Here is a 57,671-nt window from a genome sequence, read left to right as displayed (position 1 = left end):
GATACGACGACGCAACGGGCGCCGGCCGCGCGGAAGTTCTCCACCACGCGGGCGATATTGCGGACTTTGAGCCGCTGGTTGTGCGCGTCGTCCGCCGGCGCCGGGTAACACATGCCGACCTGATCGACATCGACGTACGCGACCGGAACGCCTGCCTGCCCGAGATCGGTGAAGACCTGCCAGCCGACCGTCGACTTGCCGACACCGGTCGGGCCGCAGATCCACAACACGGGCATATTCATGGGCCCGATCCTCGGTACTCCCGAGCGTCCGGTCAAACGGATATCCGTCAGTCCTGAACGGCTTTGGCGATTGCTATCGCGCGGGTCAGCCAGTCGTCGGGAAGGAGGTCATCGGGTTCGGTCAGGGTCCAGCGCACATTGACGAGTTCCCGCACGATCACCCAGTCGCGGGCACGTTCCTCGTCGAGTTCGGCCGTATCTACGATCGCGTGAAATCGGCTGCGCACGGCCGTCCGGATATCGCCGGTGGCTACCACCTCGGGCCAGCGGTTCCACAGCAGCGGCGCCACCTCGTAGTGCGGATCGCCCGACAGCGGTTTGGGGTCGATGATCAGCCAGGGTTCACGGTCGGACGCGAGCACGTTCGCGTAGTGCAGGTCGCCGTGGATCAACCGGCCGTCGCAAGCCGGGTCAGTCGCGAAATCCCGGGCCAGCGCGGCTGCCTGCTCGACGTACCTCCGGGGAACAGGAGCCGACATAGGCAGTTCCAGGAGCTCCTGGGACCACCGGGCGGCTTGTTCCGACAGTAGGCGGTACTGGAGCCCTGCCGGGATGTGTAGCCGCTTGTAGGCACTAGCGGCCACCTCACAGGCCTCAACGTCTTCGAGGCTCGTCAAGTCCCTGGGGTGGGCCTTCTCCAGTAGGAGGGCATAGCGCCGGGGATCGGCCCGGAGTAGCCGGATCGCCCCGTCGCCGTTCCAGTCGCGCAAGGCGAGATGCTCGTGTTCAGCCTCCCAGTGCGGGAAACCGACCTTGAGCATCGCCTCGACGCCGTCGGCGGTTGTGACCGGTACAACCAGCGCACACTCGCCGTACGTCGCCTCGCCACCTGGTTTGAGGCGCCAGTCAGCCAACAGCTGCCGGAGCAGCTTCGGCAGGCCGTCCAGCCAGATCTGCCAATCGGGCCCGCGGCTACCCACCTTGCGGAACTCCGCGGGTACAGCGACTACTTCTTCGCCTTGTCGCCGGGGCTTTCGCCCGTCTTCAGCGCGGCGATGAAGGCCTCCTGGGGGACCTCCACGCGACCGACCATCTTCATGCGCTTCTTGCCCTCCTTCTGCTTCTCCAGCAGCTTGCGCTTACGGGTGATGTCACCGCCGTAGCACTTCGCGAGCACGTCCTTGCGGATCGCCCGGATCGACTCGCGCGCGATCACGCGGGACCCGATGGCCGCCTGGATCGGCACCTCGAACTGCTGGCGCGGGATGAGCTCCTTGAGCTTGCCGGCCAGGGCGACGCCGTAGGAGTAGGCGTTGTCGCGGTGCACGATCGCGGAGAACGCGTCCACGGCCTCACCGTGCAGCAGGATGTCGACCTTGACCAGGTCGGCCGCCTGCTCGCCGGTGGGCTCGTAGTCGAGTGAGGCGTACCCCTTGGTCTTCGACTTCAACTGGTCGAAGAAGTCGAAGACGATCTCGGCCAGCGGCAGCGTGTAGCGCAGCTCGACCCGGTCCTCGGACAGGTACTCCATGCCCTGCAGGTTGCCGCGCTTGGTCTGGCACAGCTCCATGATCACGCCGATGTAGTCGCTCGGGCTCAGGATCGTCGCCCGCACGACCGGCTCGTAGATCTCGGCGATCTTGCCGTTGGGGAATTCGCTCGGGTTGGTCACCATCGCCGTCGGCGCGTCCGGATCGGCGCCGTCCATGACCACCCGGTAGACCACGTTGGGCGCGGTCGAGATCAGGTCCAGGTCGAACTCGCGCTCGAGCCGCTCGCGCACGATCTCCATGTGCAGCAGCCCGAGGAAGCCGCAGCGGAAACCGAAACCCAGCGCGCCGGAGGTCTCCGGCTCGTACTGCAGGGCGGCGTCGTTCAGCTGGAGCCGGTCGAGCGCGTCGCGCAGTGTCGGATAGTCGTCGCCGTCGATCGGGAACAGGCCCGAGTAGACCATCGGCTGCGGGTGCTTGTAGCCGCCGAGCGGTTCCTCCGACCCGTGCACCTGCGAGGTGACGGTGTCACCGACCCGGGACTGGCGAACGTCCTTCACACCGGTGATCAGGTAACCGACCTCGCCGACCCCGATGAACGGCGCCTTCATCGGCTCCGGGGAGATGACCCCGACCTCGAGCATCTCGTGCACGGCGCCGGTCGACATCATCTTGATCCGGTCGCGGTGCTTCAGCTCGCCGTCGACCACCCGGACGTAGGTGACGACGCCACGGTAGGTGTCGTACACCGAGTCGAAGATCAGGGCCCGCGGCGGCGCGTCCTTGACACCCTTCGGCGGCTCGATCTGCGCGACGATCTCGCTCAGCAGCGCCTCGACGCCCTCACCGGTCTTCGCCGAAACCCGCAGCACGTCCTCGGGCTTGCAGCCGATGATGTGCGCGAGCTCGGCGGCGTACTTGTCGGGCATCGCGCCGGGCAGGTCGATCTTGTTCAGCACCGGCACGATGTGCAGATCCGCGTTCAGCGCGAGATACAGGTTGGCCAGCGTCTGCGCCTCGATGCCCTGGGCAGCGTCCACCAGCAGCACCGCGCCCTCGCACGCCTCCAGCGACCGCGACACCTCGTAGGTGAAGTCGACGTGGCCGGGCGTGTCGATCATGTTCAGGATGTACGTCGTCGGCTCGTCGCTGAGCAGCCCGCCAGGGCTGTCGAGGGCCGGCTGGAACGGTAGCCGCACGGCCTGCGACTTGATCGTGATGCCCCGCTCGCGCTCGATATCCATCCGGTCGAGGTACTGCGCGCGCATCGACCGGTCGTCGACGACGCCGGTGATCTGCAACATCCGGTCCGCCAGCGTCGACTTGCCGTGGTCGATGTGGGCGATGATGCAGAAGTTGCGGATCAGCGACGGGTCGGTACGACCGGGCTGCGGCACATTCGTGGGGCCAACGGGCACGGAGGATTCCAGTTCGTCTCAAGGTTGGGCAGACAACCGCTCAATCATCCCATGCCAGTCCACCGGAATCCGCATCGACCGATCGGTCAGTCCTCCGGGTCGCCCCGCTCACACGTCTTCACCCCGAACCTGACCCACATCGACGAGTGATCCGCGAACCGCCGCTTGCCGACGCTGTACTCCATCCGCACCGCCTTGTAGCCGGCCGGCACGTGCACCGCCACCGTTCGCCGCAGATGCAGCACCAGCGCCAGGTCGACCGTCGCCGGATCGTCCGCCGACGTCTTCGCCGGCGGGATCTCCGCCCCGACCGCCGCCGTACGACGGTCCCACCCGACGCCGGGCAACTTCTTGGGCGGCCAGCCCGAGGTGATGCCAGGCAGAACCTTGGCCCCTTTCGCGTCGTGCGGGCTGATCGGGACCAGGAACGCCTCGGCGATCTCCACGCCGTCGGGCTCTACCAGCGAAATACCCGTGATCCGCGCCGTTCGCCGCCCGGAGTTCCAGATGATGTCGCGGCCCGCGCTGTAGTCGGTTCTTCCGGCAGCGCCCAGGCAGGTGCCGCCGGTGCTCTCCGACCCCTCAGCGCCGAGGCTGAGCGGGCCGCCAGGAGCTCGGCGGGTGACGTACCAAATGGCCGTTGTGGCGGCAACAAGCGCCACGACAACGGCGAGAACAAGGACCCTGCGAGACGAGCGGATACGCACCAGGTGACACTACAAGCGCGGAGGGTGACCGGAAGGTGACCCGGGGGCGCTGAGGGTGGCTGCAACAAATGTGGGCGCCGGGAGTCTCTGGAGTGTGAAGGACATGACCTTGAGTCTCAGGCGCCCGATACCACCGCCGTCGGCGCACGATAGTGAGGCCATACGCGAGGCGGCCGTGACCAGTCTTTACCGAGAGCACTGGGCCGGGATGGTGCGGTTGTCCCTGCTGATGGTGGGCGATCGCGCCTCCGCGGAGGACGTCGTACAGGAGGCCTTCGCGGCCGTCTACCGCCGCTGGGACCGGGTCGGCGAGGGCAAGCAGTTGCCGTATCTGCGATCGGCCGTGCTGAACGGCAGCCGTTCGCTGATCCGCCGCCGCAAGGTGGCGCGGCTGTACGCCCAGCCCACCGAGCGGCCGGTCTGGTCGGCGGAGCACGACGCCATCGTCGGCGAGGACCGGCGCGAGGTCCTGATCGCGCTGGACACCCTGCCGACCCGGCAGCGCGAGGTGCTCGTGCTGCGTTTCTACCTGCACCTGAGTGACCCCGAGATAGCCCAGACGCTCGGCATCCGCGAAGTGAGCGTGCGCTCGACCGCGTCCCGCGCCCTGTCCGCTCTCGGCCGCAAGCTGGAGGACCACCGATGACCAAGAACTTCGACCACCTGGACATCCGCCTGCGGGAAGCGCTCAACGCCGCCGCGGACACCGTTCCCACCCACGCCACCGGCCCCGGCCTGGCGACCCGTTCCGCCCCCAAGCCCGCCACCCGCACCTGGGCCGTCGCGGCACTGGCAGCGGCCGCCGTAGTGACCGCGATCGCCGTACCGCTCACGCTGGCCAACGACGAGCCCTCGCCGCCCGCCAGCGCGGGTCAGTGCGCCACGCCTCCCGCGGTGCAGAATCCGCTGGAGTACCCAAAGGACACCAAGCCCGATCCGCAATATCCGTGGTTGAACACCCTTCCGTTCGGCGCCGCGCCACGCGTTCCCTTCACGGTCACCGGAACTGGCGGCGGGAACTACCTGCAGGACGGCAACCTGCGGGTGCCGCTGCCCGCCGGCAAGGAGTTCGGTCCGTGGGGCCGGGTGGAGTGCGGCTGGATGGGAATCCTGTTGTCAGCGTCCGACCGTGACACCTCTGCGGTCGGCGTGCTCAGTACGTCGGGTGAGTTCCGTCCCTTCGGCACGGCCACCGGCGACGGAATGGCGCTGTCGCCGGCCGGGGATCGGGTAGCGATCGTGGAGCTGTCGCCGGGCGGCGGGTCCCGTCTGGTCACCCGGGAGATCGCCACTGGTCGCGAGGCCGACTCAGTCCCGGCTGATCCGGAGACCGAGGTACTGGGTTGGAACTCGAGCGGCATCTTCTACATGGACGGCGACAACAAGGACACGACCCGGCTCTGGACGATCGACGAGGCACCCGTGCCCGTGGCGACCGATGGCCGCCGCTTGACCGTCTGGCGTACTACCGACCGAATGGTGCTGCAACCCGCATACTCGCAAAAGCCGGGCCAGCAGGATTGCCTGAATGTCGTCGAGTTCCGAAGCGGCCGGCTGAAGACCGTGATGCAGCGATGCAGTGCGCGCGGCAGCGGTGAAGGCACCCTGTCTCCCGACGGCAAGATCTTGGCGGCCAACCGTGGGCCCAACGGGGTCCAGGGCTACCTCGTTCCGGCCAACACACCGACGAAGGCCTCGGCCGCCAAGCTGTTCCACATTCACCACGAGACGCGCTGGGAGGACAACCGCCATGTCGTGACGAGCGCCGGTCTCGGCACGGATCGTTCGGTGACTTTGCGCTGCGATGTGATCGACGGCGACTGCGAGAAGATCAGCTACGGCTCGCAGAAGGCACCGTCGATCGGCCTCGGCGGTCTCTGATTCTAAGCCGCCGAAAATCCGGGTGCCTCGGGTTTTCGGCGGCTTAGGGTCTGTTCATGGCACATGCGATCGGGGTCCGCACGCCGTACGAGGCGATTCCAGCCACCGTGCGCGCGTGGGTCGAGCGGGAACTGGGTTCGAGCGTCGTTTCGGCGAAAACGCAGCAGGGTGGTTTCTCCCCTGGTACGGCGGCCCGGCTGGTCACCGCGTCCGGGCGGCGCGCGTTCGTCAAAGCGGTCGGTCCGGAGCTCAACCCGGACACGCCGGCCCTGTTCCGCAACGAGATCACCGCCATGCGCGCGGTTTCGTTGCCGCACGCCCCGACCTTGTACGGCACGTACGACGACGGCGCCTGGGTCGGCCTGATGCTGGAGGATATCGACGGGGCCCTGCCGGTGCATCCTTGGCGGCAAGGCGATGCCGACCGGGTGCTCGAGGCTCTGGCCGAAGTCACCGCGGCCCTGACGCCATCCCCCTGGACGGCAGCTCCCGTCGCGGCCGAGCGCAGCGGCGGTTTCCTGAGCCGCTGGGGCCAAGTCATCGCCGACCGCACACCGGTTCCGGACTGGGCCCGCGGGCGCGAGGAGGAACTCGCCGTCATCGCGGCGGATGGCGTCGAAGCCCTTGCTAAGGGCAACAGTCTGGTCCATTGGGATCTCCGCGCGGACAACATTCTGCTGACCGGCGACCGGGTGGTGTTCGTCGACTGGACCTTCACCTCCCGGGCCGCCGACTGGGCCGACGCCGTTTTCGTGCACGCCGAGATGCGTTCGTCGGTCCGGCTCCCGCAGCTCGGAGACGACCCGGGCATCACCGGGTTCCTCGCGGGCATTGCCGGCGGCCTGCTGTGGGGCAGTCAGCAGGCGGCGCCGCCCGGATTGCCGACGATCCGCGCCTGGCAGCGCGGACAGGCCGACCTCTACCTGGATTGGCTACGGGAAAGACTCGGCTGGTGATTCACCATGGGACCGGGCCGGTCGCGCTGACGTACTGACCGGTGGGTCCGTCGGGACCGAGTCGCGCCATCCGGACGATGATCTCGGCGCCCTGCTCGATGGTCTGTACGCCGCGATGGCCGTTGAGATCGGTGGCGGTGAAGCCGGGATCGACCGCGTTGATCCGGAACTCGGGTAACGCCCGGGCGTACTGGATGGTCAGCATGTTCAGCGCGGCCTTCGACGACGCGTAGACCGGCGCCGCCATCCAGTCCGGTACGGCCGCCCGGTTGCCCTCGGGGTCGCTGGTCACCGCGAGCGATCCCAGGCCGCTGCTGACGTTCACCACCACGGGTGCGGCGGACTTGCGCAGCAACGGCAGGGACGCCTGGAACACTCGGATAGCGCCGAAGACGTTGGTGTCATAGACCGTGAGCATCTCGGCGGCGTCGATCTCGTCCGGGCCGACGAAGCTGCCGGGAATGCCCGCGTTGTTGATGAGTACGTCGAGGTGGTCGATCTCGGCGACGGCGGCTCGAACCGACTCATCGCTCGTCACGTCCAGGACGACGCTCCGAGCGCCTAGGCGGTCCGCGGCCGCCTTGCCGCGCTCGGGGTCCCGCGCCGCGATGTAGACGGCGTGGCCGGCGGCGACCAGTTGACGGGCTGTTTCGAAGCCGAGGCCCTTGTTGGCCCCGGTGATCAGTGTTGTTGGCATGACTCGAGCCTGGCCGCTTCAAGTGGTTCGAGGCAGTACAAGGCTTGTCCTATGGACTGGCAGTACCAGGATGCCGATCCAGAACACGGCAATACTGGGACGGTGGGAGATCTCGGAGAGGCGTTGCACCGTTGGCGGGATCGCTTGTCCCCTGCCGAGGTTGGTCTGCCTGTAGGCACCAGACGTCGCGCACCCGGTTTACGGCGTGAGGAGCTCGCGCAACTGGCTGGAGTCTCCGTCGACTACCTGGTCCGGCTAGAGCAGGGAAGGTCATCTGCCCCGTCACCTCAGGTTCTAGGCGCCTTGGCCAGAGCACTACGCCTGTCCGCGGCCGAACACGATCACCTGTTCAAGCTGGCCGGACAGGCGCCACCCGGGCCCGGGCAGATCAGCGTGCTGATTCCGACCGGCGTACAGCGTCTGCTGGATCAGTTGGACGGCGCGCCGCTCAGCGTGTTCGACGCCGCCTGGAACCTCGTCAGCTGGAACACGCTCTGGGCCGCGCTCCTGGGGGATCCGAGCCGTTTGACCGGTCGGGAGCGCAACATCCCGTGGGTGCACTTCACGGGTGCACCGACTCGTGTGGCGCATACCGCCGACCAGAAGGCCGCGTTCGAGCGTTCGATGGTCAGCCAGCTTCAGACGGCCATGGTGAGTTATCCGGACGATTCCGGACTTAGGTCGCTGGTAGCCGACTTGCGCCGGGTGAGCGAGCGGTTCGAGCAGCTGTGGAATCAAGCCGAGGTAGGCCCTGGCGAGGGGACCAGTAAGACCATCGAGCATCCCGAGCTGGGGCCGCTCATGCTCGAGTGCACGATCCTGCTGGTGCCGTACTGCGATCTGCGCATCGTGGCGTACACGGCACCTCATGGAAGCGAAACGGCCGACAAGCTCAAGTTGCTTGCCGTTGTCGGCATGCAGGAGATGGCCTCCGGCTCACCGCTCTGATGAGGGTGAGCCGGAGGACCGGGTTCAGCTGTCTACACGTACTACTGTCGAGCCGGAGCCGGAACCGCCGTCGCTGTAGGCGAGGTGGCCCAGGTAGTGCTTGCCGACGTCAAGCCCGCTCCAAGCGGCAGTGACGCTTGTACTACCTGCGACGGTCACCGGCTGGGATGCGGGAGTAGCCGTCAGGTTCCCGGCGGGAGGCCCGCTCAAGGCCCAGTGGTGGAGGCTGACCGCTTGAGGGTTGGCACCCGCGTAGAGGTCGACGTACACGTCGTACGACCCTGCGGCCGGGCTAACCAGGTTGACCTCTTCCTCGGCGGATCCACCGGTGCTGCCGCCAAGGAGCGTCGTCGTACCGGTCTTGTAGACGAACACGTCGATGTCGGTATTGGCCGGGTAGTCCGCGTCGAAGGTGGAGAACCGGGCGTACTTCGCTCCGGCCGGCACAACCACCGTGAACTTCGCGACGTGGTCATTGACCTGCGGGTTCGCCGTCGGGAACGAGACGCTCGCCGGGTTCTTCAGCTCGGCCTGGCTGATCGTCGAAGCGGTCAGACCCGTCACCGTCGTACTGAGCGTGCCGGTGTAACCCGAGGTGATCGGAACCTGGACCGAGCCACTCGTACCGGTACCCGAAACCTGGACCGGCGCCTTCACCGTCAACGGGCGAACCGCCAGCGTGCTGGTGACGGTGTGCTTGCCCGAGTACCAGTGCAACTTGCCGAAAGAGTACTGCTCCAGCGGCGCGCCCGTGTGCTCGAACGTCACCTGGTACGACGCCGTCCGCCCGGGCAGAACCACCAGCATGCGCGGGCTGACCGTCACCTTGATACCGGTCAGGCCTTCCACCTTCGGGAAGTACACCTCGGCGTACTTGCCGACGTTCTTCACCGTGCGCTTGACCGTCTGACGCCCGGCCAGATCACCGAGCGCGATCGTCGGGTAGTTCAGGTCGCTGGCGTCGATCGAACCTTCGGCGCACAGCTGGTGCGAGGCCGGGACCTGACCCGAACCACAGACGAACTTCGACCAGTCGGTGTAACCCGAGTCGTAGACCAGACCCGGGTCCATCGCCTTCTTCGGCTGGACCAGCCCCGCGCCGTAACCGAACGGCGTACCCGGCGTACCCGAGTCGTTCTTGATCGGCTGGCCACTGGCGTCCAGCGTGGTGCCGGTGGTGAGCAGGGCCGACTTGATCGCCATCGGAGACCAGGTCGGGAACTTGCCCTTCAGGATGGCGGCGGCACCCGCGATGTGCGGCGCGGCCATCGACGTACCACTGAAGAACGCGTACTGACCGCCGGAGGCGCCGAACGGGCTGGTCGCGGCGAGCACGTTCGTACCCGGCGCCATGATGTCCGGCTTGAGCAGATCGCCGCCGCCCGCGATGGACGGACCACGGCTGGAGGTGCTGGAGACCATCGGTGCGTTCACCCGAACGGCCTGGGCGTCACCGATCTTGGCGGTACCACCGGCGACGGCGGCGTACGCCTTGAGCTCGGCCCCGGTCACGTGATCGAGGTGGACCGTCGGCACCGAGTGCATGTCGGCGTCGAGCGAGCTCGCGGCCGGGTTCACCAGGACCATGCCGATACCGCCGGCGTTCTTCACCTGCAGGCTCTTGTCCACCCGGGCGCTGACGCCACGGTCACAGACCACGATCTTGCCGGCCGCCTTCGCCGGGTCGAGCGTGTTCGGCAGGCACAGCGTCGCGTCGCCATCGGTCGCGGTGGCGAGCTTGACGTCCTTGGACAGCGCGATCGGCGCGTTCGCCGTACCGCTGCTGATACCGGCGCCGGTGTAGACCTTGCCGTTGCCGAGCGTCACGGTGTTCTTGACGTCGCGGTCGTGCGTGCCGTTGGCGACGGTGGTCACCCACGGATAGGTCTTGCCGACGGTGCTGACGCCCGGACCGGTGTTACCGGCGGAGGTCGAGACGAAGACCCCGGCGCGGGCCGCGCGCAGGAAGGCGAGACCGGTCGCGTTGACGTAGGTCGAGCCCGAACCGGAGATCGAGTAGTTGATCACGTCGACGCCGTCGGCCACGGCCTGGTCGATCGCGGCCACGATGTCCGCGTCCGTACCGCTGCCGCCACCGGTCTGGTCGACGGCCCACAGCACCTTGTAGATCGCGAGGCGCGCGTGCGGGGCGATACCCGAGCCGTTGCCGTAGTTCTTGCCGAGCACGGTCATCGGTACGCCGAAGTTACCACCCGCCGTACTGGCCGTGTGCGTGCCGTGGCCGCCGTAGTCGCGCGGCGAGCGGTACTCCTCCGGAATCGGCCGATCACCGATACCCGCGTCGAAGTAGCGGGCGCCGATCACCTTGTTGTTGCAGGTGACGGGCTCCTCGACACCGACCTGGCAGGTGCCCTTCCACTTCGAAGCGATCAGAGCGTCGGACTTGCTGGTGGTCTTCAGCGGCGCGAAGCTCGCGCGCTCCGGCGTGAAACCCGAGTCGATGACGCCGATGATCACGCCGTCGCCGGCCTTGTCGATACCGCCCGCCTGGGCCCACGCGCCGCCCTTGCCGGACAGACCGAGGAACCTGGGAGTGTCCACCGTGTCCTGGTGCTGCGGTTCGCTCGGCTCGACGCTCTTCACCCCGTCCTGCTTCGCGATCTTCACTGCCTCGTCGTGCGTCATCCGCGCCGCGAATCCGGCGTACGTGTAGTCGTAGTCGTACAACTTCCGTACGCCCTTGGCCGAGCGCAGTACGTCGGCGCGCTCGCGCGCGAGGTGGCTCACGTACGCGCGAACGCCGGTGTTGTCCCGCTTGAGCTTGCCGCCGGGTGCGACCTTGGTCGAGGCAAGACCCTTCACTCCGCCGTCGTACTCCGCGACGGGCTCGGCGTCGAGCTGAACCAGGTACACGCCGGTCGACGACGGCTTCACCGCGTCCTGCATCGGCGCCGGGGTGGCGGTGCCGTCGGACGCCGTACGGGCGGCGGCGGGCTGACCGACCAGGCCCACGAGCAGCGCGGCGGCCGCTACCGCGGTGGCGGCGATGCGCTTGCCGGACGGGGTACGCCGGAGCGGGTGGTGCCCGCTAGCGACTGGCTGACCGGGCTGCTGGCCGGTTGAGCCGGGCTGGCTGGTTGCGCCGGGCTGCTGGCCTGTTGGGCCAGGGCGGGCGGGTTGCGCAGGGGTTGAGGCAGACACGTTTTCCTCCAGAACGTGTGGGCAGAACGCAGCGCTGGACAGACCTGCGGTGAGCAATGAGCCCCCACAGGCATGTGACAGTCCTCTGCACCCCCGAGGTGACCGGTGTCACGCAGGCCTGAGTATGCCGCCGCGTCAACCAGGTGTCACGCTCTGCTTGATCACTGTTCGATACTTCCGGCGTCAGCACAGGAGAAATCCGCGATGGCACAGCTCGAGCGTTCGATCACGATCCAGGCCAAGCCCGAAGAGGTGTACGCCCTGGTCAGCGACCTGCCCCGGATGGGCGAGTGGAGCCCGGAGTGCGCCCGCGTCACCTGGAAGTCCGGCGCGACCGGTCCCGCACTGGGCGCGCGCTTCATCGGGCACAACCGGGTCGGCAAGGCGCAATGGTTCACCCAGGGAGTGGTCACCAAAGCCGATCCCGCCCGCCACTTCGCCTTCGCCATCCGCTTCGGCCCCGTCCCCGTCGCCCTCTGGGAGTACACCCTCACCCCCTCGCCGGGTCTCAACTGCCCGGCAGCGGACGCAAACTCTCCAGCCCTGCCGTCCGACGGCTGTGTCCTCACCGAGAGCTGGACCGACCGCCGCCCAGCCCCACTCCGCCTGTTCATGGACCGCCTCTTCGGCCCCCGAACCCGCATCAACGCCCGCGGCATCGAAAGAACCCTCGCCGCCCTAAAAACCACCGCCGAATCCCCCACCCCCACCTAGTGTCCTGAGTCGGAAGTTCGTGCTTCAGCTCCGGTGTCCAGGTGCGTGCATCGCAAGGCGGAGAAGCGGTCGCGATGCTCTAGCATCGTGGCCGTTTCTCCAACGCCGCGAGGTGCGTGCCTGGGCGCCGGAGATGTGCACGAACTTCCGACTCAGGACACTAGTCCCCCTCCTACCCTCGCGCCTTCCGCTCCGCCCCTCCCCTCCGCGAGCGGTCGCTCCGCACACCCTTCGGCGCGAGGCCGTCCCATCCGCACAACTCCGCCGCGAGTGGTCGCGTCTACGCACCCCGCGCCCGTGCGCCTCGTCGGCCCGCGGAGGCGAGGGAAAGTCGGCGGGACGGGGCTCGTACGGTTGTGAGGGCGTCCCCGGTTCGGCCGGTTTGGTGGGGCCGTCGGGGCACTGGTAGTCTTGATCTTCGCGCGAGTGCGTTGGTACTCACCCGTGCTCGCACCACCTTCCTTTTCAACCGACACACCTGATCGAGGCTCTGCTCCGTGGCGAACATCAAGTCCCAGATCAAGCGCAACCGACAGAACGAGGCCGCGCGGCTTCGCAACAAGGCTGTCAAGTCGACCGTGAAGACGGCCGTGCGCCGTTTCCGCGAGGCTGCTGAAACCGGCGACGCCGCCAAGGCGCAGGAACTGGCCCGCGCGGCCGGTCGCCTGCTCGACAAGGCCGCCAGCAAGGGCGTCATTCACGCCAACCAGGCCGCGAACCGCAAGTCCTCGCTGTTCAAGCAGGCTTCCGCGCTCTGATCCACCCAAAAACGGACGCCAACCCACCATGGGCCGGCGTCCGTTTTGGCATGCCCTCTTCCCTCTGCTGAGCCCTGCGACGGCTGGGCGCCTGCACTCGCCAGTCGCCGGGGGCGAGGTGGTGGACTGGCGGCGTGGGTGGACGAACGACCACCCGGCCTTTCACTCGGCCGGAGCTGACGATCATGTTCGGCGCGTGTCGGGGCCGGGTCAACCCGCGGCTACTGCGGAACTGCCTCAGCTCATCAGTGTTAGCGGCGGCCGTGGGCTTGGCTGACGGTGATGACCATGCGTTCGAGGGAGTAGCCGGCGTCGCCGGAGGCGCCCTTGACGTCAGCGTCGGCTTGGGCGACGGCCTTGATCGCGGTGGCGAGGCCGCCGGGGGTCCAGCCTTTGGCTTGCTGACGCAAGGTTTTCAGTTTCCAGGGCGGTACGCCGACCTCGCGGGCGAGATCCGCCTCGCGCATCCCACTCGGCGCGCTGGAGAACTTCGCCAGGCCGCGTAGGCCGCCCGCCATCGCGCTGGTGACGAGTACCGCCGCGACGCCGCAGTCCATGGCCCATCGCAATTGCTCGAGGGCAGGTTCGGTCCGGCCGGCAATGGCGGCGTCCGCGACCGCGAAGCTGGTCACCTCGGCGCGACCGCCGAAGTACCGGCTGATCAGTTCGGTGGTCACCGGCTCGTTGCCGGCGTCGGAGACCAGCTGCGAGCACGCGCCGGCCAACGCCCGGAGGTCGTGACCGACCGCATCCACCAACGCGGCGGCGCCACGCTCGTCGATGCTGCCGCCGATCAGGCGGATCTCCCCCAGGACGAACTGCGGCAGCTCCCAGGTCTTCGGCGCCGCGGCGACCACCTCGGTGACGCCGGCCTTGCGCAGCTTGTCGAGAACGGCCTTGCCCTTTTGTCCGCCCGAATGGACCAGAACGACCAGTACATCGTCGGCCGGAGAAGCGGCGTACTCCAAGACGTTGGCCGCGACCTCGGGTGGCAGGTTCTCTAGTTCGCGGATGACGAGCATGCGCTCGGCTGCGAACAAGGAGGGGCCGGTCTGTTCGGCGAACATCCCGATGTCCAGCGAACCGCCCTGTACGTCGGTGACCTCGACCTCGGCGCCGCCCTTCATCACAGCGTGGGCGGCTGAACGCACCGCGCGGTCGGCGAGGAACGTCTCGGACCCGGTGACGAGCAGCACGTCACCGAGCTTGGGCGCGGAGGACTTTCGGGCAGCCATAACGCTGGCCAGCATGCCACGCGCCACCGACAACCCACAAAGCCCTGCCGCGTCAGGAATCGGCGTGGCGTTCCGTGGCGACCGCGAGGCCGTCGCCACGTCTGACGACGGCCACGGAGCCGCCGAGATCCGTTCGGATCACTCGCATGCCCTGACGCCTGAGCAGATCCAGCGTTCGCGGCGCGGGGTGGCCGTAGTCGTTGTCCACCCCGGCCGAGATCACCGCCAGCCGTGCGCCGGTCGCCGCGACGAATGCCGGATCTTGCCGGGCCGAACCATGATGAGCCACCTTCAGCACGTCGGCACGCAGATCCGCGCCGCTGGCCACAACCGCCCGCTGCGACTCCGGCTCGAGGTCACCCGTTAGGAGAATCCGTAGGCCGGCCACCTCCACCAATAGGGCAATACTCGCGTTGTTCTCTGGTGAGCCCTCGCCTTCCGAATTCAACGCCGGCACCCGAGCAGGCCAAACCACCGTCCATGCAAGGGCCCCCGCCGTACGTCGTTCGCCATATCGCACCGACCGAACCGGCACCTCGTGCTCGGCCGCAAGCTCGTGCACACGCGCAACCTCGGCCGGTGGCGAAAGGTACGGGCTGATGTCGATCTCGCCGATCTCCCGGCCCTCGAATATCCCGGCGATTCCACCCGCGTGATCAGCATGGAAGTGGCTCAGTACGACCAACGGGACCTGCCGGATGCCGAGGTCGTCCAGGCAGCGGTCGATCGCAGGCGGATCTGGCCCGGCGTCGACCACGACAGCCGCGCCCGGTCCGGCATTGAGCACCAGACCGTCGCCTTGGCCGACATCGCAGGCCACGAGCACCCAGTCGTCCGGGGGCCAGCCGAGCGACCGAACCGGCCGCAGTACGACGACGACCAGCAGGCACACGCACACCAGCATCGCGACCGGCCTGACCAGCAAGCGGTGCAGGCCGATCGTCAGTACGACGGTGAGCCCGACAAGCAGGGCAATACCGCCAAAGGTGACTGGCCACCGGCTAGTGGCCCCGGGCAGTTCCGCTCCTTCCGTCGCCACGAGAATGATCCAGCGCGCGGGCCAGGCCGCTATCCATCCCGCGAGACGGGCCAGATCCGCACTTAGCAAGGCGATTCCGGCCGCGCCGAAGCCGACCACCGTGGCGGGTCCGACCGCGGGCCCAGCGAGCAGGTTGGCGCCCACGGCAACTAGTGAGACCTCGCCGGACAACCAGGCGACCACCGGCGTACAGGCCAACTGCGCCGCCAACGGACACGCCACCGCCTCCGCCAACCAGCGCGGCATCCACGCGGTCATCGCGTCACGCCATCCGGGTGCAACCAGCACAATGCCGGCCGTCGCCAGTACTGAGAGGGCAAAGCCGATTGACCGTGCGAGCGAGATGTCCAGCAGCAACAACGCGAGTACTGCCGCGGACAAACTTCGCACGCCCCGGCGCGTACCACCCGACGTGATGGCCGCGAGCGCGACGACACCCATCGCCGCGGCCCGCAGCACACTCGGTTGCGGTCTGGCCAGGATGATGAAGACCACCACGGTGGCGAGCCCGACGACCATGAGTCCGCGAGCTCGTACGCCGAGCAGCCTGGCCAGTGGTACGACGAACGCCAGCAACAGCGTCAGGTTGGTTCCGGACACTGCCGAGAGATGGGTCAAGCCGGTCGTTTTGAAATCCTCGACCAGCTCCGGAGGCAGGCCCGCGTCGTCGCCCATGACGAGCGCAGGTACGAGACCGCGAACGGCTTCTGGTTCCGGCGCTACCGATTCGCGCAGTCCCGCTCGGACGTGTTCGGCCGCGCGGAGCCACCAGGCTGGCCCGGCGATCGGCCGAGGCGGCGCACGGGTCGACAGCACGGCGGACATGTCGTCTCCGGGTTGGACCTCCGCCAGTCGGCCGCTTGCGACTACCCGTTGCCCGAAGCGGACCTGAATCCACTGCGGCGAGCCGATCAGCAGCACGGGATTCCGGACTCGGCTGGTGCGACCGCGACCAGTCACCTCCTCAACGATTACTCGAACCACTACATACGGCGGCCGTCGCGAACCAGCCGTCCGCCGAAGCGAGGGATCACCGGCGATGCGGACGACTGTGCTCACTGCGGCTCCTTGCGCTGCGAGTTCCGGCACAGGGCCTGACCGCAACGAGTGCACTTGCAGGCCGGCGGCGAATCCGATCCCGCTCACCACCGCCAATAGACCCGCGACCGTCGCCGGGAGGCGTCTGCGCTCTGACCGGCCGAACTGCCGTCTGCTGCGGAGGACGAACACAACTAGCAGACCGATGACGGCAGCCAGCGCGGCAAAGCCAACAAGAATGCCGACGCGTGGACGCAAGCCGACAAGGGCAATCGCGACGGCCCACCCGACGGCGGCCGGCAACAGCAACCTGAGATCAACCCGGCGCTCTACCTCACCACCGCCTTCCCCCTCACCATCGCCTGCCGCTGCCTTTGACCCAGCCGACGTCGCCGCCACCTCCGATCTGACTGACACCGGCACAGGCGCAGCCGAATCGGGTCGGATCGACACCGGCACAGGCGCCGGAGCCGGAGGCTGGTCGGGGCCGGTCGGCGTGGGGGCCGCACCCGGAGGCTGGTCGGGGCCGGTTGGTGTGGGCGGGTGGTGGTCAGACTCGGACATGGGGTCTCAGGGCTTCGAACTTTTTGGCGCCTACGCCGCTGATCTCGAGGAGTTCCTCGACGGCGGTGAAGCGGCCGTTCTGGGTACGCCATTCGACGATGCGTAGGGCCAGCACAGGGCCGACTCCGGGTAGGGCCTCCAGTTGTGCGGATGTCGCTGAGTTGAGGTCCAGCGGTTGGCCTGCCGCTGGGCTGGATTTGTCGCCGCCGGTGCTCGGCTTTGGGTCGGGCCGGCCGTCGCTCTGCTCTGCGCCAGCGACGCCGATGAGGATTTGCTCGCCGTCCTGAACCTGCCGGGCGAGATTGACGGTTGTCAGGTCCACTCCTGGTAGAGCCCCGCCTGCTGCCGCGAGGACATCCGCGACCCGGGCTCCGGTGGTTGCGCGGATAAGGCCGGGGCGGCGTACCTTCCCAGCCACATGCACCACCACGCGGGCAGGGTCGGCCGAGGGCGACGGTGATGGAGGGCGGGTTCCGTTGGTGTCTGGTGTTGGTGGATTCGAGGCGCCGTCATGAGGGGACCCGCCTACTGGGGAACCGGAGGTGACGCCTACCGGTACGCGATCGACCGAGATCGGCTCGGGCCGGGACTTCAGTACGGTCCATCCTGCCCACAACAAGCCGAGCACCAGGACTATGGCGATGACGCCCAGGTGTTTTGGTGCCAGCGCCCATCGGCCGCCGCGCAGGCGGTCGACCAGGCCGGTCTCGGTGTCGGCGCCCCAGGGGTGATCGTTTGCCTCAGCGATTGGTCGCGTCGGTGTGCTCCGCTGCGGATCGGTCCACTCCGCCCCCGTCGAGTGGGCGGGTGGAACGGTCGTAGCGGCCGCAGAATCGGGCGGAATGGCAGCGGGATGAGATGGGAGAACGGACAGGTTCGGGTCTTGGGTCGGGGTCCAGCCGCCACGCATTTCGGCCTCCGGAACGGAATCGTCGGATACGTCCGGCCAGCGCCACGTCGGCAGACCCGACGCAGCCACGCCCGCCGCCGATACACCCGACGCCGACACGTTGGATGCCGGCACGGCCCACGTGGGCACGTCCAGCGAACGCTGGCCCGATGTCCGCGGGTTTCGCCCTGGCGCACCGGATGCCGCTGTTGGCAAGGTTGTCGCCGGCAGGCCGCGGGACTCGGAGGTTCGAGGGGATGAGGCCGCGGCTGCCAGGCGACGGAGGGCGTGCTGCCGTGCACCGGCGTCTTGCTCCCGGTGTTTACGGCGGCGTGAACTGACCATCACGCAGGGAAAGTACGAGCTTTTCCAACCCCGGAACGAACTTCTTCGCTACCTGTGGACAGACGCCAGCTCAGCTGAGAGATCGGTCAGCATGGCGGATCAGCTCTGGGGTGCGACCACGATGGCGAGCATTCCCGGCCCGACGTGGGCGCCGATGACGGCGCCGACCTCCCGTAGCGAGATGTCCCCGGCAGCGGGTAGTCGCGCCGCCAGACCGTCGGCGAGCACCTGCGCCTTGTCCGGATTCGCGAGGTGGTGAACCGCGATCGAGACCTCGCCCGGGCCGGCCCGATCAACGGTGATGTCGGCCAGCCGCGCGATCGCCCGGCTGGACGTACGGACCTTTTCCAGCGGCACGATCCGGCCGTCAGTGATGGTCAGCAGGGGCTTGACCGCGAGCGCCGTACCGAGCAGAGCCTGGGCCGGGTTGATCCGGCCGCCGCGGCGCAGGTACTCCAGGGTGTCCACGTAGAAGAACGACGACACTGCGGCCATCTGAACCCGCGCAGCCTCCACTACCTCGGCCAGCTCTCCCCCGGCGGCTGCAGCGGCTGCGGCGGCTAGTACGGGGAAACCCAGGCCCATCCCGATAGAGCGCGAATCGAGCACTCGAACCGGTACGGGCGACTCTTTCGCGCCGATCATGGCCGCCTCGTACGTGCCGGACATGTCCGACGAGAGGTGGATTGAGACGATCGAGGCGGCTCCGGCCTCGGCACACGCGACGTACGCGTCGGCGAAGGTCTGGGGAGCGGGCCTACTGGTCGAAACCGGCGTAAACGACTTGAGGGCCTCTGCGACGGCCTGAGAGCTCGTAGCCCCGTCGTCGTACGAAGTGCCGCCTATGACGACCTGCAGCGGTACGACGGTCAGCCGGTGGCGGGCCACCTCCAGCGACGTCAGACCCGCGGTGGAGTCTGTGACGACGTACACCGGGGCTGACATGAAGCGAGGTTACCGGATAGTTCGCCGGTCTTGGCGGGTGTAGCGCCACCCCTCCGTGGTTCCACACCCGCCGCTTGCTGACTCCCCCTCGGTGCCAGCACGCCAACCGACTTTCAAGTAGTTCGCCGGAGACCCCAGCGGCCGGCCTGCCGCGGGGTGACCAAACCCATGCGGCATCTGGCGGCCGGCCTACCCACACTCGTCCCCTGTGTCGTGTGCGGGTCTTACTGGGACCTCCTCCCAGGTGCGAGCACCTGGTGCGAAGTAGGCCGGGTAGTTCGCGAACCAGCACCCGGGAAGTCTCAGCCGCCGACCGGTGCCCCCACCGTCCGTCAGCCGGATTCCTTCCCGCGTCGCCTGAACCGGGCTCGAAGTGCTTCAGCGGTCCGGGCCGCCTCGGTGTGAACCCCGTCCACACCGCGGTTGCCTCCCCCTTACCGCCTCTTTGGTACCGAGCCCGGGTCCGATCTCTGTCTCGCGGTCCAACCCGTCCTACGAGAAGAAGTCTGCTCGAACCGACATGTCAGAACGAGGCAGAAGAACCGGCAGCTCCCCGGCAGCTTCGGCGGAGCCGCGTCACGAAAGCGCGAGCAGTACGTCGTCCGCCAGCCGCCGTACGGCCTCTGCGGGGTCGCTGGCGGGCCAGCCGTCGCTCAGCGGCACACCGCCGCAAACCTCCTGCAGTACGGCCCAGGCCGTCGGAAGCATCGGCGGGTCCATCGTCTGCTGCCAGGCGAGTAAATGGCCGCACAGCCGGTCGGCGTCCTCCGAGGCTCCACTGGCGCGTAGAACGGCTACAGCCTCTGGAAGTACGTCGAGAAGGTACACGACGCGTCCCTCGAGGATGAGCCGTCCGACCGCGTCCCGGACTGCGGAGCAGGCCTGCTCGATATCACCAGCACGCCGGGCCAACCGGCTCCGGAAGACCATCACCTGGTAGTCGAAGTACCCGCGGTGGCCCCGGATGTCGGCCTCGGCCTCGTCGATCAGCACCTGGGCCCGTTCGTACTCCCCGGCCTGGTAGTCGATCATCGCGAGACAGCCCGCCACCTTCGTACGGTCCGGGTCGTCCAGTGCCTGGCTCTCCCGCGCAAGCTCGGCCCAACGCCTTGCCTCGGCCAGGTTGCCCAGCTCGGCGTCTACCCGGCTCAAGGCCATGTACGCGATGTCGTCCGGGTATACGCCCGGATCGGCGAGTGCGGCCTCCCAGGCGAGCAGGAGCTCCTTGGCCTCGGGCAGTCGGCCCCAACGAGCAAGGGCAAGTCCGCAGGTCGCCTGGACCGTGGCAGATCTCTGGACGTTCGGGTGGTTCCGAGCGTCTGCGACGACTCCAGGGATCTCAGCCAGGCTTGACGTGTCCAGCAGCAGTGAGCCGGACGAAACCCACCCAGCGCGGGCCATCAGACCCATATCAGACTGCGGCGGGATGAGCGTCCTTGCCTCGCCATAGTGCGTACGGGCCGCACGTACGTCGCCGGTGAGGTTCGACAGCCGTCCGGCGATCGCCCGGAGCTTGCCGCGGGTTTCCTTGTCGTCAACGTTCTCCGCGCAGTCCGAGGCCCACCGGATGCCGCTCTCGGCCACACTTGCCTGGTACTGCCAGGCGATCCGGAACCCGAGCACGATCGTCGCTGCCACGTCCCAGTCGCCTAGCTCGGCCGCACGCTCCAGTGCCACCTCGAACGTCGCGGCGTTCGCGTTGGCCGCCCGGTAACGCCTGTCGCGGTCGGGACTGGACCAGGCGCCTTCCAGGCTGTCCGCGTACGTCGAACACCAGGTGACGGCCCGATCGCGGAATTCGTTCACGTCATCGTCTTGGGAGCCCAGACCGGCCGAGGCGTGTTCGCGGATGGTCTCGAGCATCTTGTAGCGAGTGCCGTACAGCTGCTCGAACTCCTCGACCGGCTGGAGCAGGGAGTTCTCAACCAGCTCGGACAACAACATGTGTATGTCCAGCTCGTCGATCGGTGATCCGGTGCACACCCCGATAACCGCATCGAGCGTGAACGGCGAACCGAGCATCGATACCCGGTAGAGCAACTGCCGGGCCGGATCCGAAAGGGCGTCCACACTCCACGCGATCGTGTCCGCGAGCGTCCGCTGGTGCGGAGCACCGAAACGCCTCGGCCCCGACAGCAGCCGGAACCGGTCGTCCAGTGCGGTCAATATCGCCTCAACCGACAACGCGCCGGCCCGGGCCGCTGCAAGTTCCAGAGCGAGCGGCAGACCGTCTAGCCGCTGGCAGAGCCTTGCGACGGTTGTGGCGTTGTCAGCGGTCAGAGCGAAGTCCGGCCGGACCCGAGCCGCCCGACGGCAGAACATCTCGACCGCCGGACTAGCGGCAATCTCCGCAAGGTCCTTGTCGTTCGTAGGAACCGCCAGCACCGGTACACGCCGTACAACCTCGTCGGGCAGACCGAGCGGGATACGGGACGTTACGAGTACGCCGATACCCGGGAAGCTCCGAACCATCCGGTTGGCCAGAACCGCCACACCATCCAGAACGTGCTCGGCGTTGTCCTCGACGATCACGAGCCCACCGGGCGGCCGACCGGCCAGAAGGTCGTCCAAGTCGGTAGTGCCGGGTGCCGTGCCGAAGGCGTCGAGAATCGCCGACGAGACCGCGGAGTCGCGTTGCACCGTCGTGAGGTCTACAACCACCACGGTGGTGTCTGCGCCCGAGAAGCGATCCGCCGCCGCCAAGGCGAGTTCGGTCTTACCAACGCCTCCCGGCCCAACAAGTGTCACCAGCCGGTGCTCCCGGAGCAGGCCTTCGATCTCGACCAGTTCCTGCTCGCGGCCCACCAGACCGTCGGGAATGGGCCTGGTCCCGCGCCAGCGCACACCCCGAGGTTCGGGCGCAGCGACGGCGACGACCGGCCGGGCGACGCCATGGCCGGCGGCAGCCAGGAACGCCTGCTCGTCGTCCAGGCCGAGAGCCTTCGCCAGCAGCCGCACCGAGTCCTTGCGCGGGCGAGCCACGCGACCCGCCTCCAGCTCGCGGATCGTACGCACGCTCAGGCCGGCGCGCTCAGCCAGCTCCTCCTGCGACAGTGTCGACTGAATCCGGAGGTCGAGCAGTAAGGCGGCGAAGTTACGCCCTCCCGCCGGTCGGCCATCCGCTTCCGCCACACCACACTCCGTTCCCCAGCACCCCTGGCGTCCCGCCCAACATATCCCGGCTCACGGGTATCCGGCCGGGCCGCGGTCCACCTGGGCCCGGCGGTGGACCCAGACCAGATTCTCCCGGATCACGCCGATCGCCGACGATCTGGCGTGGCGGAATCCTGCGTCACGCGGGCAAGAGCCGGCCGCACGCTGCCGCACCACGCGACCGGAAGGAACGCGCGGACGCGGGCCGGGCCCGTTTCGAATAGGCCCGAAGCGGCGCGGCCACCCGGCGCGTCAGCGCGCCGTACGAACGAAGCGGAACGAAACTCTAGTGTCCTGAGTCGGAAGTTCGTGCACATCTCCGGCGCCCAGGCAGCTGAAGCACGAACTTCCGACTCAGGACACTAGGCGCTGAGGCGTTTTACTTCGGCGGTGTGTTCGTACAGGGAAAGAACGCTGTTCCAGTCTTCGATGCGGGCGCGGGTGGTGGCGCGGCCGGTGTCGGCGTTCAGCAGGCTGCCGGTGCAGATACCGCGCATGGCGCGGATCATCAACTCGGTTCCAAGACCAACGCAGGACCCGAGCACAACGGTCCGCAGAGATTCAGGTGCTGCCATGCGGACTATTTCAGCGGAGTCGTGTTTCGGCAACGTAACGCCAACTACAACATCGCGATAAGTAACAAATAGCCCGGCAAACACGTGAAACGCGCAGCTCGATTACCTGACGAATTACTTCAAAAGCGAATTACCCGGCAAGCCAGGACAACCGCACCTGCCGGTCCGGATTGTCCACGTTGGTATCGACCAGGCAGATCGACTGCCAGGTGCCGAGCGCGAGTTGCCCGTCGATCACCGGAATGGACGCGTACGGCGGGATGAGCGCGGGCATGACGTGGTCGCGCCCGTGGCCGGGAGTGCCGTGCCGGTGGCGCCAGCCGAACCCGCGCGGCACCAGCTCCTCGAGCAGCGCGAGCAGATCGTCGTCACTGCCCGCGCCGGTCTCCAGGATCGCCACGCCGGCCGTCGCGTGCGGCACGAACACGTGCAGCAGCCCGTCGCCCGAGTCGGAAACCCGGGCGACGAACTCCGCGCACTGCCGCGTCAGGTCGAACACGACCTCACGCCGGCCGGTATGAACGTCAAGCAGCTCAGACCGCATCCTCGATCAGCCCGCGACGATGTTGACCAGCTTGGGCGCCCGCACGATCACCTTGCGCACGGTCTTGCCGGCCAGGGCCGTCTGCACCGCGTCGGAGGCCATCGCCATCGCCTCCAGGTCGGCGTCGGTGATGTCGGGTGACACCTGCAGGCGGTCCTTGATCTTGCCGGCGATCTGCACGATGGCCTCGACCGAGTCCTCGACCAGCAGCGCCGGGTCGACCGTGGGCCAGCCGGCCTTGGCGACCGTCGGCTCGTGGCCCAGGTTCTCCCACATGTCCTCGGCCGTGTACGGCGCGACCAGGCTCAGCAGGATCGCCACCGTCTCGACCGCCTCGCGCACAGCCGGGTCGGCCGCACCGGGACCGGAGTCGATCGCCTTGCGGGTGGTGTTGACCAGCTCCATGATCCGGGCCACCACCACGTTGAAGCGCATCGCCTCCAGCAGTTCGGTGACCTCGTGCACGGTCTTGTGCGTGGCCTTGCGCAGCGCCAGATCACCGGTGGCCGGATCCGCACCGACCGGCGCCTCGACCGAACCGGCCAGCCGCCAGGCCCGCTGCAGGAAGCGCAGCGAACCGCCCGGGGACATGTCGGCCCAGTCGATGTCGTCGTCCGGCGGGCCGGCGAACACCATCGTCAGCCGGATCGCGTCCACGCCGAAGGCGTCGATCTGCTCGCCCAGGTTGACGCCGTTGCCCAGCGACTTGCTCATCGCCTTGCCGTTGTTGATCACCTGGCCCTGGTTCAGCAGGCCGGTGAAAGGCTCGTCGAAGTCCAGCAGACCCATGTCGCGCAGGGCCTTGGTGAAGAACCGGGAGTACAGCAGGTGCAGGATCGCGTGCTCTACTCCCCCGACGTACTGCTGCGCCGGCATCCACCTCCGGACCGCCTCGGGATCGAACGGGCCCTCGCTGTAGTCCGGCGAGCAGTAGCGCAGGTAGTACCAGGACGAGTCGACGAAGGTGTCCATCGTGTCGGTGTCGCGCTGGGCGTCGCCACCACACTTCGGGCAGGACACGTTCACCCAGTCGGTCGCGGCCGCCAGCGGCGAAACGCCCTTCGGGGCCAGGTCCTCGCCGCGCAGGTCGGGCAGCTCCACCGGCAGCTGGTCGTCCGGTACCGGCACCTCGCCACAGGCCGGGCAGTGAATGATCGGGATCGGCGCACCCCAGTAGCGCTGGCGGCTCAGCAGCCAGTCGCGCAGCCGGAAGTTGACCGTGCGCTCGCCGGTGCCGTTCTGCTCCAGCCAGTCGATGATGGCGGCCTTCGCCTCGGCGACGCCCAGCCCGTTCAGGCTGACCTCGTCGTTGGCCGAGTTGATCGCCGGGCCGTCACCGGTGAAGGCCTTGCCCTCGAACCCCTCGTCCGGCTGCACGGTCCGCACGATCGGCAGATCGAACTTCTCGGCGAAGTCCCAGTCGCGCTGGTCCTGCGCGGGCACGGCCATGATCGCGCCGGTGCCGTAGTCGGCCAGCACGTAGTCCGCGGCCCAGACCGGCACCTTCTCACCGTTGACCGGGTTGGTCGCATACGCGCCCAGGAAGACACCCGTCTTCTCCCGTTCGGTGCTCAGCCGCTCGATCTCGGTCGAGGCCTTGACCGCCTTCAGGTACTCCTCGAAGGCCGGGCGCTGCTCCGCCGTACAGATCTCGTCGGCCAGCTTGGAGTCCGGTGCGACCACCATGAAGGTGGCACCGAACAGCGTGTCCGGCCGGGTGGTGAAGACCTTGATCGGCTCTTCGCGGCCCTCGATCACGAAGTCCGCGAAGGCACCCTCGGACCGGCCGATCCAGTTGCGCTGCATCAGCAGCACCCGCTCCGGCCACTTGCCCGCCAGCTGGTCCATGTCGTCCAGCAGCTGCTGCGCATAGTCGGTGACCTTGAAGTACCACTGGGTCAGCTCGCGCTTGGTGACGGCCGCGCCGCACCGCTCGCACGCACCCTGCACGACCTGCTCATTGGCCAGCACGGTCTGGTCGTTCGGGCACCAGTTGACGAACGACGCCTTGCGGTAGGCCAGGCCCTTTTCGTAGAAGCGCAGGAACAGCCACTGCGTCCACTTGTAGTACTCGGGGTCGGACGTGGCCAGCCGGCGGGACCAGTCGAAGCTGATCGCATACCGGCGAATCGACTCGGCCTGGGTCTCGATGTTGCCGTACGTGTAGACGGCGGGGTTCTCGTTGTTGCGAATGGCCGCGTTCTCCGCGGGCAGGCCGAACGAGTCCCAGCCGATCGGGTTCAGCACGTCGTAGCCCTGCTGGAACCAGTAGCGCGCCTGGACGTCGTGCAGCGCGAACACCTCGGCGTGACCCATGTGCAGGTCGCCGGATGGGTACGGGAACATGGTCAGCGCGTAGCGGCGCTCGGCGGACCCGTCGTCGCGCGCCTTGAACGGGTCGAGCTTCTCCCACACCGGCCGCCACTTGGCCTGCATGGCATTGAAGTCGTAGCCACCCCGATCGATCGGGGCGTCCGCCTCGTGCTGCACGTGCTCGCTCACCGTCGTACTCCTGCGTTTGTGATCTGATGAATGGACCTGGCCCGGAAATGAAAAAACCCCTCACACAGGAGGGGCTGCCGCACTGACCGGCGCGATCTCGGCGCCTGATTGCCAGTACGGCTAACTAAGGAGCAGGTTCACTCGCATGGCACCAGATTAGCGCATCTCGCCGCCATCTTCTGGCCGCTCCCCCCTCACCACGGAGACCGGGTGACGAACGATCCGGCCGGAGAGCCGCTTGACCAGTACGACAGCGCCCACGGCCAGCACGATCAGCACGATCCAGTGCAGGGTGCGATCGGGTTTCCAGTCGACCGTCTGGAAGCGTTCCGGCCGGTTGGTGTCGTACCTGACGTGCACCGTGCGGCCGATCTGCTTGTCCAATGCGTGGTACCGGGTGGTGCGCGCGGTGATGTGCCCCCGGTCCAGGGTGAGGAACCGGACCACCAGGACATGGCGACGGGTCTTGGCGTCGACGTCGACGACCTCGGCGGTCGCGAGTTTGCCCGTCTGGCCCAGTTCGTCTCCGGTCGTCATCGAACGGATCACCAGTCCGCAGCAGACGAGGTCCACGAGTAACAGGGCAAGCAGGACCAGGGTCAACCGGCGGCGGGGAGCGGTCATGGGCCCGCATTATGCCGACTGTCCGGGGTCAACCGGCCACACTCGGTAAAACTTTCGCAGGAACTTCAGACTCTTGGCAGGTGTTCCGTGCCTCCGGTCGTACGGAACACGCTCGGCGGCTTGCCATGGAAACGCCGGAAAGCCGTGCTGAACGGCCGTACGTCGCCGTAGCCGCAGGCGCGCGCCACCTCGGTCACGGTGCTCGCCGGGTCGAGCAGGAGTTGCGCTGCCAGTTCCATCCGCATCCGCCGGAGCTCGGTCATCAGCGATGTGCCGGTCTGCTGGCGGAAAAGGCGCTCGGCATGCCGGTCGGACAGATGTACGGCGGCCGCCACCTCCCGCACTGTGACGGGCCTAGCGAGGTTGTCGAGCAGGTGGCGCTGCATCGCGGTCACGACGGCCACGCCCCGGTCCCGCGGGGGCGGATCGACGGCCAGGTCCTCATCGATCGCGAAGGCCCGGGCGGTGTCGAGGACCAGTGCCGAGGCCAACGCGCCGAGGCCCGTCTCGTAGCCCGAGCGGGGTCGGTCGGCTTCTCCGGCTATGGCGGTCACTAGCGCGGGTAAGGCTCCGACCCTGGTTGAGACGACTGGACCGCTCGCACGGGTCAGTCCCGACCACCAGCCGGGGGTCGCGGTAGAGCCTGCGGTGGTGGCGTTAGGGCGGAAGGTGAATCCCCAGAACACGATGCCGAGCGGATCCGCCTTGCTGGACTCGATCTCGTGCACGTCGCCCGGCCTGGCTAGAAACGCCTCGCCCGCCCCCACGTCGTACGAGGTGTCTCCGATGCTGAAGCGGCCGGAGCCCGCGTAGGCCAGGCAGACCTCGTGGAAGCTGTGGCTGTGCCAGTAGTTCCGCCAGTACTCCGGGCGGTACATGTCGGTGCTGAGGAAGTCGGCGCGGAACCCGCCGACCTCACAGGACTCGAGCAGTCCGGCGAGGTCGGCGAAGCGATCCGCGCGCTCCAGCGACTCCAGGCTCAAGCGCCACTCCTGCCGGTCGGGTCCACTCCTCTCAGCATCATGCCCTGCCCGAGGGAGTGGTCGTGGGTACGAACGGTGGGCGGGTCGCCCGGGTCGCGGTACTGCACCAGCCAGGTGGTTCGCGCCTGATCGCTGACGTTCACGCCCGAGCCGTGCACGGTCAGGTAGGTGAAGAACAGCACGTCCCCCGCCTCGGCCGGCTGCGGTACGGCGGACTCGAACGGCACATCGGGCAGGTGGAACGAGCCCTCCGGGTCGTGCTCGCGCGGGCCTTCCAGATGGCTGCCGGGAATCACCCGGACGCAGCCCTTCTCCTCGGGCGCGTCGTCGAAGTGGAAGATCGCGGCGCCCACCCGGTGATGCGTGTGCGGGAAGAACGGATAGTCCTGGTGCAGCGGGAACGGCGACCCGTTCTCCGGCGGCTTCACGAACAACTTGGTGTGGTGGAGCTGCACGTTCGGCACGCCCATCACCGCAGCGGCCACGTCGGTGAAGCGTGGGTCCACCAGCAGCCGCGAGAAGGCGGCGTCGTAGAACTGGGCGTCGTGCAGGTGCTGCAGTTTGGTCTTCGTGGCGGACATTCCCGTCGCGGCGCCCCAGGTCGGGTCGTCGTCCCGGTTCAGCCTGGCCAGCAACTGGTGGCTGGCCTCCCGGTACGAGGCCGCTTCTTCCTTGCTGAGCAGGCCTTTGACCAGGACAAAACCGTCGGTGGCGTACTTCTTCGCGGCGAGGTTCAGGTCGGTCGTCATGGCCATAACGCTACGAATTCCGGCGTCCGGGCGGCAGGATCCACCCGGACGCCGATGTTCGCGAAACGGACATGCGTCATCGCGGCCTGGTCCGCACGAGCACGGGCGTTCGGCGGTCGCGCGGTCGGCCACCGCGGCGGGCTAGAGGCCGAGCTCGCCCAGTCGCACGCTGATCCGCGGATCGGTTGATACCACCGGCGCCTCTTTGCGCACCCACGCGTCGCCGCCGAAGTACGTCTCGAAGATCTTCTCGGCGGTCCGGGTGGCCAGGGCCTGGGTGGTGAGCGTCGGGTTCGGGCCGCCGAGGCCGTTGGCCAGGGCCGAGTTGTCCGCGATGAACAGCCGTTTCACCGCCCGGGCCTCACCGCGGGAGTCGAGCACGGAGTTCCGCTCGGACTCCCCCATTCGCATCGACGACTGGACGTGCAGGATCAACGGCGCCCAGTCGATCCGGTAGACCTTCTTCGCACCCGCGCCGCGCAGCAGCTCCGCCGCCTTGCGGGCCATGAACTCGCGGTTCCGCTTGGTCCGGGCGGTGCGTCGGCGCTGCTGGAACGACACCTTCGGGATCGGGCCGTTCTCGTCGGCGGGCAGGGCCGAGGTGGTGACCCGGTTCTGCGCCTCGACATCGTCATCGGTGATCACCAGCACACTGAGCAGCCGGTCGATACCGCCGGCCATCAGCTCCTTCAGCTCCGGGCCCATCAGGCGCCCGGCCGGCCCGTCCCAGGGACCTTCGGCACCGCGGCCGTTCTTGTACTGCCCGCGGATGCCGCTGTCGGACAAGGCTGTAGAGAAGGCGTTGAGCGCGGGTGGCAGGCCAACGTTCTCCAGGCCACCGAACGGCGGATAGTCCAGCCGGGCCGACGAACCGACGCCCTTGGGATTACCGGTGTAGTCGTCGAAGGACCCGATCATCCAGTCGAAGAAGTGATCGGTATAGCCCCGGCCGACCCAGCCGTTCGGATTGGGCAGACCACTGTTGAACCACAGCCGCGGATTCTCCGTACAACCGCCGGCCATCACCACGATCTTGGCGTCCTCCCGGTGCTCCGCACCGCTGGCGTTGTCACGCCAGGTGACCCCGGTCGCGGTCAGCTCGCCCTTGCGTTGCTCGGCGTGCACGCGAGTGACATACGCGTCGGTGATCAGCTCGACCGGGCGGCCGTCCGGCGCCCACACCTCCGCGGTCAAGGCCATCGGCACGTAGCTGTTGTCCGTCGACCGCTTGGCGAACTGGTTGCGTGGGGCACCGACCGGCCGCATACAGCCCTGGAAGCAGTACCCGCAGAAGGTGCAGCCGGTGGCCTTCGGATACGTCAGGAGATCCCGCCGCGAGGTCTTTCCCGCCGTTCCACCCGGTTGGAGGATCGCGTTCTCCTGTGGGCGGTACGACGGCCGGTGCGTGGTCTTCGTGGTCTGAACCGGGAGGCCCATCGTCTCGGCTCCGCGGAAGAACACCTGCTCCTTCGTCCCCATCGCGGCCGTCTGGACCGGCGCGGTGGCCTCGACCCACTCGAAGTACGGCACGAGCTCGTCGTAGCTGAAGGGGAACCGGTGGTGGATGTCGTACTCATTGCGGTCGGGACCGTCGTACCCCTGGAAGACGCCGGGATAGGCCCGCGGGTAGTTGCCGTAGAAGTGCTGCGTCGTACCGCCGACGCCCGAGAGCTGCCAGACGAAGGAGTTCTGCGACCACTCGCGGAACCACGCTGGCTTCGACCGGTCGGACGGGCCTAGGCGGAAGTACCCGGTTAGGGGGTTGTTGGCGTCGTTCTCGAAGGTGGTCCACTCGTCGCGGGGTTTGGCGTGCCGCGGGCCTGCCTCCAGCAGCAGTACGTCGAGGCCCTTGGCCGCGAGCTCTTTGGCCACGACCGGTCCGCCGCCGCCCGCTCCGATCACGATGACGTCGCGCATCAGTCGTGCACCTCCTGGCGCCCCTGGTAGTAGCCGATGAAGTCGTTCCAGCCCTCGACCGGGCCGTCCGGTTGATAGCCGGTGAGCTGCCAGCCGACCGGGCGTTTGCGCAGCCGCCGGGTCTTCGGGTCGTAGACCGCGAACTCGCTGTACGCCCCGAAGGAGGCGAACTCGATCAGCGCGCCACCGACGAACTTGAGCAGGCCCGATACCGAGGCCTTCAGCGGCTCCGGGAACCGCACATCCAGCAACGCGACCAGATCCGCGTCAGGTCCTTCGCACAGCTCGAAAACCTGAGCTTTCTCGGCATAGGTCAGCCGGGCGAACGGCGACAGGAACGGTCCGTTGACCGCAAGCGGATTGACCTGCGTGGCCAGCAGATTCAGCAGGCCGGCGATCGGGAACGACAGCGGTAGGACCTCGTCACTGTGCAACATCGTGGCCAGCGCGGCATCGAGCGTACGCAGCTCCGGAGGCAGCAGCTCGAGGCCGGGAAGACTGATCCCGGTATCGGCCAGGCCGGTGACCAGCGCCATCCCGATGGGCTGGGCCAGTGCGTCCGGGAACGGCACGAAGTTGTCGAGCGAGTGCAGCATGAAGTCGGTGGCGCCGGCTTCGAGCGCGCCCGGCGTCTTGCTGTAGGTGCCCTGGGCGCGCGAGTACTTGTCGGGGCCGGGCAGGGCGAAAACGGTCAGACCGTTCATGGTGTCGCGGGCGAGGGCCTGCAGTACTGGTCTCAGCAGGTTGACCAGGCCCGGCAGAACGGGATTGCCGGCGGCGTCCGCGGCTGGTGCGAGCACGCTGCGCGTCAGCATTCCCCCGGCGCCGAAGGCCGCGCCCAGCAGGCCGATCCGCGCCAGGAACGCGCGCCTGCCGAGCGGCGCATCCGTATTCACAAAGACCTCCAGGCTGCTCAGGACCAGCGACGTACTGGTCTTAACGAGCAGCCCGGAGGCAAGTCACTGCCGAATCAGCAGACGTTCAATGAAATAAGGTCTGTCAGCGGAGCGACGGCCAGTTCGTTCAACAGGCAGGACTGTTTCGGCGCTTCAGGGCGGTGCTTGGCGATCTGGCCGCGCACGGCGCCGCCGCTGAACTCGGTCGTGTGCAGGTTGGTGTAGAAACGCGACGGCTCCTTGGCGAGCTGCTGGGCCACCTCAACGCCGACCGTCGCCGTACCGGCGACACCGGTCACCGAGGGCGGTAGGCCGTCGGCATCGGCGAAGAGGTCCCCGACGACCGGGCCGTTCACGCCTTTGACGCCCGCGTGGATGTGCCCGTTGGTCGGTGCGGCGATTCCCGTCCAGACGCTCAGATACGAGACCTTGTCCTCGCGGGTCCGAAGCAACCAGAAGGCCCGTCCATCCGGGTCGCCGGACGGCTTCGGCCCGGGCACTTCCTGCTTACCGTCGGCTTTGGAGTGCAGGTTGGCCGCCGGGCCGCCTTCGAGGACGCCGTTGAGGTTCACCGCGTGCCGGAGGCGATGCAACTGGCCGCGAACGGCTCCACCGGGGTGTTCGGCGGTGTGCAGGTTCAGGTAGAACCCGGCCGGGTTGGCGCGGATCGAGTCCAGCAGGGCCCGATCCGTCACCCGCACGCTGCCGGTGATCGCCTCAACCCCAGCGGGAATGTCCGAACCGAGGAAATCCACCTTCACGCCGCCGTTGGTCCCGGCGACGCCCTGGTGGATGTGGAACGCCTTCGGGGCGGTGGTTTTGTGCCAGCGCAAGGCGTACGACACCTGGTCGCCCTTGATCCGGACCAAGCCGGTGGCCCGGCCGTCCGGATCACCGTTCGACACCTCGTTCTTCCCGCTCAACCGGGCCGCGAAATAGACCGCGTCCCCCTTACCGGCAGACGCATACCCCGTGGAAGTCGATGCACCGCGACCAGATTCGTGGGCATGCGTGGTCGCGGACGAGGCGGTGTCGGCGTGGTGCTGATGCGAAACTGGCGAGTCGGCCGCGGGGTTGCCCGCAGAGCCCGCGGGATCGGCGTTGTGGGCGAAGGCGGCACCGCCGAGCACGGCAGCACCGCCCAGGGCCGTCGCCGCGGCCACTCCGGTCGCGACGACGGGCAGCAGGTACTTGCGAAGGGACATCAGGAAAACCTTCCGTAGGAAGTCGTTTCGGCCTTCGATCTCCAGCACGGAAGGAAACCCGAATCGGTTCAGCTGACCACTGGCCGGAGCCCGAGGCGGCCGGGCTCTAGTCGGAGGCGGCCGGGCTCTAGTCGGAGGCGGCCGGGCTCTAGTCGGAGGCGGCCGGGCTCTAGTCGGAGGCGGCCGGGCTCGATCCGGTTGGGTTGGGGGTGGGGTCGTGCTCGGTGACGGGTGGCACGATCGGCCGCACCCGCGCCCAAAGCACAAACAGCAGGGCGAACGCGAGCATCGCCAGACCACCCCACAGATTGATGTTCAGCCCGTCGGCCTTGGCGATCTCGGCGGGATCCGCGATCAGACCGAGAACGGTCAGCACCACGCCGTAGATACCGATCAGGGCCGCGATCACCACGCGGATATCGAACGCACCGGTCTTCTTCTCTGCCATTGCTGTACTCCTTACCGGCTCAGCCGAAGACGATGTTGAGAACGATGGTCATGGCCAGCGCTATGCCGGCCAGCAGCGTGGGCTTGCGGTACCAGCCGCCGTCACCCTCGCCGGCCACCTCGGACCGATCGGCCTTCGGCGTCAGCGAGTAGACCAGGCCCGCCAGCTCGGAGTCCGGCTTCGGCCGGGTCACCAGGCTGACCACCACGCTCACCACGATGTCGACCACGAACGCGGCACCCGCGCCGATGAAGCTCGCACCCTGGCCGGGCAGATCGAGCACACCCGTCTCGGCCAGGACGAAGACCAGCACCGCTGTCGCCGTACCGCTGACGAGGCCGATCCAGCCGGCCGCGGGGGTCATGCGCTTCCAGAACATACCGAGAATGAAGGTGGCGAACAGCGGCGCGTTGAAGAACGAGAACAGCTGCTGCAGGTAGTCCATCAGGTTGCTGTAGCCCGCGGCGATCGCGGCCGTGCCGATCGCGACGATCGTGCCGCCGACCGTGACCCAGCGACCGGTGCGCAGGTAGAAGTCGTCGTCGCGGTCCTTGATCACATACCGCTCGATCAGGTCGTACGTCATGACGGTGTTGAAGGAGCTGAGGTTCGCCGCCATACCGGCCATGAACGACGCGAGCAGACCGGTGATCGCGAGGCCGAGCATACCGTTGGGCAGCAGGTCGCGCATCAGTAGCAGCAACGCGTCGTTGTAGGTGACCGAGCCGGTGCCGGTCTCCTTGAACTGCTGCAACTCTGGCACCGCCACGGCCGCGATCATGCCGGGAATGATGACGATGAACGGCACGAACATCTTCGGGAACGCGCCGATGATCGGGGTCCGCCGGGCGGCCGACATGTTCTTACTGGCCATGGCGCGCTGAACCTCGACGAAGTTCGTCGTCCAGTAACCGAAGGACAGCACGAAGCCGAGACCGAAGACCAGCCCGATCACGGACAGCACCGGCGAGGAGGTGAACCCGCTCAGCTCGGTTCCCGGCCAAGCGGACAGTTGCTCGGCGCCGCCTGGCGACGCGGTCACCTTGTCGACAAGACCTTCCCAGCCGCCGACCTTGTGCAGGCCGACCATGGTCAGCGGCAGCAGCGCCGCCACGATCACAAAGAACTGCAGCACCTCGTTGTAGATGGCGGCGGACAGACCGCCGAGCGTGATGTAGCTGAGCACGATCACCGCGGCCGCGACCACCGAGACCCAGATCGGCCAGCCGAGCAGCACATTCACGATGGTGGCGAGCAGGAACAGGTTCACACCGGCGATCAGCACCTGGGCCAGCGCGAAACTGATCGCGTTCACCAGGTGGGCAGGGCGGCCGAACCGGCGCAGCATGAACTCCGGCACGCTGCGCACCTTGGAGCCGTAGTAGAACGGCATCATCACGACACCGAGGAACAGCATCGCCGGGATCGCGCCGATCCAGAAGTAGTGCACGGTGGGCATGCCGTACTGCGCGCCGTTGGCGGACATGCCCATGATCTCGATGGCGCCCAGGTTCGCCGAGATGAAGGCGAGACCGGTGACCCAGGCCGGCAGGGACCGGCCGGACAGGAAGAAGTCCAGGCTGTTCGATACCGCACGTTTGGCCAGATAGCCGATGCCGAGCACAAAAACGAAGTACAACCCGATGATCAAGTAGTCGATGGCCGTCGCATCCAGCCTCAGGATTGAATCCTCCGCCACGAATCGCACCCGCGCACCTCCATCTAGAACCGGCCAGCCTGTCACTGACAGTGCCGGGAAGATTACTCCCCAGCACCGACAGTTTCCGTCCCGACCGCGCCGGGGCGAGCTGTTTGTCCACCCTGTCTCCACCCGTGGGCCGATTCATGCGGGTGCACGGACTTTCTAGGCTGTGCTCATGAGGCAGACCCATACCGAGGCCGGCTGGATCGTGGCGCGCGCTGACCACGGTCGTAACGGTCGCCAGTCTGGTGGCGTCCGGTCCGGAGTGGACCTGGCGCTGGACGATCACCTGGTTCAGCCTCGCGTGCTTCCTGGCCGCGATGGCGCTGCTCACCCGGCGACGCGCACTGTCCCTGGCAGGGCTCGCCGCGAGCGGTTTGAGCTCCGCCCTGATGGTCGGGCTGCAGTCCTCCTCAGCGACGGTGCTGACCGCGATGAGCATCGTCATGTTCGCGATCCACTACCCCCGGCGAACCTGGCCGGTTGTTGCCTTCAGCACCCTGTGCCTGGCCGTCGCGACCGGTTCCGCCTATCTATGGGCAGATCCGGGCAACTGGCTGATCGGCCTCTACGGCCTAGTGGTCATCCTGGTACTGATCGGGTTGAACCGGCGCCAATTCGAGGTCCAGAGCCAGCAGACCGTCGAGCTGCTCGTGCAGACCCGGATGGCCCAGGAGGAACAAGCACGTGCCGCCGCCCTCGACGAGCGGAGCCGGATCGCCCGCGAGCTACACGACGTACTGGCTCACGCCCTCGGCGCGCTCACTGTCCAGCTAGACGTGGCCGAAGCGCTCCTAGAACGGGACGATCCCAAAGCAGCGCTAGAGCGAGTACGGCACTCACGACGCCTTGCCGTTCAAGGGCTGGTTGAGGCGCGTAATGCAGTTGCAGCCCTGAGAGCCGACGTACCGGCCTTGCCGGAGGCGCTAGCGGCTCTAGTTCTGCAGCACCGGCTCAACCATGCGGTACAGGCTGAACTCCACGAGACTGGTGCGGCACGGCCTGTCTCGTCAGGCGTTGCAGTCGCACTACTCGGCACCGCGCGGGAAGCGCTCACTAATGCGGCCAAACACGGTCCGGGCGCGCGAATCGACGTACACCTGGAACAACTGCCCGACAGGACCCGCATGACGATCGAAGACGCCGGTACGACGCAACGGGCCGTCGCCGCGACAGGCGTGCCAGGGTTCGGCCTCACCGGAATGCGCGAGCGCCTCGCCCTGGTCGGTGGCACGCTTACCGCGGGTCCGGGCGTTCCAGCCAAGGGCGACGGCCCAACCGGCTGGAAGGTCGTTGCCGAGGTCCCTGCGGCCCACACGGAGGTGAAGGCGAATGACTGAGGCGGTCCGGGTTGTCGTGGCCGACGACCAGCAGATCGTTCGCGAGGGCCTGGTCGCGTTGCTGGGCATGATCGACGGTGTCGAGGTCGTCGGCGCCGCGGGCAACGGGGAGGACGCGGTCCGGCTGGTCGCCGAGCTCGGCCCCGACGTCGTACTGATGGACCTTCGTATGCCCGGCGTGAACGGTATCGACGCCACCCGCCGGATCACCGCCGACCATCCGGCCACGGCGGTTCTTGTACTGACCACCTACGCGGACGACGAGTCGATCAGCGCGGCACTGCTCGCTGGAGCCCGCGGCTATCTGACCAAGGACGCGGGCCGGGTCGAGATCGGCGCCGCGCTGCGATCCACCGCGGCCGGGCAGGCCACCTTCGATCACGAGGTCTCCCGCCGCCTGATCGCGGGCCTACCGACCCGGCCGACCACCCCCGGTCAACGCGACGGCCTGACCGCGCGCGAAACCGAAGTGCTGGTGCTGATCGCCAAAGGCCTGAGCAATCCCGAGATCGCCGCCAAGCTGTTCATCAGCGAGGCGACGGTGAAGACCCACAGCAACAACACCTTCGCCAAGATCGGCGCCCGCCATCGCGCGGAGGCCGTCACCTACGCGTACCGCACCGGCCTGGTCCCGGACTGACCAAGGCCGACGTCAGATTCGCAGCTGCGCCATGATCGGCCGGTGGTCGCTGCCGGTCGCGGGCAGTACCCACGCCTTCGTCGGAACGACACCGCGCACCAGGATGTGATCGATCCGGGCCATCGGGAACTCGGCCGGCCAGGTGAAGCCGAAGCCGAAGCCCGCCGCGCCCTGGGCCGAACGCAGGCCCGCCGTGATCGGCGCGAGGCTGCGGTCGCCGACCGTACCGTTGAAGTCGCCCATCACCACCACGCCCGCGAGTTCTTCCTTCGCGATCGCCTGTCCCAGTTGGCGAATCGTGTCGTTGCGCTGGTTGGAGGTGAAGCCGCTGGTGCCGACCCGGACCGACGCCAGGTGCGCCACGTAGACGGCGATATCGCCTTCGGGCGTGGCCACCTTGGCTCGCAGCGCGCGGGTCCAGGCAAAACCGATGTCCACCGAACCGGTCTCCGCGATCGGGTACCGCGACCAGAGCGCGACGGTGTCCCGCTGGGCGAGGTGCTTGTAGGTGCCACCGAGTTCGCGCTTGTAGATCGGCAGGTCCTTGGGCGTGATCTCTTCCAGCGCCACGATATCGGCGCCGGCCGCGATGATCGCGCGAGCGGTTCCGGCCGGGTCCGGGTTGGCCGCGTCGACGTTGTGCGTGAGCACGGCGACGTTGTAGTTGCCACCGCCCTTGCCCGGCAGGAACGCGTTGCCGAACATGCCGAGCCACAAGAGCAGTACCAGCGCGACGGCGATACCCGCCGTCGCCGAGCGCCGGATCAGCGCCATCACCGCAAGCACCGGGATCGCCACACCGGCCCACGGCAGGAACGTATCGATCAGGCTGCCGAGATTGCCGAAGGTGTTGGGTATCTGCCGATGCAGCAACAACGGCAAGGAGACCAGCACCGCAAGCAAGGCCACGAGCCAGCCACGTCGCCACTTCCCCGGCCGGGCGCCGGCCCGGCCGCCACCGGGGGAACCAGGCCGCCGGGAAGCGGCCGGCCCGGACGAGCCGGGCCGGTTGGAGGAGCTGTCGGGCGGAACAGACCTTTCAGACATGCTGCGATTCTTGCCGACCTGGGCGCCGCACCAAAGCCGCCAGCCCGTAAAGGGGCATATCGGCCGACAGATCCGCATCGATCGTCCACCCTTCGGCTGGTTGCAGCGGCAACCGACCATCCGAAAGTCGCAGCCGCACAGCCCCGGAAGCCCTGCCCGATCGCAGCCATCAGCACCGGCGCAGCGACGCCCGGCACCGCACGAAGGCGCCCGCAAGGAGCCGCCTGGACCCGAGAGGGCGCAGAATTCCGGTATGACCGCCCCGTCCGCAAGAGAACCCGGCGCCTTCGTCGTACGCCGATCCGATCGCGCCGAGCTGAAGGCCGCCGTGAACCTGGTCGCCATCGTCGGTGGCGCGCTGGTCGCGATCCTGGTCGCGATCGCCGTCCTCATCGCGCTACGCGGTGGGTCGGCCGGCGCCTTCGCCGAACGCTTCTGGAAGTCCCAGGTCGGCCCACTCACCCTCGCGGCGGTGCTGGCGCTGTGTGCGTACTTCGCCTGGGCGAACGCGAAACACGAACGGTCACAGGAGACCGACGCGGACGGGATCAGCCTGCAGATCGACGAAGCCGGCCTCTACCTCGGCGGTACCCAGCCGAAGGCGACGGCCTGGCCGGACATCCGCGAGGTGAGCCGGGTGAATCTGCCGGCCCGGACCGCTGAAGGCAACGAGCGCTGGATCCCGCACCTGGTGGTGATCACGGCCGATCCCGGCAAGTTGCCGCCGAAGGCCGAGGACTGGGGCGCGATCCGCCGCTGGCCCAGCTCGACCGAGAGCTACACGCGCCGGATCTCGTACCAGGACATCGTGCATGCCGTCGAGCGCTTCTCGCCCACTACCCCGGTGACCGACCGGGGCAACTACAAGGCCAAGGCCGAAGAATCACCGAAGCCGGAAAAGAAGCCCGAAGACTCAGAGAACTAGCGGTCGCCGTTGATCTGGTCGCGCAGGGCTTCGAGCAGCGACTGGACCAGCTTGAGCGTGTCCTCGTCGGTGAGATTGCCCGCGTCGTCGAAGCGCTCGTTCGCGCGGAAGACCATCACCTCCGGCTTCACCACCGGACGCGAGTGCGTCCAGACGAGCATCTGCCGCAGCGCGAGCTGGGCCCGCACGGTGCCGAAGTTGCCCGGTGCGGCGCCCATCATCGCGAGGTGCTTGTGCAGCAGGGACGAGTCGGCTGCCGGGCGGGAGGCCCAGTCGATCGCGTTCTTCAGCCCACCCGGAATCGAGTAGTTGTACTCCGGCGTCGCGATCAGCAGGCCGTCGGCCGCCCGGATCTCGTTGCGCAACCGGGCCACCTCGGCCGGCAGCGTGGTCTCGGTATCAAGCTCCGCGTTGTACAGCGGCAGCTCGCCCAGGCCGTCGTACAGCTCGATCGACAGGCCCGCTGGAGCGTGCTTCTGCGCCGCCCGCAACAAGGCGGTGTTCAGCGATCCGCTCCGCAGGCTGCCGGAGATGGCAAGAATCTTGAGATCGGTCATACGACTATTGAAACATAAACTACTTTTCGACGTACGCAGGGCGCAGGGGTTTCGCTTGTCCCGCGGCCAGGTCGAGTTCGATCCGGGTGTCGTTGTGAACGAGCGTGTAGTGGCCGTCGTGGTCCGCTGTCACCTGGCCTCCGGTCAGGCGGCCGTCGTGCCATTCGAGGTCTACCGTCAATCCGCCGCGGGCGCGCAACCCGCAGACGGCCCCGTCGGGCCAATCGGACGGCAGCGCGGGCAGCAGCCGGATCACGCCGGCGTGGCTCTGCAGCAGCATTTCGGCGATTCCCGCGGTGATACCGAAGTTGGCGTCGATCTGGAAGATGTCGCCGTCGCGATGCAGCAGGTTGTCCGAAACCAGCCGCGCGAGGTACTCCCGAACCACCCGGCCCGCGTCGTCCCCCTGTCCCAGGCGCGCCCAGAACGCGACGTACCAGGCGTGCGTCCAACCGCCCGCGGGAGTACCGAGTTCGGCCCGCACGGCGATTGAGGCGCGGGCCGCGTCCGCGAGGGCCGAAGTGGCCTCGAGCTCCGTACCGGGGTACAACCCGTAGAGGTGCGAGTGGTGCCGGTGGTGGCGTTCGGACGGCGGCCAGTCCGTCGACCACTCCATGATCCGGGCGTCGTCGCCGACCGGGATGACCGGCAACGCCTCGCGAGCCGACTCGGCCCGCTTGGCCAGTTCGGTATCGCCGTCGACGAGCGCGGAGGCCTCGAGCAGGTTGGCGAACAGCTCGCGGTACAACCAGATGTCGTACGTCGTGGTGATGTCGACCGAAGCCTTCTCCCCTGTCGGTACGTGAAAGTGGTGCTCCGGTGAGGTCGACGGCACGATCTGCACTTGCCCGCGCGAGTCCTCGACCAGCATGGACAGGGCGAACTCCGCCGCGCCTTTGAGCACCGGATACGCCTTGTTCCGCAGGAACTCCGCGTCGAGGGTGAACCGGTAGTGGTCCATCAAATGCGCCGACATCCAGATCCCGCAGGACGGCGACATCGACCAGACGGGATCGTCACCACCCGCGCCGACCGGCCAGCTGGTCATCCAGATGTCGGTGTTGTGGTGCGATACCCAGCCGGGCGCGCCGTACAAGTCGCGGGCCGTCGCGGCTCCGGCTCTCGCGAGTTCGACGACGTTGTCGAAAAGCGGTTCGGCACAGTCGGACAGCCCGACCACCTCGGCGGCCCAGTAGTTCATCTGGGTGTTGATGTTGTTCGTCCAGTCGCTCGCCCACATCGGACGGCGGTCCTCGTTCCAGATGCCTTGCAGGTTGGCCGCTCGGGTGCCAGGACGGGAGCTTGCCATCAGCAAATACCGGCCGAAGTCGAACGCCAACGCGGTCAGGTCCGGGTCGTTGCTCCCGGCAGCTACCCGGCGGATCCGCTCGTCTGTTGGCAGAGCCAGCACCTCGTCAGGCGTCACCAACGACAGTTCCACCCGGCCGAACATCTCCCGGTGATCCGCCACCTGCCTCTCCCGTAGACCGCCCTCGGTCGAGTCCAGCGTCGCTACCGCCACCGCGACCGCGGCGGCCGGATCCGCCGCGGGCTTGGTGTCCCAGGCCTTGAACGTGGTGGCGCCCGCGAGTACGGCGGTGAGGCCGTTCGCGTTCCGCACGGTGATGCCGTCGGGCCCGGTGGCCACCGTGCCACCGTCGACGTACACCCGCAACGCCACGCCAAAGCCGATCCCCCGACCCTCGTCGTACCGAATCGGGTCAGGGCTTTGGCGGTACTCAATCGTCAGCTCGGCCGGCGCGTGTCCGCGCATCGCCACGGTCGAGTCGTCGAGCCGTTCGTACCGAGCCGGGTGCTGGCTGACCAGCCCGAGCCGGGTGTTGATCGCGCCGGGCGTATCGGCTCGAACGGTCCAGACCAGCACCTGATCCGGTGCCGATACGTAGGTCTCCCGCTCGAAGCGGACGCCACCTCTGGTGTACCCCACGGACACGATCCCGTCGGTCAGATCGAGCCGCCGTTCGTAGTCCGTGAACGGCTGCTCCGAAACGAGATCAGTGATCTCCAAATCACCCAAGGGCTGGTACGACTCCACCAGCGGACCCTGCAACTTCCGCGCCAGCCAGGACGCGGCCAGCCGATCACCGTCGACGAGCAGCAGTCGCCGGATCTCCGCCAGGGTGGCCGGCCCGTCGGTGACGCCGAGTTCGGACGGGCCATCGCCGGACCAGAGCTCGTCGAGGTTCAGGGCGATCCGCTCGCGCTCGACCCGGCCGAAGACCTTCGCGCCGAGACGGCCGTTGCCCAGCGGCAGCGCCTCGAACCAGTCGGGAGCCGGAGCGGTGTACCAGAGGTGGCGCATGAGCTACTTCCCGTTCTTGTACTTGTCGTAGGCCTGCTGGTAGAGCTCGAGATAACGCGGCATGCCGACGCCTTCCAGCCCCTTCACGAAAGCGTCCCAATCAGCGTCGAGACTCTTGGACCCGGTGATGAAGGCCAGCTGGTTCTGCGAGACGTAGCTGTCCAGGTTGGTCTGCAGCGTGGCCAGTTCGGCGCCTAGGCTCGGGTCGATCCAGACCGAAACGGTCGGGAAGAACTGCGCCTTGTCCTCGTGCCCCTCGTACAACTTCGTTGCCTGGAACAACCGGCGCTCATAACCGGCCTCCGTGTAGATGTCGGTCGGCACGGCCTGCGCGTTGCGGTAGGCAAGAGTGTTGTTGTACTGGGCAAGGGCACCCCAGGAGATGTTCTTCGGCGTGGTTGCACTCGGCAACGGCTTGTACGCCGCCTTGGCCCTCGCGTCCAGCGCGACATCCTTCGGCCCGGGTTTCTCCCAGCCCACGCCCTCGGGACCCATCGTCGCGATGCGCTGGCCCTCATCGGTGTAGATGTAGTCGAGCATCTTGATCGCGGCGACCTGCGCCTCCTTACTGGCCTTGTTCGTCAGCAGGAACGTGAAGCTGATCGACGTCGGGTACTGCAGCCCCGTGTAGCTCTTGCCGGTCGGACCCGTCAGCGGCGGCACCGCGTCGTACTGCTTGTCCCGGCCGTCCTTGGAGTCGAGCGTGACGAAGATGCCCGGGTGCAACACCGGCACCGAGCCGAGCTGCACCGCCTTCGGGTTGTCGCCGATCGCCCGCAGCGCGTCCGAGCTCTGCGTGAACGACGCCTTGTCGATCAGGCCTTCCGCGACCAGTGAGTTGATGTACTTCAGGCCTTCGCGCCATTCCGGCTTGTCGACCGGCGTAACCACCTTGTCGCCGTTCAGGGTGAGCAGCCCGCGGATGCCGTTGTTCGACCCGACCGGGTCGTACGCGAAGGCGCCCATCAGGTAAGCGATCAGGCTGCTGTCGCGGGCGTCGGTCGACATCGGGATCTCGTCGGCCTTGCCGTTGCCGTTCGGGTCTTGCGTCTTGAAGGCCTTGAGGACCGCCCGGAGCTCTTCGGTCGTTCTCGGCTGTTTCAGGCCGAGCTTCTTCAGCCAGGTACTGTTCATCCACAGCTTGTCCGGGTAGGTGCAGTGGTAGCAGTCGGCCCATTGCGGCATCGCGTAGATGTGACCGTCGGGCGCGGTCGCCATCTCTTTCAGCGTCTTGTTGCCGTCGAGCGCCTTCTGAATGTTCGGCGCGTGCTCCTTGATCAGGTTCTCCAGCGGCAGCGCGACCCCCTGGGTACCGAGCTTCAGCACCTCCGCCTGGGTGAAGCCGTCCACCCACGGAATCAGCAGGTACAGGTCCGGGTAGTCGCCGCTGGCCAGCGAGATCTGGCGCTTCTCCTTGGCCGCGGCCGCGTCGAACGTGGTGGTCTGGAAGCGGAAGTCGATCTTGAACTTGTCGCTCAACAGCTTCGAGATGCTGTTGGTCGCGAGGTTGGTGTCCGGATCGGCCGGCGCCAGCGTGTCGATGATGACCTTGTCGCCGTTCATCTCGGCCTTGGCGGCATCGCCGTCACCGTCACCGGAGCTGCAGCCCGCCACTGCGAGCGCGGTGGCCGCCGCGAACGCGGCCACCCGAGTGGAAATGGAACGCATGGAACAACCTTTCTCGGAAAGCCGGACCGATCAGCCCTTGACGGCGCCGACCAGCACGCCCTTGGTGAAGTGCCGGGCGATGAAGGGATAGATCAGCAGTACGGGCACACTCGAGACGACGATGAGCGCGTACTTGAGGACACCGGCGAGCTGTCGTTGTTCCAGCTGCTGCGCCAGGTCGGTGGAACCGCCGTTGGTGGTGTTCAGAATGAGCATGTTGCGCAGCACGATCTGCAGCGGGAACAGATCCGGGTCCTTCAGATAGATCAGCGCGTCGAAGTACGAGTTCCACTGGAAGATCGCGTACATCAGCGCGATCACCGCCAGCATCGGCTTCGACAGCGGCAGCACCACCGACCACAGGAACCGCAGGTCGCTCGCGCCGTCCAGCATGGCCGCCTCGTACAGCTCGTCGGGAATCGTGTTCGCGAAGAACGAGCGGGCGATGATCACCTGCCAGACGCCGATCGCGCTCGGCAGCAACAGCGCCCAGCGGGTGTTCAGCAGACCGAGATCCTGGACCACCATGTACGTCGGGATCAGGCCACCGGAGAACAACATGGTGAAGATCAGGCCGGTCATGATCACGTTGCGGCCCAGAAATCCCTTGCGGGACAAGGGGTACGCGATCGCGACGGTGAGCGTGACACTGATCAACGTGCCACCGATCGCGTACACCAGCGAGTTGTAGTAGCCCTGCAGAACCTGCGGATTGCTCAGCGCGACCTGGTAGGCCCGCAGCGAGAATTCCACCGGCCAGAACGACACCCGGCCGGAACTCACCGCGTTCGCACTACTGAACGAACTGGCCACGATGTACACCAGCGGCATCAGCACCACCGCCAGCGCCACCGTCAACATGACCGTGATGACCACCAGGAACACCCGATCACCAAACGGCTCCTGAATCCTTTGACCGCGGTCGTTGGATCGGTCGTTGGCGCCGGCAGCGCGGCGCGACTTGGACAAGGTGAGCGTGATCATCCCCATAGCCCATTTCCGGTGATTCGTTTGGCGACGAAGTTGACGAAGAGCAGCAGGCCGAGATTGACCACGGAGTTGAACAGGCCGATCGCCGTGGCCATGCTGAAGTCGGCGTTGATCAGGCCGGTCTTGTAGACGTAGGTGGCGATGATCTCCGACTGCGCGAGGTTCAGCGGGTTCTGCAGCAGGAAGGCCTTTTCGAAGCCGATCGCCATCATGTTGCCGACGCCGAGGACAAGAATGATCACCGCGGTCGGCATGATGCCCGGCAGATCGACGTTCCGGATCCGCTGCAATCGGCTCGCGCCGTCGATCTTGGCCGACTCGTGCAGTGCGGGATCGATGCCGGACAAAGCCGCCAGGTAGATGACCGCCGAGTAGCCGGTGGTCTGCCAGACGTCCGACCAGACATAGATGTGCCGGAAGTAGTCCGGATCCCCGAGGAAGTCGACCGCCGGCACGCCGAACAGGCCCAAGCCGTCGTTCACGATGCCGAGGCGTGGGGACAACAGCAGGATGGTCATCGAGACCACCACCACGGTCGAGATGAAGTACGGCGCGTAGGTGACCAGCTGCACGGTCTTCTTGAAGAAGCCCTGGCGCAGTTCGTTCAGCGCGATGGCCAGCACGATCGGAATCGGGAAGCTGGCCAGTACCAGGTAGAACGCCAGAATGAACGTGTTCTTCAGCAGCGTGCCGAACACCGGGTTGCCGAAGAACAGCTCGAAGTTCTTCAGACCGACCCAGTCACTGCCCCACGGGCCCTTGATCACGTTGTAGTTCTTGAAGGCGATCACGGCGTTGCTGATCGGGATGTACTTGAAGATGACGAAGTACGCGATCGGGATGATCACCAGCAGGTAGAGCTGCCAGTGCCGTTGCCAGGCCCGTCGAGCCTGGACCCTTCTGTTCCGCTGCGGCAGGCCAGTCCGGCGGGCGCCGAACCGGCGGGTACCGGGGCGGCGGGCGCCGAATCGGCGGGTACCGGGGCGGCGGGCGCCGAATCGGCGGATACCGGGGCGGTGGGCGCCGAACCGGCTAGGGCCGGGGCGGCGCGGGCCGGGCCTGGCGGCGGTCGTTACGCCGACCGGCGGTACCGGCTGCACATCGATGGTTCCACTCACACAGCACTCCGTCCGAGCGATTCAATATCCGATAGGATCTACGGAATCGTTGTGAGAATCGCATACTTTCCGGAGTAAAGGAAGGGGTCTGGTGGTCCTCGTTATCGGCGACGTCCCAGAGGCATGCCCTGCGCGCTAACCGGCGAATGGGCTTGTGAGACAGGCGCCAGACGACTGACGGCTCACGGCTCACGGCTCACGCCACGGCTCCACTCAATCGCGGACAGCACCGCCGCAGCACGGATCACTTTCGTTTCACACTCCGGACCAGCGGCCACCAGTCCGGGTGCGCGAGACCGGGATCGGTGCGTCGTACCGCGGGCCGGCACCGGTCCGACATGCGGCCGCGAGATGTCGTACGGCGAGGCCGGCACCGGTTCGTCGTACCGGGAGAGCGTCGCGTGGCCGGCGCGATCGCGCAGCGGGGCCCGGGGCCGGGGGTTCGCCGTACGGCGAGCTGAGACCCGACCCGACCGTCACGGGGGGAACAGCCGGGCCGGGCAGCCGGGCCGGGCAGCCGGGCCGGGCAGCCGAATCGTACCCCTCTACGGGGCTTTACACGCAGGCGATTCGCAATCGAATGACGAAACTTGAAGTGGACTCGAATCAGCGCGGCGGACAGGCGCCACCCAGGCACTGTGACTGGACGAAATAGTCGTTGAAAGCGTTGACGATCCCGGCCCCGAAGAAGAGCAGGCAGAGCGCCAGAACGGTATAGGCCAGACCGACGATCGTCTTCGCGGAACCACGCAGTTCGGCCAGGACCGGAGTCCGTCCCGGCGTCAGCTCGGCCAGTCCGTAGAGCGCGCTGAGCGCCGGCGCCGAGTGCTGCACGAACACCCGCTCCGCGCCCGCACCGATCCGGTCGACGCTGTCCCACAACGAGCCGGCCGCGTCCCCGATCGACGACACCGCCGCCGGAGTCGCCTGGACCACCCGCAGGAAGGCCATCGTCGCGCCACCACCGACGGCGATCAGCGGGATCACCGCCGCGGCGAGGCTCTGCCCGGCCGTTTCGGAGAAGGCGAACAACCCGAGCAAGAACGCGAGAACCGAGGTCAGCCAGAGCGGCATCGTGCCACCCGTGACCGCCGCGACCACGATGTCCTTCGCCTCGCCGAGCAAGGTCTTCTTGGCGACGGTGATGCCCTTGCCGACGTGGTCGCCGCGCTGCAGATCCGGGACCAGCTCGTCCAGCGGCTCCGCCGCCGAAGCCCCGTCCGGCAGTCGCAACCGGACCCACTCCGCGACATCCGCGGCCGAGGCGGCCACCATCGCGCGCAGAATGGCCTTCTCCTTGCCCAGCTCGCGATCCCCCGCCAGCAGCGTCACGCGATAGGCGTTCGCCAGAACGGTCACCTGGGCTTTGAAGTCGATCGATCGTTCCTGTTGTTCAGTCATCGTGGCCCCCACTCACTCCCGACGGTACGGCGAGTTGGGTTCGCGGAGGAAGGTCCCGGCTAAACCGGTTTGAACGAAGGATCACCCTGTGTTTGCGCATGTTCACAGAGGGTGTTTCGGCGTTTACCCGAAGGGTTCCCCTTGCTCTGTGTCATCGGAGCCAACCAAGGGTGACTTTTACTTGCCGGGAAACCGGCCAATTCGCCACCGTTCGTCTCATGAGGTGGCTCAGTGAGGCGGGCCATCTCGTGACCCCGCCCCCTCTGCCCCCGTGAGGAGCAGCACCGTGAGAGTTCTGAGTTCGCGGAACACCCGCCGACGCCGTGCCGTACAGCTCTCGGCAGTCACTGGACTGACCGCCGCCTTGATAGCCGGATCCCTGGCCAGCAGCAGCTTCGCCGCCGAGCCCGCCGCACCCGCCACGCCGCCCGACGCGACCGCCCGCGCGATCGAGGCCGCGGACCGCGCCGTCAACGCGGGCAACGCCAAACTGCGCAAGAGCGCCCAGGAGTCGTTCACCCGCCTTGGTGTGTTCGAAGGCGGTCAGGCCGACAAGCAGGACCTCTTCTACGTCTCGTACAACAAGACCTACCAGGGTCTCCCGGTCATCGGTGGCGACGCCGTCGTCTCGACCGATGCCGAAGGCAACGTACTCACCACCGTCGCGGCGTCCAACGCCACGATCTCGGTCGGTACGACGCCCAAGCTCGCGCCGGGCCAAGCCACCGCGGCAGCGAAGAAGGCCTTCACCTCCGTCACCGCCACGGGTAAGCCCAAGCTCGTCGTCCTGGTCATCGGTCAGCCGAGGCCCGTCCTGGCCTGGGAGGTCCCGGTCGAGGGCAAGGCGAAGCACCCGTCGCACGACCACGGCACCGACTCCGCCCGCGAGCTCGTGTACGTCGACGCCGCCACCGGCAAGGTCGCGCACTCCGCCGAGCAGACGGCCTCCGGTACCGGCACAGGCGTCTGGAACGGTTCGGGCCTGAGCTTCGGCACCACGCTGTCGGGCGGCACGTACCGGATGACCGACCCGGCCCGCCCGAGCCTGTCGTGCATCGACTACAGCACCAACGCCGTGATGACGGACGCCGACAACGTCTGGGGCAGCACCAGCAAGACCAACAAGGTCTCGGGCTGCGTCGACGTCATGTACGTCGCCGCCGGCGAGTGGGATCTGCTGAAGAACTGGTATGGCCGCAACGGCCTCGACGGCCGGGGCAACTGGGCCGACGCCGAGGTCGGTCTGCCCGACGTCAACGCGTACTGGAACCACTCCAGCAACATCGGCGGTGTCGTCTTCGGCCGCAACAACCAGAACTACTGGATCACCGGCACGGACGTGGTGGCCCACGAGTACGGCCACGGTCTCGACGCCAAGACCCCGGGCGGCATCTCCGGTTACCCGGGTCAGGAGTCCGTCGCGGACATCTGGGGCGCCCTTACCGAGCACTACCTGAACAACCCGAACGACAAGCCGGACTACGAGGTCGGCGAGCTCATCAACCTGGTGGGTAACGGCCCGATCCGCTACATGTACAACCCGTCGAAGGTTTCGGGCCACCCGAACTGCTACTCGACCAGCCTGCCCTCGTCCGTGCACGCGGCGGCCGGTCCGATGAACCACTGGTTCTACCTGCTTGCCGAAGGCACCAACCCGACCAACGGCCAGCCGGTCAGCCCGACCTGTAACGGCACCACGCTGACGGGTATCGGCATCAAGGAGGCCGGGCGCATCTTCTACAACGCGATGCTACTCAAGACCTCCGGCATGAGCTACCCGAAGTGGCGCGTCGCCACCCTCAACGCGGCGAAGAACCTCGACCCGACCTGCGCCAAGTACAACAAGGTCAAGGCCGCCTGGAACGCCGTAAGCCTCGGCGCCCAACCCGGCGAACCCACCTGCACCCCCTAACCGCCCCGCCCCACCCAGAGGCCCTCTCGCCGCCCCCGAGAGGGCCTCTCCCTCCCTCCCCCCGACACGCCGCGCCGCGCCGCGCCCCACCGTTCATCGGACGCTTGTAACCAGGCGTGTCGCCGTTCATCGGACCCTTGTGACCAGGCGAGTCACCCGTTCATCGGACCCTTCTGACCAGGCGAGTCGCCGTTCATCGGGCCCTCCGAGCGCCTGGCTAGCAGCGACGTGGCGAGTTCCGCCCGAGCGTCCTCGAGCACACAAAAACCTGCTGACGTTCACCTTTGGTGAGCCCGCTCGACAGGGCCGACGCCGCAGCCACAGCCACAGCCGGAACCGAAGCAGGAACCGAAACCGGGACAAGCGCTGGAGCCGGGGATGAGTGACCTCGAGGCGATCGCCCGGGAGCTGATCACCGGCAGCAAGTACATGGTGCTCGGTACGGCGGATGCCGACGGCACGCCCTGGGTAACACCCGTCTTCTACACGCCGGACGGGTATTCGGACTTCTACTGGGTGTCCTCACCAGACGCGCGGCACTCCCGCAACATCGAAGCACGCCCTTCAGCCAGCATCGCGATCTTCGACTCGCACGTGCCCATCGGCAAGGCCGAAGCCGTCTACATGGCAGCCCAGGCCGCACAGGTCCCGGACGACGAACTCGAAGCGGCCGCGGCTACCTTCAACAGCCGACTACCGGCCGACAAGCAGATCGGCGCCGGGGAGTTGCAAGGCCCGACGCCGTTCCGCCTCTACCGCGCGACCGTGACCGAGCACTCGGTCCTGATCCGCGGCGGCGATCCGCGTAACGACCGAGGCGCGGATGACCGCCTGATCGTCACGCTCTGACCATCACCGACTACGGCCGGAGGTCGCGGCGTTCCTCCACGGTGGTGTGCGAAGTGTGCGTGCGCTGGCTGTTCATCAGCAACGCGATCGCCAGACCGAGCGCGCCGGCGCCCATCATGATGTAACCCACCATCGTCAGGTCCACACCGCTGATGCGGTCGGACACCGCGAACGCCAGCACACCGCCGACGGCCAACAGGAAAATCCCTACGCCGATACCCATCTCGAGCCTCCTCAGGGTCGATCCGAGCCACCAAAGCAGCTCTCAGTTGGAGTACCCGTCACCAAACCCGGGCCGGCCGGAGGGTGGGGCCTCCGGCCGGCCCGGCGCTGGTCGGCAACAGTCCGGCGCTGGTGAGCGACGCACCGATGCCGGGTAAGCGAACGACGCGACGCTGGTCAGCGAACGGCGCCGTAGATGTTCTGGTCGAGGCCACCCGCGTCCGGGCAGGTGTCCGGGCCGAAGGTGCCGTCGGGCAGCGCCGCCCGGCATTGCCGTACGTCGAAGCCGTCCACGCCGTCGACCGGATAGCGCGGGTCGTTGCCGGGAGCAACGTCACGGTGGTCCGTCCAGGTCATGAGTACGGTCTCTCCCGACGCGGCGATGTAGTTGTAGTCGCCGAAGAACGGCACGTCGCGATCACCGAACTGCTCGTACTGCGGCATCGTCCGGGCCGTACTCACCTCGCTGCTGGTCCAGGTCGTGCCGTCATTCGCCGACGTCGCGTAGAACGCCGCAAGCCCGGCGCCGGCTACTACCGCACCCGGTGGATTCGCCGCCACGGCACGGTTTCCGACCGGCACACTTCGGTAATCCCGTCCGCCCGGGCCCACCGCGGCGTCGTACCGGCTGTCCTGCCAAACCGCGTGCAACTTGCCGGCCTCCGCCACGATGTCGGGGAAGTACTGGTGCCCTCGAGTCTGTGCGTCGATCCGCGCCGGCGTAGACCAACTGGAACCACCCGTGGCCGTCCGAACGAAGTAGATCGCGGCCTGGCTTCCGACGCCTGGACTGATCGTCCCGTACGACGAACCGGTGGAGGTCTCGCTGCCCGGCACGCTGCCGTCGTACACCAAGAAGACCTCGTCCGGGTCGCCCGTGCCGGTCGGATCGGCCGTGATCCGGACCTGCGAGTTCATCCGGTGGAAGACGTAGCCCGACTGACAGGCGAGTGGCCCGTCACCGCAGTCGCGCGCGAAGGCTCTCGGTTCCGGGCTCGCGCAGGGCCCGATGGTGCCGTCGGCGATCAGGCACGCGTCGTACTTGGCCTGGCCGTACGCCGGGGCCGAGACGGTCTGGTCGCCCGGGTCCCAGCCGATGAAGTTCGTGACCGTGGCGGGCTTGGTGAAGGACTTGCCGCCATTGGTGGACTTCACCCAGACAACGGCGTTGGCCTGCAGCTGGCCTTGGTTCGCTTTGAACTCGAACTGCCGCCAAGCGACGTGCACATCGCCGTTTCGCGTCACCGCGATATCGCAGAACTGGCTGCCATGCACCGATTCCGAGAGTTTCTGGCTGCGGAACGTACGGCCGCCGTCGCTCGACCGGGCCAGGAACACCCCGTTGTTCGGTCCACTCGCGGTGAACCGGGCCCAGCAGACGTAGACGTTGCCCTCGTACGGACTGTCAGCGCCTCGATCGACCTCGAGCTGGATCTTGTCGTGGAACAGGCCAAGGAAGATCGGGCTCGGCGTACCTCGCTCCACCAGCGTGGTGAACTGGTACGTCGGACTCGGGCCGCCTGGCCACGCGTAGCGCGCGACCCAGATCGATCCCTTCGCGGGCTTTTCCCGATTGAAGCCGATGCCCGCGTAATAGAGGTGCGCGTCGTTGTCCCAGGCCTGGACCGGGTCGCCGGCATTGGTGACGCCGATGGCCTGCAGGGGCGACCCCGTACCGCCTGGCGACGTATCACCGGGATATCCCGGCAGCAGGCCGTTGGTCCACGACGCCCCGCCGTTGCCCGAGTAGTAGAACCCTGCCCAGGTGCCACCGGTCGTCGGCGCCGTGCAGTAGTCGTTCGACCCGGACGTCATCAGAGCCGGGTTGTGCGGGGCCACGCTGGCCGTGGGCTCGTTCTGCTGACGGTTGTTGACCGAACATGCGGCCAGTACCGGGTCGGTACCACCGTCATAACGCACGTACATTCGGTCGCTCACTGCCACGTCTCCCGGCGGCGCCGCGTCGGCCGGTACGGACAGCAACGGCGCTACCAGGCCGGCGGAGACAAGGCCGGCCACCATGAAACGTCTCACGATTCCACCCCTCATGAACTCCCCCGAAGATGCGACACAGATCCGCCGCCCGGGAACGGACCGCAGATTGAGACCACAGACCTCACTTGACAGCAGACGCCCGGCCTTTCACCGTGTCAACACTTCGTCCGCAAGGGGAGTTCGAAGGGTGGTGGAGCGCTTGATCAGGCTGCTGGGGCGGAGTCTGGCGTCGGGGTGTCGAGGTAGGTGAGCACGATGTCGCGGATCAGGTCGGTGCGGGCCAGGCCGGAGAAGTGGGTGGTGCCGGGCAGTACCGCGAGCTGGGAGGAAGGTACGCCGACGAAGTCGCCGTTGACGTCGCCGCCACGCAGCTGCAGGAACTTGACCGCGTGCTCGAGCTTGACCGCGTCGCAGTCGCCGACGGTGATCAGGGTCGGCGCCGCGATGTTGCGGATGTCGTCGTCGGACCAGCCGTCGAAGCCCTCGTCGAACTTGCCGAGTTTGTCGAGCAGGGTCTGCAGGTGCTCCTTGTCCGGGTGCGGCGACTTGGCGAGGTAGTCGGACTCCATCGGCGTACCGGCGATCATGTCGACGGACATCTCGCCGACGGCCGCGTTCTCCGGACGGGTGCCGGCGCGGGTGTAGGACACCGAGGAGATGATCGCCTTGCGGATCAGCTCCGGGTTCCGGATGGCGAGGTTGATGGCCACGCCACCGCCGACGCTGAAGCCGAAGACGTCGACCTGCGGGATGTTCAGGTGCTGCAGCAGGCCGACCACGTCCGAGGCCAGATCCGCGCAGGTCAGCGGCCGGTCGATGTCGTTGGTACGCCCGTGCGCCTGGAAGTCCGCGGCGATGACCTGACGGGTTTCCGCCAGGCTCGGCAGCAGCGCACCGAACTGCAGGTCGATGTTGAACAGACCACCGTGCAGCAGCAACAACGGCGTACCGCCCGAACCGTGGATCTCGTAGTACATCTGCAGGCCGTTCACCGGGGCGTAGCCGGTCTGCGGTGCCGGCGACGCGGGCACGGTCTGATCAGTCACAGGGGTGTCTCCTCTTTCGGGGAACAGTCAGGGGCGTAATGCTAATTTGCCAATGGTTCCTCGAGCCTCGAGTTCCGCCAGGGCCTTCGGTCCGTCCGCGAGGTCGTAGACCGTCGGCTGTCCCGGCGGATAGACCCCGGCCGCCCTGAGCGTCGCCAGTTCCTCGGTGATCTCGGCGAAGCTGGCCGGCTCCTGCTGGATCAGTACGCCGATGTGCAAACCGATGACGTGGATCTGGTGCTTGAAGTTCAGCTCCCAGTTGGTGATCGCGGCCTCGCCACCGGCAACGCCGTACACCACGACCCGGCCGGTGACCCGCCTCGCCGCGGCCAGGCTGGCCCGGAACGTGTCGCCGCCGACGGACTCCAGGATCAGATCGGCACCGCGGCCATCGGTGAGCCTGAGCACTTCGGTCGCGACGTCCTGGGTTCGGTAGTCGATGACGTGATCGGCGCCGAGCGCGCGCACCGCCTCGTGCTTGTCCGGCGACGCGGTCGCGATCACGGTCGCGCCGTAGTGCTTGGCCATCCGAAGCGCGGCCTGCCCCACCGCGCCGGCCGCCGCGGAAATCACGACGGTCTCCCCGGAAGCTAGACGTCCGATCGGCTTGAGCGCGGCCAAGGCGGTGGCCCAGTTCAGTACGAGGCCCAGCGCCTGCTCGTCGGTCCAGCCTTCCGGCACCGGCGCGACGCCCGCGGCCGTCATCACGATGTACTGCGCGAAAGCGCCGTACCCGGTCCCGATGACGCGATCACCCAGGCTGACTCCGGTTACTCCGTTGCCTAGCGCTACGACTTCGCCGGCGGCCTCGAACCCTGCCAGATAAGGCGGTTTCGGCCCACCGTCGTACGTGCCGCGGGTCTGCATCACGTCCGCGAAGTTGATCCCGGCCGCGCCGACCCGGACGAGCACCTCCCCCGGCCCTGGAGCCGGTACCGGCGCGTCGCCGATCAACCGAAGGGCGCCCGGCCCCTCCCACGATTGCTGCTCCAACGCCCGCATGACCTCAGGGATGTTCGCCATACGGTCGATTATCAGCACATCTTCAAGCGCCGCCCGGGCTGTCTCACGTTTATCGCACGGGGCCCAGTTAGTCACCGTCGGGCTCACGTACAAACGTCTGCTGCTTCGCGGTTCGGGGCACCGGTTCCTCAGGGCGTGGCGTTGGCGAAGACCTTCTCGGCGCCGATTCGGCGCATGCGTTCGGTGCCCCACTTTCCCAACGGGGCCAAGGCCGTGTTGAGCGCGATGCCGTGCTCGGTCAGGGAGTACTCGACCTTCGGTGGCACCTCGCGGTACACCTCACGATGCACGAGGCCGTCGTCTTCCAGCTCGCGCAGATGCTGCACGAGCATCTTCTCGCTGACGCCCGGCAGACCACGCCGGAGTTCGGCGAACCGGCGCGTCCCGTGGTGCTGCAACTCCCACAGGATCAGCACCTTCCACTTGCCGGAGACCACGTCCATCGCCGCGTCGATGCCGCAGAAGTAGGGACCTTGCCGTGCTGTTGTGCCCATTCACGCCTCCGCATACTTACCAAAAGGTGAGTACCCCACTAAATAGTCCGTACTAGTCAACTCTACCGGCAGCGGAAAGGATTGAACCGACCGACGAACCCAAGGGGAAACTCGAATGACAAGCAGCAACAACGTCCAGGTGACCGTGCTCGGGCTGGGTGCGATGGGTAGCGCGCTGGCCGCGGCCCTGGTGCAGGCCGGACATCCGGCAACGGTCTGGAATCGTTCACCAGGCAAGGCCGGCGAGCTCGTCGCGCAGGGTGCGCGGGCCGCCGCCACGGTCGGCGAGGCCGTGAAGGCCGGCCAAGTGGTGATCGCGTGCCTGCTGGACCACGCGTCCGTCCATGAGGTGCTCGATCCGCTGATCGATGACCTGGCCGGACGAACCTTGATCAACGTGACCACAACGACCCCGGCCCAGGCTCGGGAGATGGCTGCCTGGGCCGCCGAGGCGGGGATCGCGTATCTGGATGGCGGCATCATGGCCATCCCGCACATGATCGGCCAGCCGGGCGCGTCGATCCTCTACAGCGGCTCGGCCGACGTCTTCGACGAGTACAAGCCGCTGCTCGACCTCTGGGCGACCAGTACGTACTTCGGCGAGGATGCCGGGCTGGCGTCGTTGTACGATCTCGCGCTCCTGTCAGGCATGTACGTGATGTGGGCCGGATTCCTGCATGGCGCCGCCATGGTCGCGCCTGCCGGCGTCACGGCGAGTCAGTTCGCCACCATGGCCGCACCTTGGCTGACCGCCATGACCGGCGGCTTCCAGGGACTCGCCGCGGTCATCGACGGCGGGGACTACACCGTCGAAGGCCAGCAGAGCCTGGAGTTCTCCAGCCTCGACGACCTCGTGGCCGCGAGTGCCGACCAGGGCATCAGCACCGAGGTGATCGCCATGGTCCAGGGGCTCATCCAGCGCCAGCTCGACGCGGGCCACGGCAAGGAAGGCGTCGCCAGAATGATCGAGAGCATCAAGCACCCGGGACATTAACCAGATGAACGACAAGGCGGTAGCCGGTACGTTCGGGCGATGATCGAGATCGCGGCCGAACCCCAGTGGAACCGCCCTCTCCCGCTCAAGCCTTCGGCCGGCCGATGATGCGCGTGTTGAACGTTGAGGTTGAGCCGGGATTGTTGACGCGGTGGTCGCGATGGCTGGCGCCGGAGATACAACCGTTCTTCCTTACCAAGGAGGAGGTACGGCGCTTGGGTCTTGCCGGGGCGGCGAGTGATGATGTCACGGACAGGCAGCTCCGCGACACGTACCGGGTGTACGACGTGGACAAGGCGTTGAGGCCCGTCTGGTTGAGCGAGGGGTCGTTCCACGCGCTGCCGCGGAAGATCCGGGCCGCGGTGGTGCGGGCGCAGGTACGGCACGAGCGCGACGCCGTACCGACCTCCGCACGCTGGGGTGGTCTGCTCGGTGCGGCGGTTCGCGAGCAGGCGGACGGCCATCGTTTCGTTTGGTGGCCTTCGCTCTTGGAGAAGCACCTGGCGACGATTCTGCCCGCCATCGTCGCCGAGGACGCCGAACCGAGCCGCCATCGCGAAGTGGTCCACTGGCCTGCACGGTTATTGCCCAAGGCAAAGGAACTGGCCGGGACTTGGGCGGACGGGAGTGGACCGAACTGCTTCGGCACGGTGATGGCCGCGGCCGGTGTGGCCGGGGCCGAGTTGGAGTGGATGCAGCGCGCGCCTTTTGAGGATTGGCTCGCGTCGGCCACCGTACGAACCAGCCGGCGCCAGGACGACGTACCTGGTGTTGTGTACGTGTGGCGGTCGACCGGGGACAACGCCGTACAGCATGCGGCCGTATCCCTTGGCGAGGGCTGGGTCCTCCAGAAACAGTCGCAAACGTGGATGGCGCCGCGCCAGGTGCTCACCACGGTGGCGCTGAAGCGCGTCAACCGAGTCCCCGGCTGGCGGCTCTCCCGCTACCAACTCACTGAGGGCTAAACCGGGGCGACCGCGGCGGTGTGCATTGCCAGGCTTTGGGCCTGCAGGGTTGCGGCCTCGACGGCCGCTTCCCGGAGGGCCGGGGTGATGTCCATCGGCTGGGCATTGATGAAGTGATTTTCGGTGATGCCGATGAAGCCGAAGATGGCCCGCAGATACGGTTCCTGGAAATCGTAGGCATGCAGCGGGCCGGTGGGCCCGTAATCACCGCCGCGTGAGGTGATGCAGACCATTTTCTTCCCTAGTACAAGGGGAACCGGGCGTCCGTCCTGGTCGTACTTGAACACGTAGCCGGGTTGCACGATGCAGTCGATGTAGTACTTCAGCGCGTACGGAATGCTGAAGTTCCACATCGGGCAGGAGATCACGTACATGTCCGCGGCCACGAAGTGCTCGATCAGGCGCTCGATCTGATGCCAGGATTCCGCGTGGTTCTTGTCGATCGGCTGGCCGATCATGAGCGTGTACTTGACGTCGATGTTCGTACCCGCGATGGCGGGCAGATCGTGGTTGTAGAGGTCGACCACATCGACGGTGACGTTGCCGGCCGTCGCACGCAGCGTTTCCAGGAACGAATTCGCGATGCGCAACGTGTTGGAGTTGTGCTCCCGTGGTGAGGCAATGATGTGCAGAACTCGCATGGCAATCTCCCCCACTCCGCAGGCACAAACGCCCGCAAAGCCGAATGATGATCTCGCGCAAAACCCCGCCCCCACGACGGCCTGCCGAGCGAATCTCCCCCGCCGTCCATGGTTTTCGACGGCTCAACGAGCGTACTCCCGGCTCGCCCGTCACCGCTAGTAGTTGAGCCCTGAATCGCCCCATCGGGCGAAGCGATCAGTGCGCGGGCCGCTGGCCGATGTGGATGCTGCGGACTGACACCGAGGCCAGGTCCGTACGACGGCCGAGGTAGTGCTCGTCCTCGGGGTCGAGCAGCCGCTTCCAGACGGCAAGGTCCTCCGGCGAGAGGCTCAGCTCGTCGGGCACCCCGTGGCCATGCCCATGACCATGACCGTTGTGGCGGCTACGGGATGCGTCGTGGTCGTGGTTGGTTTCGGCGGCCGGGAGCAGGCGCTCGATGCGGTGCCGGAAGTGGCTGACCACCCGGTCGCGGTTCTCATCGGACAGCGGCACCGGCTCCTCGGTCAGCACGCTCTTCGTTGTCACCTCGGTCAGCCCGGCGCGCTGTAGGGCCTCGGTCCAGCCGTACGGCATCGGCACCGAACCAGGCAGTGACTCTCGCATCGCCTTGAACCACCGGTCCTGAGCCAAGTCCAGCCGGAGCTCCAGCCCGGGTTCACCGATCCCGAGGTCCCACGGCAGGCGCCGCGACGGCAGACCACCTTCGGCCAAGGCCAACCGGCCACCCGGAGCCAGCAACGAGACCAGCGCGTTGATGGCCGCCTGCTGATCGGCCGCGTGGTGGACCGACGCCGAGGCCCAAACGAGATCCGCCGGCGCACCAATCGCCGCGCGCAATGGTTCCGGCCCGTCATCCATCGACACCAACTCACACCGTACGGCGCCGCCCGTATGCGCCCGAGCTGCTTCCAGCACCTCCGCGTCGGCATCAACCGCGACCACGCTCGCGCCTTCCGCCATCACCGCGGCAAGCGCCTTCGCCATGCCACCGCCGCCACAACCGACATCCACCGCCAGCCGGTCAGTCGGCCGGACCAACCCGGCGGCCACCACCGCATTCCACTCGGCCTCATCCGTAGCCGCACTCCGCAAATGCCCAGCCTCAGCCGCCCAGTCAATCTCCACCATTGCCCCAGCATGCCTGCGCTAGGCCTCCGAGTCCCGAACCTTTGCCAATCCGGCAAACCGGTTCACCGCAACGGGCGACGCGAGGGCTTGGCCGCTTCCTGTCCGGTGGCAGGTTCGAGGTTCTCG

The 57,671-nt window shown here is 67.3% G+C and carries 49 protein-coding genes and 1 pseudogene (2 of these 50 only partly in view); 13 read left to right on the top strand and 37 right to left on the bottom strand.

The features are described from left to right. The 4 genes and pseudogenes from ACFFGN_RS01305 to ACFFGN_RS01290 form a co-directional block, all read right to left on the bottom strand. Nucleotides 1-236 (bottom strand): annotated as a pseudogene (locus tag ACFFGN_RS01305) (adenylyl-sulfate kinase); its annotated part reaches 85 nt to the left of the window's first position; the annotation flags it as partial. 53 nt (nt 237-289) lie between these two features. Then, a complete protein-coding gene (locus ACFFGN_RS01300) occupies nt 290-1,162 on the bottom strand; it encodes an aminoglycoside phosphotransferase family protein (RefSeq protein ID WP_380043356.1) in 873 nt (290 codons plus the stop codon). Between the two features lie 26 nt (nt 1,163-1,188). After that, nucleotides 1,189-3,090 carry a translation elongation factor 4 gene (gene lepA / locus ACFFGN_RS01295; RefSeq protein ID WP_380043355.1) on the bottom strand — a complete coding sequence of 634 codons (1,902 nt, stop codon included), beginning with the start codon at nt 3,088-3,090 and terminating at the stop codon, nt 1,189-1,191. Nucleotides 3,091-3,176: 86 nt separating this feature from the next. Further along, nucleotides 3,177-3,797: a hypothetical protein gene (locus tag ACFFGN_RS01290; protein ID WP_380043354.1), complete on the bottom strand. Its 621-nt coding sequence runs from the start codon at nt 3,795-3,797 to the stop codon at nt 3,177-3,179. A 175-nt stretch (nt 3,798-3,972) separates the two neighbouring features. Here ACFFGN_RS01290 and ACFFGN_RS01285 point away from each other — a divergent pair, with 175 nt between their 5' ends. The 3 genes from ACFFGN_RS01285 to ACFFGN_RS01275 are packed head-to-tail and all read left to right on the top strand — an operon-like array spanning nt 3,973 to nt 6,634. After that, complete coding sequence (locus tag ACFFGN_RS01285) at nt 3,973-4,443, top strand: sigma-70 family RNA polymerase sigma factor (protein WP_380043353.1); 471 nt, start codon at nt 3,973-3,975, stop codon at nt 4,441-4,443. Beyond that, nucleotides 4,440-5,678: a hypothetical protein gene (locus ACFFGN_RS01280; protein ID WP_380043352.1), complete on the top strand. Its 1,239-nt coding sequence runs from the start codon at nt 4,440-4,442 to the stop codon at nt 5,676-5,678. The genes ACFFGN_RS01285 and ACFFGN_RS01280 overlap by 4 nt, the downstream gene beginning before the upstream one ends. A gap of 56 nt (nt 5,679-5,734) precedes the next feature. Continuing rightward, entirely contained in the window at nt 5,735-6,634 is a 900-nt protein-coding gene (locus tag ACFFGN_RS01275) for an aminoglycoside phosphotransferase family protein (RefSeq protein ID WP_380043351.1), read from the top strand. A 1-nt stretch (nt 6,635) separates the two neighbouring features. Here ACFFGN_RS01275 and ACFFGN_RS01270 read toward each other — a convergent pair whose 3' ends face one another. Further along, nucleotides 6,636-7,331, bottom strand: coding sequence for an SDR family oxidoreductase (locus ACFFGN_RS01270; protein ID WP_380043350.1), 696 nt, complete (start codon nt 7,329-7,331; stop codon nt 6,636-6,638). 51 nt (nt 7,332-7,382) lie between these two features. Here ACFFGN_RS01270 and ACFFGN_RS01265 point away from each other — a divergent pair, with 51 nt between their 5' ends. Continuing rightward, nucleotides 7,383-8,279 carry a helix-turn-helix transcriptional regulator gene (locus tag ACFFGN_RS01265; RefSeq protein WP_380043349.1) on the top strand — a complete coding sequence of 299 codons (897 nt, stop codon included), beginning with the start codon at nt 7,383-7,385 and terminating at the stop codon, nt 8,277-8,279. A gap of 24 nt (nt 8,280-8,303) precedes the next feature. Here ACFFGN_RS01265 and ACFFGN_RS01260 read toward each other — a convergent pair whose 3' ends face one another. Then, the gene (locus ACFFGN_RS01260) at nt 8,304-11,441 is read right to left on the bottom strand and encodes a S8 family peptidase (RefSeq protein WP_380043348.1); all 3,138 of its coding nucleotides are present in this window, start codon (nt 11,439-11,441) and stop codon (nt 8,304-8,306) included. Between the two features lie 204 nt (nt 11,442-11,645). Between ACFFGN_RS01260 and ACFFGN_RS01255 the strand changes: the two genes are divergently transcribed. Next, nucleotides 11,646-12,155: an SRPBCC family protein gene (locus tag ACFFGN_RS01255; RefSeq protein ID WP_380043347.1), complete on the top strand. Its 510-nt coding sequence runs from the start codon at nt 11,646-11,648 to the stop codon at nt 12,153-12,155. 497 nt (nt 12,156-12,652) lie between these two features. Then, nucleotides 12,653-12,913 carry a 30S ribosomal protein S20 gene (rpsT, locus tag ACFFGN_RS01250; RefSeq protein ID WP_380043346.1) on the top strand — a complete coding sequence of 87 codons (261 nt, stop codon included), beginning with the start codon at nt 12,653-12,655 and terminating at the stop codon, nt 12,911-12,913. 251 nt (nt 12,914-13,164) lie between these two features. On the opposite strand, the gene holA is transcribed toward rpsT, so the two are convergent. The 16 genes from holA to ACFFGN_RS01170 all read right to left on the bottom strand — a co-directional run bounded on the left by holA (nt 13,165) and on the right by ACFFGN_RS01170 (nt 34,263). Continuing rightward, nucleotides 13,165-14,148 (bottom strand): DNA polymerase III subunit delta, encoded by a 984-nt coding sequence (gene holA, locus ACFFGN_RS01245; RefSeq protein ID WP_380043345.1) that lies wholly within the window; start codon nt 14,146-14,148, stop codon nt 13,165-13,167. Between the two features lie 52 nt (nt 14,149-14,200). Then, the gene (locus tag ACFFGN_RS01240; protein ID WP_380043344.1) at nt 14,201-16,246 is read right to left on the bottom strand and encodes a ComEC/Rec2 family competence protein; all 2,046 of its coding nucleotides are present in this window, start codon (nt 16,244-16,246) and stop codon (nt 14,201-14,203) included. A 529-nt stretch (nt 16,247-16,775) separates the two neighbouring features. Next, nucleotides 16,776-17,699 (bottom strand): ComEA family DNA-binding protein, encoded by a 924-nt coding sequence (locus ACFFGN_RS01235; RefSeq protein WP_380043648.1) that lies wholly within the window; start codon nt 17,697-17,699, stop codon nt 16,776-16,778. Between the two features lie 423 nt (nt 17,700-18,122). Then, nucleotides 18,123-18,968, bottom strand: a complete 846-nt coding sequence (locus tag ACFFGN_RS01230; RefSeq protein ID WP_380043343.1) for a DegV family protein — start codon at nt 18,966-18,968, stop codon at nt 18,123-18,125. Between the two features lie 576 nt (nt 18,969-19,544). Continuing rightward, complete coding sequence (locus ACFFGN_RS01225; protein WP_380043342.1) at nt 19,545-22,100, bottom strand: ATP-binding protein; 2,556 nt, start codon at nt 22,098-22,100, stop codon at nt 19,545-19,547. Between the two features lie 383 nt (nt 22,101-22,483). Continuing rightward, entirely contained in the window at nt 22,484-22,696 is a 213-nt protein-coding gene (locus ACFFGN_RS01220) for a hypothetical protein (RefSeq protein ID WP_380043341.1), read from the bottom strand. Nucleotides 22,697-22,826: 130 nt separating this feature from the next. Then, nucleotides 22,827-23,240: a secondary thiamine-phosphate synthase enzyme YjbQ gene (locus ACFFGN_RS01215; RefSeq protein ID WP_380043340.1), complete on the bottom strand. Its 414-nt coding sequence runs from the start codon at nt 23,238-23,240 to the stop codon at nt 22,827-22,829. A 6-nt stretch (nt 23,241-23,246) separates the two neighbouring features. Further along, nucleotides 23,247-25,676 carry a leucine--tRNA ligase gene (gene leuS, locus ACFFGN_RS01210; RefSeq protein ID WP_380043647.1) on the bottom strand — a complete coding sequence of 810 codons (2,430 nt, stop codon included), beginning with the start codon at nt 25,674-25,676 and terminating at the stop codon, nt 23,247-23,249. Between the two features lie 222 nt (nt 25,677-25,898). Continuing rightward, complete coding sequence (locus ACFFGN_RS01205; protein WP_380043339.1) at nt 25,899-26,366, bottom strand: DUF3592 domain-containing protein; 468 nt, start codon at nt 26,364-26,366, stop codon at nt 25,899-25,901. A 65-nt stretch (nt 26,367-26,431) separates the two neighbouring features. Next, nucleotides 26,432-27,349 (bottom strand): helix-turn-helix domain-containing protein, encoded by a 918-nt coding sequence (locus ACFFGN_RS01200; RefSeq protein WP_380043338.1) that lies wholly within the window; start codon nt 27,347-27,349, stop codon nt 26,432-26,434. Continuing rightward, on the bottom strand, nt 27,346-28,098 hold the full coding sequence (locus tag ACFFGN_RS01195) for a phytanoyl-CoA dioxygenase family protein (RefSeq protein ID WP_380043337.1): 753 nt from the start codon (nt 28,096-28,098) through the stop codon (nt 27,346-27,348). The genes ACFFGN_RS01200 and ACFFGN_RS01195 overlap by 4 nt, the downstream gene beginning before the upstream one ends. 141 nt (nt 28,099-28,239) lie before the next feature. Beyond that, on the bottom strand, nt 28,240-30,015 hold the full coding sequence (locus ACFFGN_RS01190) for a GMC family oxidoreductase N-terminal domain-containing protein (RefSeq protein ID WP_380043336.1): 1,776 nt from the start codon (nt 30,013-30,015) through the stop codon (nt 28,240-28,242). Then, the gene (locus ACFFGN_RS01185) at nt 30,015-30,911 is read right to left on the bottom strand and encodes a hypothetical protein (protein ID WP_380043335.1); all 897 of its coding nucleotides are present in this window, start codon (nt 30,909-30,911) and stop codon (nt 30,015-30,017) included. The genes ACFFGN_RS01190 and ACFFGN_RS01185 overlap by 1 nt, the downstream gene beginning before the upstream one ends. Nucleotides 30,912-30,985: 74 nt before the next feature. Continuing rightward, nucleotides 30,986-32,116 (bottom strand): CHRD domain-containing protein, encoded by a 1,131-nt coding sequence (locus ACFFGN_RS01180; RefSeq protein WP_380043334.1) that lies wholly within the window; start codon nt 32,114-32,116, stop codon nt 30,986-30,988. A 169-nt stretch (nt 32,117-32,285) separates the two neighbouring features. After that, complete coding sequence (locus tag ACFFGN_RS01175; RefSeq protein ID WP_380043333.1) at nt 32,286-32,564, bottom strand: hypothetical protein; 279 nt, start codon at nt 32,562-32,564, stop codon at nt 32,286-32,288. 19 nt (nt 32,565-32,583) lie between these two features. Continuing rightward, nucleotides 32,584-34,263 (bottom strand): sodium:solute symporter family protein, encoded by a 1,680-nt coding sequence (locus ACFFGN_RS01170; RefSeq protein WP_380043332.1) that lies wholly within the window; start codon nt 34,261-34,263, stop codon nt 32,584-32,586. A gap of 251 nt (nt 34,264-34,514) precedes the next feature. Here ACFFGN_RS01170 and ACFFGN_RS01165 point away from each other — a divergent pair, with 251 nt between their 5' ends. After that, nucleotides 34,515-35,606, top strand: coding sequence for a sensor histidine kinase (locus ACFFGN_RS01165; RefSeq protein WP_380043331.1), 1,092 nt, complete (start codon nt 34,515-34,517; stop codon nt 35,604-35,606). Then, nucleotides 35,599-36,246, top strand: coding sequence for a response regulator (locus ACFFGN_RS01160; protein ID WP_380043330.1), 648 nt, complete (start codon nt 35,599-35,601; stop codon nt 36,244-36,246). Before ACFFGN_RS01165 ends, ACFFGN_RS01160 begins: the two co-directional genes overlap by 8 nt. 12 nt (nt 36,247-36,258) lie before the next feature. Here the strand turns inward: ACFFGN_RS01160 and ACFFGN_RS01155 are convergent, their stop codons facing one another. Continuing rightward, the gene (locus ACFFGN_RS01155; protein ID WP_380043329.1) at nt 36,259-37,293 is read right to left on the bottom strand and encodes an endonuclease/exonuclease/phosphatase family protein; all 1,035 of its coding nucleotides are present in this window, start codon (nt 37,291-37,293) and stop codon (nt 36,259-36,261) included. A gap of 253 nt (nt 37,294-37,546) precedes the next feature. Here ACFFGN_RS01155 and ACFFGN_RS01150 point away from each other — a divergent pair, with 253 nt between their 5' ends. Beyond that, entirely contained in the window at nt 37,547-38,218 is a 672-nt protein-coding gene (locus tag ACFFGN_RS01150; protein ID WP_380043327.1) for a hypothetical protein, read from the top strand. On the opposite strand, the gene ACFFGN_RS01145 is transcribed toward ACFFGN_RS01150, so the two are convergent. From ACFFGN_RS01145 to ACFFGN_RS01120, 6 genes are all read right to left on the bottom strand, one after another. Further along, nucleotides 38,215-38,775, bottom strand: a complete 561-nt coding sequence (locus tag ACFFGN_RS01145) for an NADPH-dependent FMN reductase (RefSeq protein WP_380043326.1) — start codon at nt 38,773-38,775, stop codon at nt 38,215-38,217. The genes ACFFGN_RS01150 and ACFFGN_RS01145 overlap by 4 nt on opposite strands. A 19-nt stretch (nt 38,776-38,794) precedes the next feature. Next, nucleotides 38,795-41,098 carry a glycoside hydrolase family 95 protein gene (locus ACFFGN_RS01140; RefSeq protein WP_380043325.1) on the bottom strand — a complete coding sequence of 768 codons (2,304 nt, stop codon included), beginning with the start codon at nt 41,096-41,098 and terminating at the stop codon, nt 38,795-38,797. Nucleotides 41,099-41,101: 3 nt separating this feature from the next. After that, entirely contained in the window at nt 41,102-42,766 is a 1,665-nt protein-coding gene (locus ACFFGN_RS01135) for a type 2 periplasmic-binding domain-containing protein (protein WP_380043324.1), read from the bottom strand. Between the two features lie 30 nt (nt 42,767-42,796). Continuing rightward, the gene (locus tag ACFFGN_RS01130) at nt 42,797-43,750 is read right to left on the bottom strand and encodes a carbohydrate ABC transporter permease (RefSeq protein WP_380043323.1); all 954 of its coding nucleotides are present in this window, start codon (nt 43,748-43,750) and stop codon (nt 42,797-42,799) included. After that, the gene (locus tag ACFFGN_RS01125) at nt 43,747-44,874 is read right to left on the bottom strand and encodes an ABC transporter permease (protein ID WP_380043322.1); all 1,128 of its coding nucleotides are present in this window, start codon (nt 44,872-44,874) and stop codon (nt 43,747-43,749) included. Before ACFFGN_RS01125 ends, ACFFGN_RS01130 begins: the two co-directional genes overlap by 4 nt. A 606-nt stretch (nt 44,875-45,480) precedes the next feature. After that, nucleotides 45,481-46,275, bottom strand: a complete 795-nt coding sequence (locus ACFFGN_RS01120) for a hypothetical protein (protein ID WP_380043321.1) — start codon at nt 46,273-46,275, stop codon at nt 45,481-45,483. Nucleotides 46,276-46,561: 286 nt separating this feature from the next. Between ACFFGN_RS01120 and ACFFGN_RS01115 the strand changes: the two genes are divergently transcribed. Together ACFFGN_RS01115 and ACFFGN_RS01110 are read left to right on the top strand one after the other, a co-directional pair. After that, complete coding sequence (locus ACFFGN_RS01115) at nt 46,562-48,187, top strand: M4 family metallopeptidase (RefSeq protein WP_380043320.1); 1,626 nt, start codon at nt 46,562-46,564, stop codon at nt 48,185-48,187. A gap of 378 nt (nt 48,188-48,565) precedes the next feature. Beyond that, complete coding sequence (locus ACFFGN_RS01110; RefSeq protein WP_380043319.1) at nt 48,566-49,036, top strand: pyridoxamine 5'-phosphate oxidase family protein; 471 nt, start codon at nt 48,566-48,568, stop codon at nt 49,034-49,036. Nucleotides 49,037-49,046: 10 nt separating this feature from the next. On the opposite strand, the gene ACFFGN_RS01105 is transcribed toward ACFFGN_RS01110, so the two are convergent. The 5 genes from ACFFGN_RS01105 to ACFFGN_RS01085 all read right to left on the bottom strand — a co-directional run bounded on the left by ACFFGN_RS01105 (nt 49,047) and on the right by ACFFGN_RS01085 (nt 53,816). Then, complete coding sequence (locus ACFFGN_RS01105; RefSeq protein WP_380043318.1) at nt 49,047-49,259, bottom strand: DUF6458 family protein; 213 nt, start codon at nt 49,257-49,259, stop codon at nt 49,047-49,049. A gap of 176 nt (nt 49,260-49,435) precedes the next feature. After that, complete coding sequence (locus ACFFGN_RS01100) at nt 49,436-51,292, bottom strand: hypothetical protein (RefSeq protein ID WP_380043317.1); 1,857 nt, start codon at nt 51,290-51,292, stop codon at nt 49,436-49,438. A 164-nt stretch (nt 51,293-51,456) separates the two neighbouring features. Then, nucleotides 51,457-52,299 carry an alpha/beta fold hydrolase gene (locus ACFFGN_RS01095; protein ID WP_380043315.1) on the bottom strand — a complete coding sequence of 281 codons (843 nt, stop codon included), beginning with the start codon at nt 52,297-52,299 and terminating at the stop codon, nt 51,457-51,459. Between the two features lie 27 nt (nt 52,300-52,326). Further along, a complete protein-coding gene (locus ACFFGN_RS01090) occupies nt 52,327-53,322 on the bottom strand; it encodes an NADPH:quinone oxidoreductase family protein (RefSeq protein WP_380043314.1) in 996 nt (331 codons plus the stop codon). A gap of 128 nt (nt 53,323-53,450) precedes the next feature. Next, on the bottom strand, nt 53,451-53,816 hold the full coding sequence (locus ACFFGN_RS01085) for a winged helix-turn-helix transcriptional regulator (protein WP_380043313.1): 366 nt from the start codon (nt 53,814-53,816) through the stop codon (nt 53,451-53,453). 115 nt (nt 53,817-53,931) lie between these two features. Between ACFFGN_RS01085 and ACFFGN_RS01080 the strand changes: the two genes are divergently transcribed. Both ACFFGN_RS01080 and ACFFGN_RS01075 read left to right on the top strand, forming a co-directional pair. Continuing rightward, on the top strand, nt 53,932-54,810 hold the full coding sequence (locus tag ACFFGN_RS01080; protein WP_380043312.1) for an NAD(P)-dependent oxidoreductase: 879 nt from the start codon (nt 53,932-53,934) through the stop codon (nt 54,808-54,810). Between the two features lie 215 nt (nt 54,811-55,025). After that, nucleotides 55,026-55,775, top strand: a complete 750-nt coding sequence (locus ACFFGN_RS01075; protein ID WP_380043311.1) for a hypothetical protein — start codon at nt 55,026-55,028, stop codon at nt 55,773-55,775. On the opposite strand, the gene ACFFGN_RS01070 is transcribed toward ACFFGN_RS01075, so the two are convergent. From ACFFGN_RS01070 to ACFFGN_RS01060, 3 genes are all read right to left on the bottom strand, one after another. Continuing rightward, nucleotides 55,772-56,416: an FMN-dependent NADH-azoreductase gene (locus ACFFGN_RS01070; RefSeq protein WP_380043310.1), complete on the bottom strand. Its 645-nt coding sequence runs from the start codon at nt 56,414-56,416 to the stop codon at nt 55,772-55,774. The genes ACFFGN_RS01075 and ACFFGN_RS01070 overlap by 4 nt on opposite strands. Nucleotides 56,417-56,612: 196 nt before the next feature. Then, on the bottom strand, nt 56,613-57,545 hold the full coding sequence (locus ACFFGN_RS01065; protein WP_380043308.1) for a class I SAM-dependent methyltransferase: 933 nt from the start codon (nt 57,543-57,545) through the stop codon (nt 56,613-56,615). Between the two features lie 62 nt (nt 57,546-57,607). Beyond that, a protein-coding gene (locus tag ACFFGN_RS01060; RefSeq protein WP_380043307.1) for a MarR family winged helix-turn-helix transcriptional regulator crosses the window boundary here: on the bottom strand, nt 57,608-57,671 show its 3' portion. The gene runs 395 nt beyond the window's last position; only the last 64 of its 459 coding nucleotides appear in the window; its start codon lies beyond the right edge, outside the window; it ends in the stop codon at nt 57,608-57,610.

Source organism: Kribbella deserti, from assembly GCF_042434725.1.
Taxonomy (GTDB): Bacteria; Actinomycetota; Actinomycetes; order Propionibacteriales; family Kribbellaceae; genus Kribbella; species Kribbella deserti.
Note: the sequence above shows the minus strand (reverse complement) of the source record. Positions and strands in the feature narration are given on the sequence as shown.

Coding starts and splice junctions, on each gene's coding strand:
- ACFFGN_RS01280 (WP_380043352.1), top strand. CDS start 4,440: ATGACCAAGAACTTCGACCACCTGGACATCCGCCTGCGGGAAGCGCTC.
- ACFFGN_RS01275 (WP_380043351.1), top strand. CDS start 5,735: ATGGCACATGCGATCGGGGTCCGCACGCCGTACGAGGCGATTCCAGCC.
- ACFFGN_RS01270 (WP_380043350.1), bottom strand. CDS start 7,331: ATGCCAACAACACTGATCACCGGGGCCAACAAGGGCCTCGGCTTCGAA.
- ACFFGN_RS01265 (WP_380043349.1), top strand. CDS start 7,383: ATGGACTGGCAGTACCAGGATGCCGATCCAGAACACGGCAATACTGGG.
- ACFFGN_RS01255 (WP_380043347.1), top strand. CDS start 11,646: ATGGCACAGCTCGAGCGTTCGATCACGATCCAGGCCAAGCCCGAAGAG.
- holA (WP_380043345.1), bottom strand. CDS start 14,148: ATGGCTGCCCGAAAGTCCTCCGCGCCCAAGCTCGGTGACGTGCTGCTC.
- ACFFGN_RS01235 (WP_380043648.1), bottom strand. CDS start 17,699: ATGCGTGGCGGCTGGACCCCGACCCAAGACCCGAACCTGTCCGTTCTC.
- ACFFGN_RS01230 (WP_380043343.1), bottom strand. CDS start 18,968: ATGTCAGCCCCGGTGTACGTCGTCACAGACTCCACCGCGGGTCTGACG.
- ACFFGN_RS01220 (WP_380043341.1), bottom strand. CDS start 22,696: ATGGCAGCACCTGAATCTCTGCGGACCGTTGTGCTCGGGTCCTGCGTT.
- ACFFGN_RS01215 (WP_380043340.1), bottom strand. CDS start 23,240: ATGCGGTCTGAGCTGCTTGACGTTCATACCGGCCGGCGTGAGGTCGTG.
- leuS (WP_380043647.1), bottom strand. CDS start 25,676: ATGCAGGCCAAGTGGCGGCCGGTGTGGGAGAAGCTCGACCCGTTCAAG.
- ACFFGN_RS01205 (WP_380043339.1), bottom strand. CDS start 26,366: ATGACCGCTCCCCGCCGCCGGTTGACCCTGGTCCTGCTTGCCCTGTTA.
- ACFFGN_RS01195 (WP_380043337.1), bottom strand. CDS start 28,098: ATGACGACCGACCTGAACCTCGCCGCGAAGAAGTACGCCACCGACGGT.
- ACFFGN_RS01190 (WP_380043336.1), bottom strand. CDS start 30,015: ATGCGCGACGTCATCGTGATCGGAGCGGGCGGCGGCGGACCGGTCGTG.
- ACFFGN_RS01180 (WP_380043334.1), bottom strand. CDS start 32,116: ATGTCCCTTCGCAAGTACCTGCTGCCCGTCGTCGCGACCGGAGTGGCC.
- ACFFGN_RS01175 (WP_380043333.1), bottom strand. CDS start 32,564: ATGGCAGAGAAGAAGACCGGTGCGTTCGATATCCGCGTGGTGATCGCG.
- ACFFGN_RS01160 (WP_380043330.1), top strand. CDS start 35,599: ATGACTGAGGCGGTCCGGGTTGTCGTGGCCGACGACCAGCAGATCGTT.
- ACFFGN_RS01155 (WP_380043329.1), bottom strand. CDS start 37,293: ATGTCTGAAAGGTCTGTTCCGCCCGACAGCTCCTCCAACCGGCCCGGC.
- ACFFGN_RS01150 (WP_380043327.1), top strand. CDS start 37,547: ATGACCGCCCCGTCCGCAAGAGAACCCGGCGCCTTCGTCGTACGCCGA.
- ACFFGN_RS01145 (WP_380043326.1), bottom strand. CDS start 38,775: ATGACCGATCTCAAGATTCTTGCCATCTCCGGCAGCCTGCGGAGCGGA.
- ACFFGN_RS01140 (WP_380043325.1), bottom strand. CDS start 41,098: ATGCGCCACCTCTGGTACACCGCTCCGGCTCCCGACTGGTTCGAGGCG.
- ACFFGN_RS01135 (WP_380043324.1), bottom strand. CDS start 42,766: ATGCGTTCCATTTCCACTCGGGTGGCCGCGTTCGCGGCGGCCACCGCG.
- ACFFGN_RS01130 (WP_380043323.1), bottom strand. CDS start 43,750: ATGATCACGCTCACCTTGTCCAAGTCGCGCCGCGCTGCCGGCGCCAAC.
- ACFFGN_RS01120 (WP_380043321.1), bottom strand. CDS start 46,275: ATGACTGAACAACAGGAACGATCGATCGACTTCAAAGCCCAGGTGACC.
- ACFFGN_RS01110 (WP_380043319.1), top strand. CDS start 48,566: ATGAGTGACCTCGAGGCGATCGCCCGGGAGCTGATCACCGGCAGCAAG.
- ACFFGN_RS01105 (WP_380043318.1), bottom strand. CDS start 49,259: ATGGGTATCGGCGTAGGGATTTTCCTGTTGGCCGTCGGCGGTGTGCTG.
- ACFFGN_RS01090 (WP_380043314.1), bottom strand. CDS start 53,322: ATGGCGAACATCCCTGAGGTCATGCGGGCGTTGGAGCAGCAATCGTGG.
- ACFFGN_RS01085 (WP_380043313.1), bottom strand. CDS start 53,816: ATGGGCACAACAGCACGGCAAGGTCCCTACTTCTGCGGCATCGACGCG.
- ACFFGN_RS01080 (WP_380043312.1), top strand. CDS start 53,932: ATGACAAGCAGCAACAACGTCCAGGTGACCGTGCTCGGGCTGGGTGCG.
- ACFFGN_RS01070 (WP_380043310.1), bottom strand. CDS start 56,416: ATGCGAGTTCTGCACATCATTGCCTCACCACGGGAGCACAACTCCAAC.
- ACFFGN_RS01065 (WP_380043308.1), bottom strand. CDS start 57,545: ATGGTGGAGATTGACTGGGCGGCTGAGGCTGGGCATTTGCGGAGTGCG.